Raw genomic sequence first — 57323 nt, forward strand, 5'->3', positions numbered from 1 at the left:
AGCCTCGTTGACCGTACGCAAGGTCGCCGATAGCACGGGGGCCTGGTCGGCCTCCGGTATCAGCTTCACCTGCGTCACGATCTTCACGGGCAAGACCGTAGCATTGATCTATGTCACCACGCTGGGAGCCAAACCCCCACATCCGCAGGGGCCGTACGGTCGTCTACACCCCTTCACGCGCACTTGGTCTTCACACCCACTGCACATCGCCTCCTCCACCTACTACCGCTGGCGCCGCGCCGAGAAGGAGCCGTGCGAGCGGCGCCGCCAGGACGCGGAGCTGACGGAGAAAATCCAGCGGATCCATGCCGACTCCGGCGGGACCTACGGCTCACCGCGCGCACACGCCGCCCTGAAGCGTCAGGGCGTGCACGTCGGCCGCAAGCGGGTCGAGCGCCTGATGCGCGAGGACGGCCTCGCGGGCATCAGCCCGCGCCGCACGGGCTTCACGCGCCGAGATCCCAAGGCCACTTTGACCCCGGACCTGGTGCAGCGGGACTTCACCGAACTCGCGCCGAACCGGCTGTGGGTCACCGACCTCACCATGATCGCCACCGGCGAAGGCCCCCTGTGGCTGTCCGCGATCCGCGACGCGTTCTCCCGCCGCGTCGTCGCGTGGGAGACCTCGGCCCGCGCGGACGCGGACCTGGTCCTGTCCTCGCTGGAGTACGCCCTGGCCAGCCGGGAGGTCGAGCCCGGACAGCTCATTCACCACGCGGACCACGGCTGCCAATACACAGCCATCAAGCTCACAACACGCCTGCTACGAGCAGGAATTGAGGCATCCATGGGGTCCGTCGGGGACTCCTACGATAACGCTCTGGCCGAGAACCTGTGGATACTGATCAAGACCGAGTGCGTCCGCGGCCGCGTCTTCGCCACCCGCGCCGAGGCGAACCTTGCACTCTTCGAGTACATCGACGGCTTCTATAACAGCCGGCGCATCCAAGCCCGGCTCGGCTGGCTCAGCCCCATCGAGTTCGAGGAGAAGTACTACACCGACCAGGCGTCGGCCGAACAAGCGAACCTGAAACCCCGTCACCCCTCCCTGACCAGCTGATCAGCACCTCCCGCACAACGGGGGAACCTCACACGCGCAGGCGGCCAGCGCCCTGCGCATGCAAGGCGCCGATGAGCGCGGTGGGTATGCCGCACAGTCCGAAGCCGCCCACCGCCAGCAAGGCCCCCTTCCGGTATGTCGGCGACCGCCTCGGCGGCCGAGGCCATGACCTTGTCCACGTTGTGCATGCCATTCTCCCGGTTCCGGACTCGTGTCCGGAACCGGGCATTGCCAAGCGCCTGCTATTCGCGGGCGTCCAATGCGCTCACGCCGTGGTCCGAACCCGCCCCGGGGCGTACAGGAAGGTCAGTACCTGCGGCGGGCGGGTGGCAGAGGGACCTGCGCGACGCCCTCGACGACGGTGTTGCTGATGGTGCCGATGCCCTCGACCGACATGGTGATTGTGTCGCCGGGCGCAAGCGGCGGGGGTTCGAGGACGCCGTTGCGGCCCCAGAGTTCGGCCAGGCAGCCGCCGTTACCGCAGGTGCCGGAGCCCAGGATGTCGCCGGGACGGACCCAGGTGCCGCGGGAGGCGTACGCCGCCATCTCCTCGAACGTCCAGGCCATGTTGACCAGTTGGTCCTGGCCGACGGTCTCGCCGTTGACCTGGACGGTGAGGGCGAGGTCCAGGAAGCCCTCCGGGTTGCGGTGGGGTTCGAGTTCGTCGGCGGTGACGAGCCAGGGGCCGAGGGTCGTTGAGGTGTCCTTGCCCTTGGCCGGGCCGAGTTTGACGCGCATCTCGCGGCCCTGGATCTCGCGGGCGGACCAGTCGTTGAGGATCGTGTAGCCGAGGATGTGGTTGCGTGCCTGCTCGGGGGTGAGGTCCCGGCCTGCCTTGCCGATGACGGCGGCCACTTCGAGTTCGAAGTCGAAGCGGTGGCAGCCCGGCGGCACGGGCACGTCGTCGTGGGCGCCGATCATCGCGTACGGATTGGTGAAGTAGAAGGCGGGCGCTGCGTACCACTCCTCGGGCACGGTGTCGGCGTACCCTCGGGCGACGCCCTCGACATGGGTCTCGAAGGTCATGTAATCGCGTACGGTCGGTGGTTGCAGCGGAGGCAGCAGCCGTACGTCGGTCAGGGGAAGCGGCAGGGAGCCGGTCAGGGCGCGTTCTCCCGCGAGGCGCAGGGACTCCCCGCCTTCTGTGATCAGGTCCAGCAGGTCGACGGGGTGTTCGAAGGGGTGGACCTGGTCGTCGGCGACGACTCCCGACTGCCGCTTCCCGTCGTGGACGAAGCTCGCGAACTTCACGCCGCACTCGCCTCCGTCTCGGCCGGACGGGTGCCGCTGGGCCGGATTCCGATGAAGACGGCGGCGATCACGGCGGCTACCACACAGGCGGCGGCGGTGAGGATCAGTCCGTTGTTGAAGCCGTGGGCGAGGGCGTCCGTGGTGTACGGGGCGAGCTTGGCGCTGAGGGGGCCGAGGTCGGCGGTGTGCAGGGCCAGCGGGCCGCCCTCGTGCAGGACGGCGGAGGCGATGCCCTGCTCCTTGGGGGTCAGTCCCGCGTCGGCGAGGCTGCCGGTCAGCTGGCTCGTGGCCATGCCGAGGGCGACGGCGCCGATGACGGCCGGGCCTAGGGTCTGGCCGAGGTCGCGGACCAGGCTGGTGGTGGCGCTGGCCATGCCGGTCAGGCTGTGCGGGACGGTGTTGACGGCGGCGGCGGTGATCGCGGCGACGACCAGGCCGAAGCCGACACCGTTCAGGATCAGCGAGCCGAGGATGGGCAGCACGCCCGTCTCGTGGATCGGTACCGCCCTCAGCCACAGCTGGCCCGCGGCCATCGCGAGGAAACCGGTGACGAGCATCGGGCCGGGGCCGACGCGGTGCAGCAGGCGCACCAGCACGGGCCAGATGAACGGGGTGCACGCCTGGATGATCAGGACGGGCACCGCGGCCCGGAAGGGGCTCTGGTGCTGGATGACCCCAAGCCGGATGCTCAGGTCGTACGCGCCGCCGAGGAAGCCCAGCATGCCGATCACCGCCATCGCGGCCGACGCGGCGAACGCCGGGATGCGGAAGAGCTCCAGCCGCAGCATCGGGGCGGCGCTGCGGTTCTCCACCCACACGAACGCGGCGATGAAGACGGCGAAGGCGACGAAGGACAGCACGATGGGTGCCGAGCTCCAGCCGTCGGAGGGGCCCTGGATGATGCCGTACAGCAGGGCGAGCATGGCCACGGCGATGGCGATCTGACCGGGCCAGTCCAGCGAGCGGCCCTCCGGAGCGCTGGACTCGGTGGCCAAAAGCCAGGCCGCCACCGCGGTGAGGACGGCCAGCACGCCGGTCACGCCGAACGCCCACTGGAACGCGACACGCTCGGCGAGCCCGCCGGACAGCAGCGGGGCGATGAAGGCACCCAGCGACAGGGCTGTGGTCCAGGAGGCCAGCCCCTTGGCCCGCGCTGCCGGTGTGGTCGTGACTGCGGTGATCATCGACAGGGAGGCGGGGAAGAGTGCGGCGGCTCCGATGCCGGAGAGCGCCTGACCGGTGACGAGCTGGGCTGCCGAGTCGGAGGTGGCGGACACCAGGTAGCCGACGGCGGCCAGCAGTGCCGCCCCCACCACCAGCTTCTTACGGCCGTACAGGTCACCCACGACGCCGAAGGTCAGCGCAAGGACGGCGGCGGGCACAAGGAAGGCGTCGCTGATCCAGGTCAGTTCGGCGCCGGACGTCTGGAGAGTGCGCTGCATGACGCCGTTGATCGCGGCGGGCAGGACCAGACCGATCTGGGCCAGGCATACGGCCAGACAGCCGACGATGATCGTGCCGGTGTGCCGTGCCGGGACGGCCGTCGCGGCGTCGGATGGCGCGGCGGGTGGGTCGTAGGCAGGGGTGGAGACCATCTCTCCTCCTTGGAGGGGTTGGCGGGATGTACGGCCCGAGGGGACGGTGGGGAGCTGGGCGTACCGGGAGGGGGGCGGTGCGCCGTCGGCGGAGGGTGGGGCCTCGTCAGGGCAGGGGGCGTCGTCAAACTCGGGGGCAGAGCTCGGCCATGCAGCCGAACAGCCCGGGTCCGTCGAGCCGGGGCAGTGAGGGGTCGAGTTCCCGGTAGACGGTGTGCACGTTGACGGCGAGGCGCTCGCTCTCGTCCAGGTCCGCGAAGCGGCCGAGGCGGATGTCACGCGCCGCGTCCATGGCCGGCATGCCGGCGGTGAAGCGGGCGGTGGCCTGCTCGTGCACGTATGCAAGGTAGTCGCGGATCTCGCGGACGGCCTGCTTGGTGGTGACGGGGCCGTGACCGGGCACGACGATGTCGGCGTCGAGGCCGAGCAGCAGGTCGCAGGCGGCGAGCCAGCGGGCGAAGGGTCCGTGCCAGACGACCGGCGCCGCCCCGGCGAACACGATGTCGCCGGTGTAGACGATCCCAGCCTGCGGCACGTGCACGATCGTGTCCCCAGCGCTGTGCGCGGGGCCCACGTCGATGAGGTGGACCTCCGTCCCGCCGATGTCCAGGACCGTCTCGCCGTCGAAGACCCGGTTCGGAAGGGTCGGTTCGATGCCGGCGTAGTCGAAGCGGTCGAAGATCCGGTGGGCGAAGTGCCCGGCGGGACTCTCCATGCCGGTCAGCGCCCGCATCTCGGCCGGACCCACCTGCCGCATGTCTGCCACGGATCCACGGGCCGCGATGATCTCGGCGTGGGCCACGAGCTGGTTGCCGAACCAGTGGTCGCCGTTGCCGTGAGTGTTGACCACGGTGGAGATCGGCGCGGGGGCCGTCAGCGGTGCCAGCGCGTCGAGCATGGTCCGGGTCAGCCGCAGGTCGTAGAGGGTGTCGACGAGCAGTGACTCGTCCCGGCCGGTGATCAGACCGGCGTTGCTCATGCCCCATCCGACCGCGTCGGCGATCCAGGCGTAACAGCCGTGTCCGAGCTCGACGCAGCCCGTCCGGGATGTCACGGAAGCCACGTTGCCTCCTGTCTCGTCCCGCATCAGATTGCGAGACTTCAGTACATTGCTGGACTCAAGTCCATCAATGGCCGACAATCTAAGAAGGCGTGATGGTGACGTCAATACCCGTGCAGCCCTGTGCTGTACTGGAGGCCATGAAGATCCCGGAGGCAGGAGCCGAGACCGCGCACGCGCCCGCCGGACGGCGAGAACGCAAACGACAGCAGGTGCGCGACCAGCTCTACACCGCGGCGCTGCACCTGTTCGTCAACCAGGGGTACGAGGCGACGACCATGGACCAGATCGCCGAAACCGCGGACGTCGCCCGGGCCACAGTCTTCAACCACTTCTCACAGAAGGTCGGCTTTCTGGAGGAATGGGGAGTTCGCCGCCGCGCCCGCGTCGACGAGATCCTCGGCGCACAGCACGCCGAGGACCTGCCGGTCGGCGACCGGCTCCGCCGCTACCTGAAGGAGATGGCCGACCTCAACGCCGCCTCCCGCACAGAGACCACCGTCTTGATGGACGCCTCCGCACGGTACGGCGGTCTCCTGCAGGACCCGTCTCTGGAGATCGAACTCGCCAGGATCGTCGAACAGGGTCGGCAACGAGGAGAGATCAGGTCGGGCGTCGACTGCGACCAGGCCGGACAACTGCTGGCCGCCGGCTACTTCACGACGATCCTGCGCTGGATCCGCGAGGAACCGGCCCCCTTCGACATCCACCAACGCCTCGCCGGCGCGCTAGACATCATCCTGCTGGGCCTCCTTGTCAGCGAGGCGCATCCCGACGAACCCTGACAGCTTCGGAGTTGCTTGCGGTGCACTGCCGACGAGGAACGTACTGATCTGCATCACATGCTGCTGACGGCGGTTCAGGGCTCCCCTTTCCGAGAGCCGCGCCTTGAACCGAGCGGTCACGAGACCGGAACGGGCGGTCGGCCCGCGCTGAACGCCAACTCCAACACCACACCCCAGCAGACGACTTTGGACCGGGCACGGACCTGCGAGACGGTCCCGCCCCTGGTCACCCCGGTCGGCCGCACCACCGCGATGGGCACCTTCGGGCGCCTACCAGCTCAAGAAGGCGGCCGACGCCACCGTTCAAGGCGGCTGCGGCGGGCGCCGTCGCGCTCCAGCGAGCGAAACTCGTTGCGGGCGGCACGGCTCACCAGGTCGCGGCGGCACGAAGGCATGCTGAGTAGATACGACGCGCCATCGTGGATGGAGGCCGAGCCGTTCATGGGCTCGCCCGTCTGCACTCGCCGCTTCGAGACCCTCGCCCGGCAGGCGACGGGCGAGCGCGCTTGGCCCCGGCTCCTGAAGGTCTACGACGACACCGCCCTGCCCGGACGCACGACCCTCAACGACGTGCTCAGCGGCTGGTTCGTCGTCATGCCCTCGGTCTGGCTGGCCGAGTACGCCCACCGCGCCGGAGCCCGAGTGTGGCAGTACACCTTCGACTACGCGCAGGCCGAGCCCTTCGGGCCCACGCACGGCAGCGACGTCCAGTTCACCTTCGGCAACTGGGGCCAGGGCGACTTCACCGGGGCCGCGCCGGCCGACCTCCCGACGGCACGGGCCCTGTCCGTGAAGATGGTGGACTCCTTCGCCGCGTTCGCCCAGCACGGAACGCCTGCGACCCGGGCACTGCCGGACTGGCCGGCCTTCACCCCTCGCGACCGGGCGTGCCTGTCGTTCGACGTGGAGACGCGTCTGGTGCGCGACCGCCTCGCCGACGCGCGGCGCGAGGCGTGGGACGGGGTCGATCCCTTCGCCGTCTGTTGATGTCTGAAGCTGCCGTGGGAGAGCCGCCGTCAGTTGCGTGACGGTGGCTCCCACGCCGCTATCGGGCGACGTAGCCGCCATCGACGGGGAGGGCGACGCCTACGACGAAACTGGCTCCCGGGCTGCACAGCCACAGGACCGCCTGGGCGATCTCCTCAGCCGTACCGAGGCGGTTGATGGGCTGGTTCGCCTCGGCCTCGGCGCGATCGAGCTCCCCCTTGGCGATCATGTCGCTGACCATGAGGGTGTCGATGGTGCCGGGGCAGACGGCGTTGATACGGATGCCGCGAGGGGCGTATTCCAGGGCCGCACTGGTCGTCAGGCCGATCACTCCGTGCTTGGAGGCGTGGTAGGAGGCCCGGCCGGGGAGGCCGACCAGGCCGCCGAGCGAGGAGCAGTTGACGATGGCGCCGCTGCCCTGGGCGCGCATGTGCCGCAGCTCGTGCTTCATACAGGCCCACACGCCGCGGAGGTTGATGGCGTTGACGCGGTCGAACCGCTCGGCGGGTTCGTCGGCTGCGTCGCTGGGCGGGATCTGGATGCCCGCGTTGTTGTAGGCCATGTCGAGGCGGCCGAAGGTCTCGACGGTGCGGTCGACCGCGGCGGCGACCTGCTCTTCGTCGCTGGCGTCGCAGGTGAGGGCCGTTGCTCGGTGGCCGGCGTCGGTGAGTTCCTTGACGCCTGCGTTCAGGGCGGCTTCGTCGATGTCCGTGAGGGCGACGGCGGCTCCGGACTCGGCGAAGGCGCGGGCGGTCGCCAGCCCCATGCCGGAGCCGGCTCCGGTGACCAGGGCGACCTGGCCGGTGAAGTCGTAGGTGGGGTTCACGTGATTTTCTCCGTTGAGAGTGGGCCGGGTCAGGAGGCGGCTTCGATGGTGACCTTGGTGGCGGTGGCGAGGCGCTCGGTGTCGCCGTTCACGTGGCCGAGGATGATCAGGCCGGCATCGCTGGAGCCGCTGCCTCGGTAGAAGAGGGCCAGGTTGCCCCAGGGCGCGTAATACGCCAGGTCACCGGGCTTGGCTTCGGCGGCGTCCGGGGCGCCGGAGGTGGACAGCCGACGGGGTAGATCAGCGGTCTTCTCCGTCTGGTGGAAGTCGCTCAGGTTCAGCGTGAGCGGGAGCAGGGCTGCGAAGTCGCGGGCCGTGGCGCTGTCGTTCAGGGTGGCGTCGACCCGGTGGCCGTCGATGGTGAGCCGGATGTTCATGGCGGTGTCCTTGTCATCAGACGGTGAGACTGGTGGCGTGGCAGTCGGCGTTCGCTGTGACGCGGAAGCGGAGGACGAGGACGGGGAAGCCGGGGACGGGGAGGGTGGCGCCTCGGCGGTACAGGCCGTCACTGCAAGCAGTAAGGCGGTCGGGACGGCGCGGGCAAGGCTGGAACGGGTGGTCGGGCTCACGGCATCCTCCAGGGGCGTCAGTCGGGCAGCGGCTCGGCGTAGTGGCGGAAGCCGTCGCGCTTGAGGTGGATGTCGTACAGGCGCTGGGCCAGCACCTCGGGGCTGCTGTGCTCGGCGTCCGGCCGGATCGCGCCGGGGATGATCAACTGGGCGGCGTGGATGTTCTCCGGGGCGAGGGCGTCGTAGAGCATGCGGGCGTAGGCGCTCTCGGCGGCGAAGGCAATCGAGGTGCCGGCCCGGTCGGGGTGGGGTCGTACGGCGCTGCCGCCGTTGACGAACAGCAGGGTGCCGCGGCCGAGTGCGCGCATGCCGGGCAGGACGGCGTTGACCGCGGTGACGGGTCCCTTGACGGAGAAGGCGAGGGGCGCGTCGAGGTCGTCGGCGCTGGTGTCGAGGACCGGCTTCATGAAGTCGGCGCGGGGCACGGGGCTGTACTGCAGGATCTCGATCGGCCCCAGGGCGGCTGCGGCCGCGTACAGGGCCGCGTCCTGGCGACGGTGTGGCCGGCGGTTCCGAAGCGGCGTGCGGTGGCGAGCCCGAGGCCGGGGCCGGCGCCGACGAGGGCGAAGGTCGTCATGGTGAGTCCTTGTGGGTGGAGGGGCTTCGCTCAGGCTTGGGGAGGACCTTGCCGGCACGGCGCTCGGATCGCCGCGCAGGCTGCTCTATGTCGAGCCTCACACGCCAAGGCAAGAGCGAAAAGCGGAGAAAGACAGTCCGGGGAGGGAGACATCCTGGGTGGAAACTCTCCCTCCTTCCTCAGGTGCGTTCGGTGTCATGCTGAGCGGCATGACCGGCAATGTTCCCCTCAACGAGCTGGGAGAATTCCTCAAGAAGCGCCGCGCCGAGCTGAGCCCGCGCACCGTCGGCCTGCCCGACAACGGCGGCCCCCGCCGGGTCGCCGGGCTGCGCCGCGAAGAGGTCGCCCAGCTCGCCAGCATCAGCACCGACTACTACACGCGTCTCGAACAGGGCCGTATGCAGGCGTCCGCGCCCGTGCTCGACGTCCTGGCCCGGGTGCTCCACCTGGACGACGACGAGCGCGGTTACCTCTTCCAGCTCGCCGGCAAGACCACCACGCGCCCCCGGAGCCGAGGCCGGCAGAAGGTCCAGCCGCAGCTGCAGCGGGTGCTGGACGATCTCACCGCGACCCCGGCCATCGTGCAGGGCCGGCGCGGGGACATCCTGGCCTGGAACGCGCTGGCGGCCGCGCTGGTCACCGACTTCTCCCGGATCCCGGAGAAGCACCGCAACTACCCGCGGCTCATCTTCACGGATCCGGCCATGCGCACGCTGTACGCCGACTGGGAGACCTCCGCGCGGCTCGCCGTGGCGCAGCTGCGGATGGAAGCCGCGCAGTATCCCGAGGATCCTCGCCTCATCGAGCTGGTCGGTGAACTGTCCCTGCGTGACAAGCAGTTCGCCCAGTGGTGGGGCGACCACCGCGTCGCGGCCCGCACGGTGGGCACGAAGACCCTCAACCACCCGGTGGTCGGCGAACTCGTCCTGGACTGGGACACGTTGACCGCCAACACCGACCCGGACCAGCACCTCACCGTCTGGACGGCCGCACCCGGCTCCCCCACGCACGAGCGGCTGCGCATCCTAGCCTCCTGGGCCGCCGACCAGAACCTGCTGGCCTCTCCCCCTCTCGCCTGACCACGGTCGGGCTCCTATTCGCCGAGCAGGCACCTCACCATGAACGACATACCCAACGGCCAACTGCCGCCGCCCCGGCGTGAGCCGTCCCGCCCCACCACGACCCGCCGCGCCCTTCTGTTCGGTGCGGGAGCCGCACTCGTCGTCGGCCTCGGCAGCGCGGCAGTCAGCGTCGGCGACGACCTTCCGGGACAGCGTCGCGCGCTGCGGGACGGAACGGTCGACCAGTCCTCCGCCCAGTGGATCGCCGCGTCGGCCGCCAACTACCGCTACGCCGACCGGCCCGACGACTACACCATCGACCGCATCGTCATCCACGTCACCCAGTCCCGCTTCACCGCGGCCGCCCGGGCCTTCCAGGACCCGGGGCACCGTGCCGCCGCCCACTACCTGGTCCGCGCCTCCGACGGACACGTCGCCCAGCTGGTCCGGGAGGCGGACGTGGCGTATCACGCGGGCAATCGGGAGTGGAACGATCGCAGCATCGGCATCGAGCACGAGGGCTTCGTCGACGCGCCGGACCGCTGGTTCACCGATGCCGCCTACCAAGCCTCCGCCGAGTTGGCGGCAGCCATCAGCGCCCGCTACGACATCCCTGTCGACCGCGAGCACATCGTCGGCCACAACGAGGTCCCCGGTGCCACGCACACCGACCCCGGCCCGTACTGGGACTGGGACCGCTACCTGCGCCTGGTGCACGCCGCCGGGTAACAGGCGCCCGTTACACACGAGTTGAACGATGAGTGCGGGTCGCCTGCCCGTAGCGGCCAGCCGTGCTCCGGTGGGCCGGCGGGCGGGTGCGGGTGTCACATACCTCGTCCGCCGATGCCTCCGTCGGGTGCGATCTCGTCGATGCGGGCGAGGTCGTCGGCGGTCAGCTCGATGTCGGCGGCGGCGATGTTCTGCGCGACGCGCTCGGGGTTGCGCGAGCCGGGGATCGGAACGATGTAGTCCTTCTTCGCCAGCAGCCAGGCCAGGGCGAGCTGCGACAGGGAGACACCCTTGCTCTCCGCGAGCTTGGTGAGCTCGCTGACGATGGAGAGGTTCTGGTCGAAGTTCTCCGGGGCCCACCAGGGAATCATCTGGCGGAAGTCGCTCGCGTCGTAGTGCTCACGGGACTTGACCGCGCCACTGAGGAAACCACGGGCGAGCGGGGAGTAGGCGACCAGCCCGATGCCGAGCTCCTCCAGTACGGGGAAGAACTGCTCGGAGTCGTGGGCGAAGATCGAGTACTCGTGCTGGAGGACCGAGATCGGGTGCACCGCGTGGGCGCGGCGGATGGCGTCCGTGTCGGTGTTGGACAGGCCGAGGTACTTGACCTTGCCGGCGTCGACGAACTCCTTCATCACACCGACCACGTCCTCGATCGGGACGCTCGGGTCGGGGCCGTGCTGGTAGAGCACGTCGATCACGTCGACGTTCAGGTTGCGGAGGCTGTTCTCGACGACCTCCCGGATGTGCTCCGGCTTCGAGTTCGGAGCGAAGGTCGGAGTGAGGCCGAACTTGGTCGCGATCGTCACCTCGTCGCGGATCGGGGCCAGAGCGTTCCCGAGGAGCTTCTCGCCCCCTCCCCAGCCGTACATCTCCGCGGTGTCGAAGTGGGTCACTCCGAGCTCGTGAGCGCGGCGGATCGCGGCGATCGACCCGGTGTCCTCCGAGGGACCGTAGCCCACTGCGGTGCCCATCGCGCCGTAGCCGAGCTCGGAGACGGTCAGGCCCTGGCGGCCCAGATTGCGCTGCTGCATGATCTGCTCCCGTAAGTCATACCAAACGGTTCGGTTCGACCATACAGCCATGAGCCGCCGCCGCCAAACCGAACGGTTCGGTTGGGTAAGCTGGGCCTCATGGCCTCCCGTAGCAGCGTCACCGACGCCACCAGTGACCGCATCATTTCCGCGGCCACCACTGAATTCGCCCGTCACGGCATCGCGGGAGCGCGGGTCGAGCGGATCGCCAAGGCAGCGCGCACCAGCAAAGAACGCGTCTATGCGTACTTCCGCAGCAAGGAGGCGCTCTACCGGTTCGTCGCCGGCCGGGAGCTCGCGGCCATGGCCGAGGCTGTTCCCCTGGATCCCGCCGACCTTCCGGGCTACGCCGGCCGCATGCATGACCACGCCATCCGCCACCCCGAACGCCACCGGCTGATGATGTGGGGTCAGCTGGAGCTGCCGGCCGGGGAGGCTCCCTCCGACGACCCGGTACAGGAGTCCCTGCGCCGCAAGATCGAGCTGGTACGCAAGGCGCAGGAGGCCGGCCACCTCGATCCCGCATGGGAGCCGGAGGACATCCTCGTGTTCGTCAGCCAGCTGGCTCTGTCGTGGGCCGGCCAGACCGACCTCGCTCCCCTCGGCGAGGAACGCGACGCCTTCCTGGCGGCCCGCCGGGCAGCCATCGTCGCCGCCGTCCAGCGCCTCTTCCCTGCGGCATGAACCAGCAGTAGCGACCCGACGGTGACGGGCGACAGATTCGTCAGCCATGCCGCAACCCGGCCGATGCGGCCACCCGCTCGTCGCACCTCATTCGAGGCCCCTTTGCATCATGATGGCGCCAAGTCCGTTCCCGCCGCCATCCGCGGAGACGGACACGTACGCGCCAGGCCGCGCCAGCTACTACGAGGAAACGGCCCGGGTATCGACGAGAGAAATACCTAGCCGCCGATTGCTGACATCGGCCTGTCCGGCTGGACGAACGTCGGGTCGTCCAAGCCCGCGCCCGCCTTCTTGCCCCACATCGCCTCGCGCCAGATGCGGGCTATCTCCTCGTCTCCGGCGTCCGAGCGCAGGGCCGCGCGCAGGTCGGTCTCCTCGCTCGCGAACAGGCAGGTGCGGACCTGGCCGTCGGCGGTGAGGCGGGTGCGGTCGCAGGCGGCGCAGAAGGGGCGGGTGACCGAGGCGATGACGCCCACGACGTGCGGGCCGCCGTCGACCAGCCAGCGTTCCGCCGGGGCCGAGCCGCGCATTTCCAAGCCCTCCTCCGTCAGCTCGAAGCGGGTGCGCAGGGAGGTCAGGATGTCCCCGGCGGTGATCATGCCGTCGCGCTTCCAGCCGTGCTGGGCGTCCAGCGGCATCTGCTCGATGAAACGCAGCTCGTAGTCGTGCTCGACCGCCCAGGCCAGCAGGTCGGGGGCCTCGTCGTCGTTCAGGCCCGGCATCAGGACCGAGTTGACCTTCACCGGGGTCAGGCCCGCCTCACGGGCCGCGTACAGGCCCTCGATGACGTCCTTGTGGCGGTCCCGGCGGGTGAGGGTCTTGAAGACGTCCGGGCGCAGGGTGTCCAGGGAGACATTGACCCGGTCCAGGCCCGCCGCCTTCAGGGCGGTCGCGGTGCGCTTGAGGCCGATGCCGTTGGTGGTCAGCGACATCTGGGGGCGGGGCTCCAGGGCCGCGACCCGCTCCACTATGCCCACCAGGCCCGGGCGCAGCAGCGGCTCGCCGCCGGTGAAGCGGACCTCCTCGATACCCAGCGAGGTGACCGCGATGTCGATCAGGCGGACGATCTCGTCGTCCGTGAGCAGATCGGGCTTGGCCAGCCACTGCAGGCCCTCCTCGGGCATGCAGTACGTACAGCGCAGATTGCACCGGTCGGTCAGCGAGACTCTCAGGTCGGTGGCCACTCGGCCGTAGGTGTCAATGAGCATGGATCGGACCGGTGACCCGGGCCAGAGGCAGGCCGGTGCTCTCGTTGGCGTGGGCGATGATCTCGGCGGTGATGGAGATGGCCGTCTCCTCGGGGGTGCGGGCACCGAGGTAAAGGCCGATCGGGGAACGCAATCGGGCCAACTGCCCCTCGGTGACCCCGACTTCACGCAGGCGACGGAGGCGTTCGTCGTGTGTGCGTCGCGAGCCCATCGCACCGACGTAGCCCACAGGCAGGTCAAGTGCCCGCTGCAGCAAGGGGATGTCGAACTTGGCGTCATGGGTCAGCACACACACGGCCGTACGACTGTCCACGGCCGCCCGTGCCAGATAGCGGTGGGGCCAGTCGACGACCACCTCGTCGGCGTGCGGGAAGCGGGCTTCGGTGGCGAAGACGGGGCGGGCGTCGCACACGGTGACGTGGTAGCCGAGGAAGCGGCCGGCCTGAGCGAGGGCGGCGGCGAAGTCTATGGCGCCGAAGATCAGCATGCGAGGGCGGGTGGCGGCCACGCGGACGAGGACGGTGAGCTGCTCGGGGCAGGTGTCGGCGTCTCCGCCGACTGAGAAAACTCCGGTGCGTCCGTTGCGGAGTTGGGCGGTGGCGCGGTCTCCCACGGCTCGGCCGGTCGGCCCATCGCCGAGTGCGCGGTCGGCGATCCAGCTGTCGCCGAGCACGCTCAACGTGGCGCCGAGCAATCCCTCAGCCCCGTCCACGACCTGGGCGATGGCGGCCGACCGCCCCTCGACCGCCTCGGCGAACGCGGCGCCGAGATGCGGCTGGGCGGCGGGGTCGATGCGCTGGACGAGGACGTCTAGTTCGCCGCCGCAGGTCAGCCCGACGGCGAAGGCGTCGTCGTCGGAGTAGCCGAACCAGGCCCGCTGGGCCGGCCCTTGGTCCCGCAGCACCTGCCGGCACAGCTCGTACACCGCGCCTTCGACACAGCCGCCGGAGATGCTGCCGATGGCGTTGCCGTCCTCGTCAACCGCGACCGACGTACCGATGGGCAGGGGTGCGCTGCCGGTGACGTCGACGACGGTGGCCAGGGCGAAGGGGCGTTCCTCGCGGCACCAGCGGTGCAGTGTGCCCGCGATGTTCAGCATGGGGGTCTCCAGAACAGACGGTCGCTGTCGCAGAAGGTGGATCGGGTCGCCGCCGCGTCAACGGGGGCGCATACGCGGCGGCGACCCTGGGAGGTCCGGCAGCCGTACGGGGGGTTCGGCTGCCGGACCCGTCTATGGAGGCGGAGCCGTCAGAGCAACGCCTCGGCGGTGATGGGTAGTTGGCGGACCCGTCGGCCGGTGGCGTTGAAGACCGCGTTGCCGATCGCGGCCGCCACGCCCACCTGGACGACCTCGCCGAGTCCCTTGACGCCCAGCAGGTTGCCGGCGTTGTCCTCGCCGTCGAGGTAGATCGCCTTGATCTCGGGGACGTCGGCGTTCACGGGCACGAGGTAGTCGGCGAGGCTGGAGTTCACGATCCGTCCGTCGCGGTGGTCGGTGACCGTGTGCTCCAGCAGCGCCTGGCCGATGCCGCCCACGATGCCGCCGACCGCCTGGCTGTCGGCGAGCTTGGGGCTGATGATCCGCCCCGCGTCGTACACGCCGAGCATCTTGCGCACCCGCACCAGCCCCAGGTCAGCGTCGACCGAGACCTCGGCGAAGGTCGCGCTGTAGGCGAAGTAGGCGGACCGGTCGGAACCGGGCCCTTCGTAAGAACCGTTCGCTTCCAGGTGGGAGCGGTCGTTGCGGGCCAGCAGGCTCTTGTACGTCTCCCCGCGCGCAGTGTTGTTCCGGTCGTGCAGTCGGCCGTTGCGCACGACGACGTCGTCCGCGTTCACTCCGTACAGCGGCGACTCGCGGTCCTCCACGGCCAGCTTGATCGCCTGCTGGCGCACCTTGTTGCAGGCGTCGACGACGGCCGAGCCGACGCTGGCCATGGTCGCCGAACCGCCGTGCGGCGAGGTGAACGGATACTCCGAGTCCCCCAGCCGGAAGGTCACCGTGCGCATGGTCAACCCGAGGGCGTCCGCGGCCACCTGGGTCTGGGACGTGTACGTGCCCGGCCCCATGTCGGTGGTGGCCGCCTCCACGACCGCCGTGCCGTCGGCATCCAGCCGCGCCCGGGCCTGCGCGGGGAATCGCCCGCAGTCGTAGGCCCCGGCGGCCATGCCCAGGCCGATCAGCAGGTCCCCCTCCCGTGTGGAGCGCGGCTTGGGGTTACGCCGGTCCCAGCCGAACTCGCGGGCGCCGACCGTGTAGCACTCGCTCAGTCGCCGGGAGGAGAACGGCTCGTTCGTCGACTCGTCCTCGGCCGGTTCGTTGCGTCGGCGCAGCTCGATCGGATCGATGCCGAGCTCGTCGGCGAGCTCGTCCATGGCCGACTCGATCACGAACGACGCGGGGGCGAAGCCGGGTCCGCGCATCCAGATCGGGGTGTTCACGTCCAAAGGCACCTGCCGGTACGCCTGGCGGACGTTGGGCATGCTGTACATCATCTGGCCCGTGCCCAGGACGGCCTCGACGAAGGTCTCGTACGACGAGGTCTCGTGGTCGATGTCGTGGATCGCGGCGTTCAGCTTGCCGCGCCGGTCGCTGCCGAGGCACAGCCGGTACTCGTAGGCCGGCCGGAATCCGGTGCCGAAGTACATCTGCTTGCGCGACAGCACCAGCTTCACCGGGCGCCGTGTCACCCGCGCGGCCAGCGCGGCGACGATGGTGTGCGGCCAGCAGCGCAGGCCGCTGCCGAAGCCGCCGCCAACGAACGGGTTGATGACTCGCACCGCGTCCGCCGGGAGGTCGAAGACCGCGGCGATCTCGTCGTGCGTGCCCATCACCCACTGCGTCTTGTCCCAGACCGTGAGCCGGTTGCCGTCCCAGCGGGCGACGGTGGCGTGCGGCTCCATCGGGTTGTGGTGGTTGCGCGCCAGTTCGTACGTCAGGTCCAGCCGTACGGCGGAGGAGCGCAGCCCCGCTTCCGCGTCCCCGCGCGCGTAGGGCGTCGGCTCGCCCGGCTTGGCCTTGGTGATGTCGGTCGAGGGCTGCTCGGCGTCGTAGCGGACCTTGACCAGGCTCGCCCCGTGCTGGGCGGCCTCCAGGGTGGTGGCCACCACGACGGCGACCGGCTGGCCGTGGAAGAGGACCTTGTCGTCCTGGAAGACCCGAAGCCTGCGTCCGGCCGGGTTGTTGGAGCCGGCGTTGTCGCGGTACGGCAGTTTCGGGGCGTTGCCGTGGTGGATCACCCGCAGCACGCCCGCGTGTTTCTCGGCGGCGCGTGTGTCGATGGACCTGATGCGGCCACGTCCGATGCTCGCGTCGACGATGACGGCGTGCACGACACCCTTGATGTCGTGCTCCGCGGCGTACTCCGCCTTGCCGGTGACCTTGAGCCGGCCGTCCACGCGGGACAGCGGTGCGCCTACGGCTGCCTGCGGCTGGGGGCTCATTCCATTTCTCCTACGGTGCGCAGCTGGCGTTCGACGGTTCGCTTCAGGAGCTCGACCTTGAACCGGTTGTGCTGGAGGGGGCGGGAGCCGTCGGCCGCGTGACTGGCGGCCTCGGCCCACAGCCGGTCCGAGGGGCGCTCGCCGATCAGGGCTCGCTCGACGGCGGACAGCTTCCACGGCACCGTGGCCACACCGCCGGCGGCGACCTTCGCATCGCGGATCACGCCGCCGCGTACATGCAGCGCGACGGCCGCCGAAGCGAGCCCGAACGAGTAGGACTGCCGGTCGCGGATCTTCAGGTAGGCCGACTTGAGCGGGCGCGGATACGCCGGGATCTCGACCGCCGTGATCAACTCGCCCCGCCGGATGTCCTGTTCGCGCTGCGGGGTGCTGCCGGGACGGAGCAGGAAGTCGGCGAAGGGGAGGCTGCGCTCCTTGCCGTCCGGGGCCTGCAGATGGACGGTCGCCTCCAGGGCGGTGAGGGCAACGGCGAAGTCGGAGGCGTGCACGGCCACGCAGTGATCGGAGCCGCCGAGGATCGCATGGCCGCGGTTGTAGCCGTGCAGGGCGGCACACCCGGAGCCGGGCTCGCGCTTGTTGCAGTCGGCGGTCACGTCACGGAAGTACGTGCAGCGGGTGCGCTGCATGATGTTGCCGCCGATGGTGGCCATGTTCCGCAGCTGGGCCGAGGCGCCCCGCAGGGCCTGGGCGGCCACCGGGTACAGGGAGTTCAGCTTGGAGTCGGCGGTCACTACGGCCATCGGTGCCAGGGCGCCGATGCGGATGCCGCCGCCCTTGGTGGCGGTGATCTCACGCAGGGGCAGCGCGCTGATGTCGACCACCGTCTCGGGGGTCTCGACGGTCTCGCGCATCAGGTCGACCAGCGTGGTGCCGCCGGCGATGTAACGGCCGCCGCGTCGACCGGCGTCCAGAGCTTCCTGGACGCTGTTCACGCGGGTGTAGGCGAAGGGATACACGGGCCGCTCCTTACTTCCGGGCGGCGGTCTGCTCGACCGCGCGCACGATCTTGACGTAGCAGCCACAGCGGCAGACGTTGCCGCTCATGTACTCCCTGATCTCCTCCGGCGAGCTGGTGTGACCCTCCTGGATACAGGCCACGCCCGACATGATCTGGCCCGGAGTGCAGTACCCGCACTGGAAGGCGTCCTCGTCGATGAACGCCTGCTGCAGCGGGTGCAGTTCGTCGCCCTTGGCCAGGCCCTCGATCGTGGTGACCTCGGCGCCCTCCAGCCGAACGGCCAGTGTCAGGCAGGAGTTGACCCGCTGCCCGTCGACCAGCACCGTGCACGCCCCGCAGGCCCCAGCGTTGCAGCCCTTCTTGGAGCCGGTCAGGTCGAGGTGCTCGCGCAGCAGGTCAAGGAGCGAGGTGCGGTTGTCCACCGTCACAGTGCGGCGGGTGCCGTTGACCGTCAGGGAGACCTGGCCGGAGGGCGCCGCCCCCGCGGCGAAGGCCTCCTGCGAGCCGGCGAGGAAGGTCCCTCCGGCCACCACGGCACCGCCCACCACGACACCGGTGGCGATGACGGTACGACGGCTCGGCCCAGAGGAGGACTCACCCGATTCGGTCGAGGGTGGAACAGCGGATTCAGAGAGGTCAGCAGACATACATACGCCTTCGCATCACGGACGGGACAGACGTGAACAACTGCGGGGCAGCAGGCGCGGGATCAACGCCGCCGCGGGAAAGGGCGACCGCGCGCCTTGGCAGCGGCGGCCGATCACGCCGGAAGTCTTGCATCACCGGCGACAGTCGCGGCAGGGAGACTTTTATCCCCCCTTTGCCTTCTCATGGTCTTCTTCATGGCAGGGAGGCGGTGAGCGAACTGGATTCTTTGAAGGCATGGCGCATTTCGCACGCCGCCGGGCAAGAGCCTGACTCTGCCAGTGGTAGGAACCGCGAGCGTAGGCACATTCCTGCCCTGGGTGATTTCCCGGCGGCGAGGCATGCTCGTCACCGTGCTCGGCCGGAAGGCAGCCGGGCGCGAGAGCACTGCTAGGAGATCCCCCTCATGACCACCGTTGCTGCTTATGCCGCTCCCGCCGCCAAGGCTCCGCTGGAGCGCACCACCATCGAGCGGCGCCCGGTCGGCGAATTCGACGTGCTGATCGACATCAAGTTCGCCGGTATCTGTCACTCCGACATCCACCAGGTCCAGGAGGGCTGGGGTACCGCCATCTTCCCGATGGTCCCCGGTCACGAGATCGCCGGTGTCGTCTCCGAGGTCGGCCCCGGTGTCACGCTGTTCGAGGTCGGCGACCGGGTGGGCGTCGGCTGCTTCGTCGACTCCTGCCGCGAGTGCGACCACTGCAAGGCCGGCCTGGAGCAGTACTGCACCGGCGGCGGCATGATCCAGACGTACAACTACCTCGACAAGGACGGCGAGCCCACCTACGGCGGCTACTCCGAGAAGATCGTCGTCGACGAGAACTACACCGTCCGGATCCCCGACGGCCTCGCCCTCGACGTGGCCGCGCCGCTGCTGTGCGCGGGCATCACCCTGTACTCCCCGCTCAAGCACTGGGGCGCCGGTCCCGGCAAGAAGGTCGCGATCGTCGGTCTGGGCGGTCTCGGCCACATGGGCGTCAAGATCGCGCACGCGCTGGGCGCCGAGGTCACCGTCCTCTCCCAGTCGCTGCGCAAGAAGGACGACGGTCTGAAGCTGGGCGCCGACCACTACTACGCCACCAGCGACCCGAAGACCTTCGAGGAGCTGGCCGGCACCTTCGACCTGATCGTCTCCACGGTCTCGGCCCCGCTGGACTTCAGCGGGTACGTGAACCTGCTGAAGATCGACGGAGCCCTCGTGAACGTCGGCGCTCCCGAGGAGCCGATCTCCGTCAACGTCTTCCCCTTGATCATGGGCCGCAGGTCGATCGCCGGCTCCGCCATCGGCAGCATCGCCGAGACCCAGGAGATGTTGGACTTCTGCGCCGAGCACGGCTTCGGCGCCGAGATCGAGGTGATCGCTGCGTCCGAGATCAACGAGGCGTACGAGCGGGTGCTGGCGAGCGACGTCCGGTACCGGTTCGTGATCGACACGGCGACGATCTGACCCCGGATTCACCCCGTCCCCGAGAAGGGGGGAGGAATTCTTCCCTGGGAGAATTCCTCCCCCCTTCTTTCTCTATCCAGGCCGAGCCCAAGATGCAGAAAATGCGCTTACGGGCCAATCTTGATGGAAAACCAGGCGCCCGGAGTATCACGCATCAAACACCCTTGCCGGGAAATCAGGAGCGCACCGTGACCGAACTCGACATGGCCGAGCTGGCATTCAACGGATTCGTCGGGCAGTGGACGGAAGGCACCACCGACGGCCGGCGGGCGCCTCTGCTGCGTCGGCCCTCCGAACTGGGCCTGGCCTACGAGGACGTGACGTTCCCGTCGATGGACGGCGTACCTCTTGAAGGGTGGTTCATCCCGGCCGACTCCGACCGGCTGATCACCCACAACCACTTCTCCCCCGGCAACCGCTACGGCTACCCCGGACACCTGCCCGGCTGGGACCGCTTCGGCGGCTTCGAGGTCAACTTCCTCCCCTCCTACAAGGCACTGCACGACGCCGGCTACAACGTCCTCGCCTACGACCTGCGCAACCACGGCATGAGCGGGTACGGCAACGGCGGCATCTGCACGATCGGCCTCACCGAGTACCGCGACGTCATCGGAGCCCTCCGCTACGCCGCAGCACGCCCCGACACCAAGAACATGAAGAAGGCCCTGCTGTCGGTGTGCCTGGGTGCCAACTCCACCGCGGTGGCCTGGGCCAAGCACCCCGAGGAGTTCGCCGAGATCCAGGCAATGGTCATGCTCCAGCCGCTGGAGGGCCGTTCCATCGGCGAACAGTTCTCCAAGGCCCTCGGCTTCGAGGGCGGCTACGCCCGGCTCGACCAGGCCGTGCTGGAGCGCACCGGCTTCCATCTGGCAGAGCAGTCGCCCGCGACGTACGCCTCCGCCATCACCGTGCCCACGCTGGTGGCGCAGGAACACGACGACGTCATGACCACTCCCGAAGCCGTGCAGGCCGTCCACGACGCCATCCCCGTCGAGGACAAGCAGATGCACTGGATCCACGGCAGCACCCGCCGCTTCGACGGCTACAACTACTTCAGCGAGCACCCCGAGGTCGCTGTCGACTGGTTCGACACGCACGTCCGCTGACGAACAACCGCAGGAGAGGCAGGGACATGGAGGAGTGCTTCACCAAGAACCTGGCGTGAGCGCCGATCACGGAAAGCCGACCCGGGCTGGCCCCGGGTCGGCTTTCGGTCTGTCGGGGCTCAGCGTCGCCGCAGACGCAGTACGGGGACCAGGTTCAGGAGCAGCCCGATCGCGGCGACGCCGGTGACCAGGTTCAGGCCGGGGTGGTAGGCGGTGAAGTCGGCGCCGCTGTCGCCTGCTTGAGCGATCACGGCGGTGAGTACGGCGAGAATGAGGGCGGCGCCGACCTGGCCCGAGGTCTGCACCAGGCCGGAGGCGAGGCCCTGTTCGGAGTCGTCGATGCCTTCGGTGGCCTGGGCTATGATGGCGCTGTAGCCGAACGCGAAGCCGCCGCCCAGGAGCAGCAGGGACGGGAGCATGGCGGTGACGTAGTCGGGTGAGGAGCCGGCCGTGGCCAGGAACCAGACGTAGCCGAGGGTAAGCGAGGTCATCGAGGTGATGATCAGTGGTGCCGTGCCGAAGCGGTTGACGAGTCTGCCGGTGAGGGGCGAGCCGACGGCGACGATCAGGCCGACCGGCAGCAGTGCGAAGGCCATGCGCAGGGGCGACCAGCCGAGCCCGTCCTGGAGGTACAGCGTCATCATGAATTGGAAGCTGAGGTAGGAGCCCATCAGCGCGACGATGCTGAGGTTGGCTCGGACCGTGGTGGCCTTGCGCAGGATGCCGAAGCGGACCAGGGGGTGGCGGACCCGCTGCTCGAACAGGACGAAGGCGAGCAGCAGCAGGGCGGCGACGCCGAAGCCGGCGAGCGTCGCCGCGGAGGTCCAGCCCGTCTGAGGGGCGGTGACCACGGCGTAGACGGCGAGCAGCATGCCTGCGGTGAGGGTGACGGCTCCGGCCGGGTCCTGGCCGCCGGTCTCGGTGCGGCGGTCGCGCGGGATCAGGAAAAGGCCGACGCCGAGCGCGAGTAGGGCGAGCGGGACCGGCATGAGGAAGGTCCAGCGCCAGCCGATCCCGGTGAGCAGGCCGCCGAGGATCAGGCCCGAGGAGTAGCCCAGGGCGCCGAAGAGGCTGAAGACCGACAGCGCCCGGTTGCGCTGCGGGCCCTCCGGGAACGTCGTGGTGAGGATCGACAGGCCGGCCGGCGCGGTGAAGGCGGCGGCCACACCCTTGACGAATCGGGTGGCGATCAGCAGCGAGCCGCTGTCGACGAGGCCGCCGAGCATCGAGGCGGCGGCGAAGACGGCCAGCGCGATGAGGAAGACGCGGCGGCGCCCGAGCAGGTCGGCGGTGCGGCCGCCGAGCAGCATCAGGCCGCCGTAGCCGAGGACGTATCCGTTGATGATCCACTGCAGTGAGCCGGTGGCCATGCCGAGGTCGTGGCCGATGGAGGGCAGGGCTACGCCGACCATGGAGACGTCGAGGCCGTCGAGGAACAGCACGAGGCACAGCACGGCGAGGACAGTCCAGAGGCGGGCGGTCCAACGTGGTTCCGGGGCGACCGAGGGCAGCGTCCCGGGGCGGGACTGGGTCAGGGACATGGGGAAAGGGGTCTCTTTCCTGGCGGATGAGCAGGCAGGTCGGACACCTCGGCGCTGAGGAAACCGGTTCTGTCAGTGGGGAGAAGGCCGGACCGGGGGCGGGGACGCGCGGCGCGGTGGGCCTCGTGACGAGCGTGCCAGGAGAGCCGTAGATGAAAAAGGGAGAGCCTCTTCCTAGGCGCGGGGCGCGTAGGAGGAAAGGCTCTCCCTTTGAAGGGAATACCTGGGCGACGAAGGGAATGCCTGGGCGACGGTCAGGCGGAGCTGTCGCTGGTCGAGTGGCTCGGGTCCGCTGCCCAGGAGGCCAGCATGCGCAGGCTGTCATGCGTCGGGGTGCCGGATTCGGCGGTCCAGACGATGATCGCCAGGTCGGAGTCGGCGGCCCAGGTGACGGCGTTCCAGTCGAGGTGCAGGTCGCCGACGACGGGGTGGCGCAGGTGCTTGGTCCCGGTGTCCCGGACGGCGACGTGGTGGGAGCCCCACCACTGGCGGAACTGCTCGTCCCGGACCGAGAGTTCGCCCACCAGGGCGGCGAGCTGTGTGTCCCCGGGGTTGTTGGCGTTGTGCATCCGCATCTGGGCGATGGCCAGCCGGGTGACGCCCTCCCAGTCCGCGTACAGCTCGCGCATCCTGGGGTCGGTGATGAGCAGCCTTATGTAGTAGCGCTGCTTCTCGGGGATCTTCCCGAAGTCGGTGATCAGGGCGGCGCCCATGGCGTTCCAGGCGACGATCTCGGTGCGCGGACCGATCACGAAGGCGGGGGTGTGCGCCATGTCGTCGAGCATGCGCTGCAGCTGCGGCTGCGCCTTGAGGCGCGGCTGCCGGCGGGGCGGGCGGAAGTCGTCCTTGGCCGCGAGCTCGTACAGGTAGGCGCGCTGGTCCTCATCCAGGCGCAGCACCCGGGCCAGGGACTCCAGCACGGACGGCGACGGCTGGATACGGCCCTGTTCGAGGCGGGCGTAGTAGTCGGTGCTGATGGCCGCCAGTACGGCGACCTCCTCACGGCGCAGGCCCGCGACACGACGCGAGCCGCCGTCGGGCAGACCGACGGCGGCCGGGTCGAGCTCGGCGCGGCGCGCCTTGAGGAATTCCCCCAGATCGTGGCGGTGAGGATCGCGGTTCATGCCATCACCTTGGCATCGGAACGCGGTGTTGTCAGGGGGAGAGATTTGTCCCTGGAAGTCCTCACCGTCGAGAAGCCGCGCTGCCCTGCGGGATCAGCGGACGCGGCTCCACTTCCCGTGGAGCTGGACGAACTCGCCACCGATGACGGAGCTGGCCATGCAGGTGCCCTCGGTGTAGTCCTCGATGTGCGTGACGTGGTCACCGGCGTCAGGCTCGGTCCAGCGGACGACGAACAGGCCGTCGCGGAGCTGGGTGGTGGTGTACTCCATCGTCTGCTTACGGCCCTTGATGGCGCCGCCCGTCACCTCGAAGCTGACCTGGGTCTCCGAGTCGAAGGTGATCTCCACAGTGAAGTGGCCGAGCGGGGTGTCGGGGCCGAGGTCCGCGAGCCAGGTCTGGCCGACGCTGGGGAGAGTCGCGTTGCTGTCCATCGGTACTACCTCTTTCTTTGAGCCTTTGAGCCTTTGAGCTTTTGAGCGGCGGTGCGGGGTGTCGTCAGCCGAGGGTCTTGACGACTTCCTGGGCCAGCGGGACGGCCGAGGCGGGGTTCTGGCCGGTGATGAGGTTGCGGTCCACCTCGAGGTGGGGGGCGAAGTTCTCCTCGCCCTTGTGGTAGTCCGCGCCGACGTCGGAGACGAGGCGGTCCTGCAGCAGCCACTTCGCCCGGTCGGCGAGGCCGTTCTGGATCTCCTCGGAGTTGGACAGGCCGGTCAGGCGGTAGCCGGAGAACGGGGACTTGCCGTCGGCGTCCACGGTGGACAGCAGCGCGGCCGGGCCGTGGCAGACCAGCGTCACGAGCTTGCCGGAGGCCAGCCAGTCGCTGAGCAGCTTGCCGGCCGCGGGGTCGTCGGACAGATCCTCCATCGGGCCCCAGCCGCCGGGCACGAACACGGCGTCGTAGCCGTCGATGTCCACGTCCTCGATGCGGACGGGGTTCGCCAGTTCGGTGGCCTCCTTGAGGGCGGTCCGCATCTGCTCGGCACCCTCCTCGCCACCGTTGAAGTCCGGCGTCAGGCTGAGCGCGTCGGCGGTCGGCGGGACCCCGCCCGGGGTGGCCGCGGCGACCTCGTAACCGGCCGCCTTGAAGACGCCGTACGGACCGATGGCCTCCTCGGCCCAGAAGCCTGACGGCTGCTCGAACCCGTCGGCCAGGGTCCAGTGGTCGGCGGCGGTGATGAGGAAGAGGATCTTCGCCATGGGGTGCTCCCTGGGGTGAGTGCGGGCGGTCAGTTGTTCGCGGCCTGCTGGACGACGTGGCTGTCGGCGGCCTGGATCAGGTGCGTGAGCTTGCCGTCGCCGACCGTCCACAGGTGGATGAAGCGGGCGTCCGACTCCTCGCCGGCCTTGGACACGGCGTGGTAGTGGCCGCGGACGAACACGTGCTCACCTGCGTCGTAGAAGTCCTCGGCCACCGCACCGAAGGAGGTGAAGCGGGGCGCGAGTTGGCCGAAGAAGTCGCCGCCGGCGCTCGCCCAGGTCTTGTAGACGCCGCCATAGGGGAAGCCGGGGGTGATGTCCCAGACGATGTCGGGGTCGATGACCTCGGCGACCACGTCCGGGGCCATGCCGGAGTCGTAGAGGCGGCGGACGAGAGCGAGATTCGGGGAGTCGGACATGAGAGTGCTCCTTGGGGATCTACAGGGGGGACTTGTCTCAGGCGGCGAGGGCGGCGCGGCCGGCGCGGAAGAAGGCGGTCTGCTGCGCGACACGGGCGCCGAGTCCCTCGGCGGTGGCGATGTCCGACTTGTGGACGGCCTCCGGACCAACATCGGTCGGGGTCTGGGCACCCGCACCGACGAAGTAGCCCAGACGGTTGATGTCGTCCTCGCTGCCCTCGGTGGAGGCCCAGCCCGGCTGGACGCCGAGGCTGACCCAGTGCATGCCGTGCTGGGCGGCCATAGTGAAGAAGTAGCCCAGGGTCGAGGACTTGTCGCCGTTCTTGGCACCGGAGTTGGTGAAACCGGCGGCGATCTTGTCGACCCAGGTCTGGGTGAACCAGCGATTGCTGCTCGCCTCGGCGAAGGCGTGGAAGGCGGCGGAGGCGGTGCCCATGTAGGTGGGGGCACCGAAGATGATGGCGTCGGCGGCGTCCAGCTGCGCCCACTGCTCGTCGGTGATCGTGTCCACGGGGATGGAGATCACCTCGGCACCGGCTTCCGCGGCGCCGCGCGCCACGGCCTCGGCTATGACGGCGGTGTGGCCGTAGCCGGAATGGAAAGCGACGGCGACCGTGGGGCGGGAGGTGGAGGACATGGGGGTATTGCTCCTCGAAAAGGATCTCGAAAGGGATTGCGTAAATCGTGCTCTGGAAGCATGGCACGGAATTCAACAGGGAAGGTAGGAAGGATTTGTCCCTGGCTTTACGCCGGGAATCACCTGCCGATTTTACGAATTCATGGCGGGTGTCGCCGCCCAGGAGGAAAGAAAGCGCAGGCCCTCGTACGCACGCGAGTCGGGTTCGGCGCTCCACACGATCAGCTGCTGATCGGGGTCGGCCACGCAGGTGAGGGCGTCCCAGGCGAGGGAGAGTTCACCGGCGACCGGGTGGTCGAACACCTTGGTGCCGCCGGTCCGGGGCACCACATGGCGGCCTCCCCACCATTGGCGGAACTGGTCGCCCTGCACCGACAGCTCACCGACGAGGTCGGCCAGTCTCCGGTCGTCGGGGCAGGCCGCGGCCTGCTGCCGCAGCACGGCCACGGCGTTGCGGGCGGAGTCCTCCCAGTCGGCGTACAGCATTCTCATGGCCGGGGCGGTGAAGAGCTGCCGGACGTAGTTGCGCTGCTGGTGGGGGATCTTCGCGAAATCGGTGCCGAACAGGGCGGCGGCCATCGGGTTCCACGCCAGGATGTCCAGGTGCCGGCCCAGGATCACGCCGGGGGCCACGCTGAGCTCGTTCAGCACGGTACGCAGCCGGGGGTGCGCCTTCTGCGGCGCCCGCCGCCGCGCCCGACCGGCCTCCTTCCCGGCCAGCTCGAACAGCTGGTCCCGCTGGTCGTCACTGAGGTGCAGGACCCGGACGAGCTCGGCCAGCACGGACGCGGAGGGGGCCATACGGCCCTGCTCCAGGCGCGTGTAATAGTCGGTGCTGATGGCGGCCAGCACAGCCACCTCGTCCCGGCGCAGCCCGGCAACGCGTCGCCGCCGGTCAGTTTCGGGCAGCCCGACCGTACGGGGGCTGAGCTCGGCCCGACGGGCCTTCAGGAATTGACCCAGCTCCTTACGGTGCGCACTGCTGTTCATACTGGCCAGTGTGCGCCGTCCGCCACTCGGCTGGGTAGGACGGTTTTATCCCTGGATACATCGCTCCGGGGGTGGAATTCTCCTCTGTACGGGCCCTGCGGGCGGTGACAGAGTCAGAGACCGGCAATTATTTTCACAGGCCGTCGGCGCTTCTGTACACCCTTTTGACCATCGTCGACGAATCCGGCACGTCCGGGTGACACCGCTGCCCGAGAAACGCATCAGGAGAAAAGTCATGCGCGCAACCGTGATCCACGCCCCCGGTGACATCCGGGTGAGGGACGCCCCCGAGCCCAAGATCCTCAAGCCGACGGACGCGATCATCCGCACCGTCGCCACCTGCGTCTGCGGCTCGGACCTGTGGCCGTACCGCGGCCTGGAGCCGGTCGGCGACCCGCACCCGATGGGGCACGAGTACGTCGGGATCGTCGAGGAAGTCGGCAGCGAGGTCGGCAACGTGAAGCCGGGCCAGTTCGTGGTCGGCTCCTTCGCCACCTCCGACAACACCTGCGCGAACTGCCAGAAGGGCTGGCAGTCCTCCTGTCTGAACCGCGAGTTCATGGGCACCTGCCAGGCCGAGTACGTACGCATTCCCAACGCCCACGGCACCCTGGTCGCCACCGACGAGCACCCCTCCGGCGACTTGGTGCCCAGCCTGCTGGCCGTGTCCGACGTGATGGGCACCGGCTGGTACGCGGCCCTCGCCGCCGAGGTCAAGCCCGGCTCGACGGCCGTCGTGGTCGGTGACGGCGCGGTCGGCCTGTGCGGGGTCATCGCCGCGAAGGAGCTCGGCGCGGAGCGGATCATCGCCATGTCCCGCCATGAGTCCCGGCAGAAGCTCGCCCTGGAGTTCGGCGCCACCGACATCGTCAGCGAGCGCGGCGAGGAAGGCATCGCCCGCATCAAGGACCTCACCGGCGGCATCGGCGCCGACTCCGTCCTGGAGTGCGTCGGCACCTCCCAGTCCATGAGCCAGGCCCTGCACTCCGCGCGCCCGGGCGGCAACGTCGGCTTCGTCGGCGTCCCCCACGAGGTGGCCGTCGACGGCCAGGAGCTGTTCTTCTCCCAGGTCGGCCTGCGCGGCGGCCCGGCGCCTGTCCGCCGCTACCTGCCCGACCTGATCGACCGCGTGCTGTCCGGCCACATCAACCCGGGCAAGGTCTTCGACCTCACGCTGCCGCTGGAGCAGGTCGCCGAGGGCTACAAGGCGATGGACGAGCGCCGCGCCATCAAGGCCCTCCTCAAGCCCTGACCCGATCGCCTCGTGGGCGTGAGCTGCGCGGGCCGCGCTCACGCCCACGAGGGCACACCCCGCCGCACGGTCGTGAAGGAGGCAAGCCCATGACGACCTGGACGAACGACGAACTGACCCGGATCGAGCACGCCGAGGAACTTCAGATGGCCCCCTCGCGCAGCGACGGAGCGCCACGCACACCCGTGCCGATCTGGGTCGTCCGCGACGGCGACGACCTCTACGTCCGCTCCTTCCGCGGCAGCGCCGGCGCCTGGTACCGCGCAGCCCTGGTCAGCCACGAGGGCCGTATCCGCTCCGGCGGCGTCGCCAAGGACGTCACCCTCGTCGAGGTCACCGACCCCGGCGTCAACGACCGCATCGACACCGCCTACCGCACCAAGTACGGCCGCTACGGCGCGAGTTACATCGATCCCATGGTGGCCTCGCGGGACACGACCCTGAAGCTCGCACCCCGCTGAACAGCGGCACTTTCACCCCTCCAGGAGAAGCACCTTGCTCGGTCTCGAACTCGTCGTGGTCCTGGGCGTGGCCGTGCTGGTGGGCAACCTCGTGGGCCAGCGCCTCGGCATCGCGCCGCCCGTCGTCCTGCTCGTGACGGGTGTGCTCCTGGGATTCATCCCGGCCGTACGGAACGCGCAACTGCCGCCGGAAGTCGTGCTGTTGCTCTTCCTTCCGGTGCTGCTGTACTGGGAGAGCCTGACCACCTCCCTGCGGGAGATCCGCACCAACCTGCGCGGCATCCTGCAGCTGAGCACCGTACTCGTCATCCTCACCGCCTGGGCCGTCGCCGCGACGGGACACACCCTCGGACTGCCGTGGGGGCCGGCCTGGGTGCTCGGCGCTGCCATGGCGCCCACGGACGCGACGGCCGTCGGTGTCCTGGCCCGCGCCCTGCCACGCCGTCAGGTCACCATCCTGCGGGCGGAGAGCCTGGTCAACGACGGCACGGCCCTGGTCGTCTACGGTCTCGCCGTAGGCATCACGGTCGGCGAGGAACACCTGAGCATCCCGCACGTCGGCGGGCTGTTCCTGCTCGCGTACGGCGGTGGAGCGGCCGTGGGTGTCGCGGTCGCGTGGGTCAACATGAACCTGCGGCGCCGCCTGACCGATCCCCTCCTGGGCAACCTGGTCATGATCCTGGCGCCCTTCACCGCATACCTGCTGGCCGAACTGATCGAGGCGTCCGGCGTCCTCGCGGTGGTCGTCAGCGGCCTGATCATGTCCCAGGTCGCCCCGCGCATCGTCCTGGCCGAACACCGCACGCAGGCCCTGGCGTTCTGGCCACTGGCCACCTTCATCATCAACGGGGCGCTGTTCGTCCTGGTCGGGGTGGAACTGCAGTACGCCGTCCGCGACCTGGGCCGCGCCGATCTCCAGGACGCGCTGATCGCGGTCGGTGTCATCTGCGTGGTGCTGGTCGCCGTACGCTTCGCGTTCCTGTACGCCTCCACCTACCTGGTCCGCGCACTCGACCGCAGCCCCCGGCAGCGCTCGCTCCGGGTCGGGCACCGCACCCGGGTCGTCAACGGACTGGCCGGCTTCCGGGGCGCGGTCTCGCTCGCGATGGTGCTCTCGGTGCCGCAGACCCTCGACTCGGGCGAACCCTTCCCCGACCGCAGCTTCATCGTCTTCGTCACCTCCGGGGTCATCCTCGTGACGCTGGTGGTGCAGGGACTGCTGCTGCCGGTGGCGGTGCGCTGGGCGAAACTGCCGCCCGACACCTCGGTCGACGAAGAGCACGACCTCGCCGAGACCACCGCCATCGAAGAGGCGATCAAGGCAATGCCCGGGCTCGCCGCCGAGCTGCGGTCCGAGCCGACCATCGTCGAGTGGCTGTGCCAGGAGTACGAGGCTCACCTGGCATCCGTCCGGGCCAGGAGCGCGGGCGCCCACGACGACCCCGCCGTGCTCCAGCACCAGGACTACCTCGCGCTGCGCTTGGCCCTCATCGCCAACAAACGCTCCACCGTCGTCAGGCTCCGCGACGAGCGCCGGATCGACGACACCGTACTGCGCCGCCTGCAGGCCGCCCTCGACAGCGAAGAGGTGCGCCTGTCCGAAGGCGCGGCGGTCGAATGACCCGTCCCTGAGGAAGGACGTTCCACTGCGCCCAACAACTGCTTGTGACCGCCGGACGAATCGAAGGAGCTCCTTCAGCGCGCCTGACCAACCACGGGCAGGGCCGTTCTCTGGGGAAAATCTTGGGCCGTCACCCAAACGCGCTGAAGGACCGGGGTTTCGAGGGCAGGCTCGGTCGAACGCAGACGAACGCTGATGCTCTGGGTGAGGTCGGCCAGCCGGATCACCTCAATCGCACCGGGCTGTGTGTTCGTGTCCACGGCCAGGAATCTGGGGACTCACTGCTGGGCGGGGTTCTGGTATCGCGGGGCGAGTGTGCTGGTGGACGAGGAGCGGAGCCCGAATTCCGCCGCGGCGATGCGATCCACCGCCTCGCCGTCGACCAGTCCGGGCACGCACACGACCTCGCCGGTTTCCAAGGCCCTCAGCGAAGCGGTCACCACGTCCTCGACGGGCATGCCTCCGTCGTCGTGTACTCGCGCTACCTCACCGGCTACCGGATCCTGGCCCTGGGTGAGATGGAACTCGGTTGCCGTCAGCCCGGGGCACAGCACCTGGACACGAACCGGCGCACCGTCCAACTCTGCGGCGAGGGTTCGGCTGAAGGTGACTACGTACCCCTTGGTCCCTCCATAGACCGCCCGCACCGGCAGAGGGTCCGGCGGAAGCGAACCGGCGAAGGCGAGGGTGGAAGCCACATTCACCACGGCGCCGCGGCCGCGTGCCAGCATGCCCGGCACGGCTGCACGAGCGAGCCGGGTGAGCGCCACCACGTTCACGGCCAGCACCTTCTCCAGCAGTGCTGTATCGGTCTCGGCGAAGGGGCCGTAGCCGTTGATGCCCGCGTTGTTCACCAGCAGCTCGACGTCGTCCTCGGCGGTTCGCCGGGCAACCCGGTCCAGGTCACCGGCATCGCCCAGATCCGCGACGACGGTTTCCACTCGTACGTCGTGCAGCCCGGTCAGCTCCGCGGCAAGTGCGCGCAGCCGCTCTGCGCGACGCGCCACCAGCACCAGATCGTGACCATCCGCAGCGAGCCGACGTGCGTAGGCCGCACCGATGCCCGAGGAGGCACCGGTCACGATGGCTGTTCCCCTGGCGGGAAGGGATTCGGGATGGATAGTCATGGTATCCATACCTTTCTTCCTGGGTTGATCGCGGTCATTCGTAAGATCGGGACACCCAGGGATGCCGGGTGTGGCTGTCATGAAAGTGCCGCGTTCGTGGCTGAGGAGGATTGGCCGCCCGGCATCCCGCGACGACTCGACTGCTGATTGGGATGCGCGAACCGGATCGCTCGTATGGACGTGACAGCGAGGTCGTCTGCTGGGACAGCACACAAGAACGACGAAGGAGGGTCCGGTGCCCGAACTGTGGGCGGGGACGGACGCGGGCAAGGCCGAGCACCACTGCACCGTGATCGACGCGGACGGCACGAAGGCGCTCTCGCGCCGGGTGCCGAACAGCGAGGACGAGCTGCTGCAACTGCTCGGTGACGTCCTGGATCTGGCCGACGGCGATGCCGTCACCTGGGCGGTCGACCTGAACGCCGGCGGGGCCGCGCTGTGGATCGCGCTGCTGGTCAATCACGGGCAGCGGCTGTTCTACATCCCCGGCCGGACCGTGCACCACGCCTCCGGCGCCTACAAGGGCGACGGAAAGAGCGATGCGAAGGACGCCTTCGTCATCGCCGACCAGGCCCGGATGCGCCGCGACCTCCAGCCGCTGCAGGAGACCAGCGAGATCGCGGTCGACCTGAAGATCCTGACCGCCCGCCGCATGGACCTGTCCGCCGACCGCACCAGGGCGATCAACCGGCTCAGGGCCCAGATCCTGGAGTACTTTCCCGCCCTGGAACGGGCCTTCGACTACAGCACGTCCAAGACCGCGCTCCTCCTGCTGACCGGGTATCAGACCCCGGCCGCCCTGCGCCGGATCGGCCGGTCCCGGCTGACGACCTGGCTCAAGAACCACGGCGTCCGCACTCTCAACATCGCCAAAAGTGCTGCCGAAGCGGCGATCACCGCTGCCGAGGCCCAGTTCACCCTCGTCCCCGGGGAGAAGACCGCCGCCAGGATGGTCCACACCCTGGCCAAGGAGGTGATGGCCCTCGACGAGGAGATCTCCGAGCTCAACGACCTCATCGAGGGCCGGTTTCGCGAGCATCCCGATGCAGAAGTGATCACCAGCATGCCCGGCATCGGCGACATGCTCGGCGCCGAGTTCATCGCCGCGACCGGCGGCGACATGACCGCCTTCGGCAGCCCCGACCGGCTCGCCGGCGTCGCCGGACTCGCGCCCGTCCCCCGCGACTCGGGCAAGGTCAGCGGCAACCTGCGCAGGCCCAGACGCTACAGCCGCCGGCTCCTGCGGACGTTCTACCTCTCCGCCCAGGTCCCCACCGTGCACTGCCCCCAGTCCAAGACCTTCTACCAGCGCAAACGCACCGAGGGAAAGTCCCACAAGCAGGCCGTCCTCGCGCTGGCCAGACGCCGCCTGAACGTGCTCTGGGCCCTGATACGCGACCACCGGACCTTCGAGGCCGCCACCCCCAGCGCCGCTGCCACAGCGGCATGACCGAGTCACAAGGCGTCACCGCCCCGGCTTGACAACGTCATTGGGAATCCTCCTTGCACGCGTGATTCGACGGAGGCGTCCCTCAGGTGGACACCACCCGGGTCCAGGGCCGTCGCCGGCTACGCGGTGGTGTGGCGCTTGACCTCGGCAGTGATGATCTGCAGCGCCTCGGCGATGCGGTCGTGGTGGGTGCGGTGGGAGACCACGCACACGCGCAGGGTGTAGCGGCCGTCGACCACCGTGCTGGAGAGCACGATGCGCCGGTGGCCGTTGATCCGCTCCAGCAGACGGCGGCTTGCTTCGTCCGCCAGCTCGGCGGCGGCCGGACCGGCGTCAGCGGGACGAATGCGGAAGATCACGGTGGACAGGTCCGGGCGCTGCGGGACCTCCAGCTGCGCGACGCCGGACAGTGTGTCGTGGACGTGTTCGGCCAGGTCGAGCTTCTCGTCCAGAGCCTCGCGGAAGGCGTCCACCCCGTGCAGGTGCAGGGGAAGCCAGGCCCGCAGACCGCGGATCTCGTGGGTCAGCTCGGGCCCGAGGTGGCCGGAGTCCGGGACGCTCCCCGCCGCCTCCATGTCCTGGAGGTAGCTGCCGGTGCCGTCGTGCGCGGCGTGCAGGGCGGCGAGGCCGCGGACGACCAAGGCGCCGGTACCGAACGGCATGAAGAGGGTCTTGTGCGGGTCCAGAGTGATCGAGTCGGCCTCCTCGAAACCGGCGAGGCGCTCTGAGCCGCGTGCGGTGAGCCGGAAGAAGCCTCCGTAGGCCGCGTCGATGTGGAACCACACGTCCTCGCGGCGGGCCAGGCCGGCCAGCTGAGGCAGCGGGTCGACGGTGCCGGTGTCGGTGGTGCCGGCGGTGGCCACCAGCAGGAACGGCCGCAGCCCGGCGTCCCGGTCGGCGCGGATCATCGCGGCGGCGGCCTCCGGGTCCATCCGCAGGTCCGGGGTGTGCGGCACGGTACGTATGTGAGCCGCGCGGATGCCGGCGAGGCGGGCGGCCTTGGCGACGGAGTGGTGGGCGAAGGCGGTGGTGTAGACGGTGCCGCCGGTCAGATCCTCGCCGAGCCGGTCGTGGCGGGCAGCAACCGTCGCGGAGAACGTGGCCATCGAGCCGCCGCTGGTCAGCAGGCCCCCGCTGCCCTCCGGGAGACCGCACACCTCGCGGGCCATCCAGCGGAGCACACTCTCCTCCAGCGCGGCGAGGGCCGGGGCGACCGAGGCCAGGCCGCCGTAGCGGTTGACGGCACGGTTGTAGAACTCGGCGAGCGCGGCCGAATACAGGCCGCTGCCCGGGATGTATGCCAGGTGGCCGGGCCCGGCCGTCTCCAGAGCGCAGTCGGCGGCCTCGTCCAGGCGCGCGAGCAGCACCTTCAGGTCACCACCCCGGGCGGGCGGCGGCGCCAGGAAGGACTCCACGAGCTCGGCCTCGGCCCGCGGCGACAGAGGGCTGGTCGCGGGGCGGGCCGCTAGCTGGTCGGTGCGATCGACGACACGGTCCAGGACGAGACGGCCCATTTCACTCATCGCGGCGCGGTCGGGTTCCAGGGGGGAGTAGTGCATGAGGCAGTCCGATGTGCGTGAGAGGGGTACGAAGGCGCGGTCCGGCGTACCGGCCGGAGCGTGACCAGGATGCGTCACCAAGCCCGGCACACGATGGCGTATGCAGTGCCCGTACGGCCCTGTGGCGCAGGATTGTTCGCCGGTGTGGCCGTTACGCTGCATTTCATGCCACGCCCCCTGTACGACCGTATCGACCGGGCGATCCTGGACCACCTCCAGCGCCACGGACGCACCCCCAACGTCGACCTCGCCGAGGCCGTACGCCTGTCACCCTCGTCCTGCCTGCGCCGCACCAAGGCGCTGGAGGAGGACGGGGTCCTGGCCGGCTACCGGGCCGATCTGGACCGCGAGCGCCTCGGCCTCGGACTTACGGTGTTCCTCTCCCTCAAGGTCGAGCACTCCCGCACCACCTCCCAGGTGGTCGAAGAGGCACTGAAGGCGATCGACCACGTGGTCGCCTGCCACGTGGTCTCCGGCGACGCCGACTTCCTCGTCGAACTCGCCGTACCGGACCTGCGCACCTTCGAAAAGGTGCTCACCGACCAGATCCTGGCCATCGGCCCCGTTCGCGACGCCCGCAGTACCTTCTGCATCCGCACCGTCATCGACCGCGGCCCGCTACCCCTCAACTCCTGGCCCGCCCCGCGTGCATGACCGGACGACACGGCTTCCCCACTCGTCCAGGGGCGCGTCCGCGCCGAAGCGCACGTCACGCTCGGTGGACGCAGCCGCCGGCTCTTGTTCAGTTGGTGTCGCAGCCGATGCCGTCACCGTCTCGGTCGAGTCGGTGCGGGTCCTCGGGGCCGACCCACACGGGGCCGGGAAGGTCCGAGCAATCCACGTCGGGGACGCCGGCGGGAGGCCCGTCGGGCAGATCAGGACGTGCGGGCGTGTCCGGCGCCGAGGGCTCGGTCGTCTCCGGACGGGCCGCCCACAGGCCGGCGACGGCTTGGCGGGCGGTGTCCTCGGCCTGGGAAATCACCGGCCAGTACTTGTCGTTGGGCGGGATGATTTTGCAGGTGGGAGTGCGCAACGTTTGTCGACGGTTTTGGGCAGCGCTTGCCGATCAGGGAGCTCGAAAATGTCGCTGAGAGCTCCCACGTACAAAACCAGCGGGAACAGCACGGCCTCGGCATGGCCACTGCTGACGAGAGATTGGTTGACGAAGGTGCCCCGCTCGTTCCAGACGTACAGCAGGTAGCGGTCGTAGCGGTCGGTCAACTCTGCATCGCGCTGGATGCGCGCACTGCTGCCCGGCGGAAGCAGCTCGATGGTCCGGGCAGTGGCGGCGTCGGCGAAGCAGGCACCCCGCTCCGGTGTGTCGATCTCCAGGAGCCGGACGCGGGCCACGGTGCCTTTCGGCACGATACGACCGTCGCCGCGCACTTCGATGGTGTCGCCGTCGATAACGCGCAGCACCACCACGCCCGGTGGCGTCGTATCCGGCGGCGGCTTCGTGGTCGGAGGGATCGAAGGGGTCGGAGGGCTCGTGCCCGGCTGCGAGGTGTCGTCTCACGGCTCGGAGGGCACCGACGGCTGCGGCGCCGCGCTGGTGGCAGGCTCCGTCGTCAGGACGCTGGAGGGCGCTGTCTCGGAGGCGGCGGATTTCCGATCCGGCTCTTCCAGGAGCGCCCCAAGACCACCGAAGGCCACAAGAAGACCGAGCCCGACCAGGACCGCGGTGATCCAGGGATGCTTGACGCGTCTGAGCCGCGCGGGACGGGACCGGCTCGATCAGCGGCGCCACGCGTCCCGATCGGGAGGAGGCGAGGGACACATGCCGCCCTCACCGGGCGGGGAAATGCTGCCTCTTCAGTACAGCACCGTCCCGATACGGCCGCCCATGCGAGTGCCCTGACCAGCCCAAGAACATGCCTGACACCCCATCAGAACGAGCGTCAAATGAGCGTCACGAGCGTCATTTCAGCGTCAAGATATAGCCCGTAACGCCCACACCGCACATACCTCGCGCGGGCAAAATCCCAGGTCAGGAGCCCTTCGCGGCCGGTTCAAGGATCGCCACGCACTCCATGTGATGCGTCATCGGGAAGATGTCGGCCTGAGTAAGGCGCGGAAAAGTCCAGGTCAGAGCTGATTTCTCGGCTCACCGCACTGCGTGCGGGCGCCCAGAGCGTCACGGCCGACAGTCCGTCCCTCCTATTCGGGGTGAACGGGCTGCTGCTACGGCAGCTCACCCTGCGGGTCCACCCCCCTGACTCCGGCCGCCAGCTCGCGCATCATGCCCCGCACCACTTCTCCGGCCGCCATAATGGAGCCATGCCCTCCAGCACACAGCACCCCGCATCCACGCCGAAGAACCTCTCGGGGGCGGAGGCCGAGGACCTCGCGCTGTACCGGGAGAAGTTCCGGCGGCGTCTGCCGGAGTCGCTGGACGAGTTGCACGGCCCGACCCAGGGGGTCGTGGAGCTGCCGCTGCACATGGCCTGGTCCGGGATGACCTCGTACGACATGAGCAAGCCTCGCCAGCGCATGGGCCTGTACCGCACCGTCCTGCACGAGGGCCTGCACGACGATCTGCCCCACTACCTCAACCAGGACCTGCTCCTCCAGATGTGGCCAGTGCTGCGCACCCTCGTCGGTCGCACTGTGCGCGCTGTATGGGAAGACGCCTTCCCCGAGCTCGCCTCCCGCACCCGGGCAGCCGCGTGACGGACATGCCGGAGCTGCACACGCGGCTCCTGGCGGATGTGATCGCCCTCGGCGCCCCGTATCCCTTGGTACTCACCGGCGGATACGCCGTGCGGGCGCACCGCCTCGTGAACCGCCCCAGCCAGGACCTCGATGTCGCCACCGAGAACCCAACACCCATGGCCGATATCGCGGCCGCGCTCCGTATCGGTCTCGAAGCACGGGGCTGGCAGGTGCAGGCGCTGGAGACTGCCCCGCTGTCCGCCCGCTTCACCGTGTCCGACCCGGCAACCGGGCAAGACTGCGAAGTCGACATCCTCAAGGAGATCTTCTGGCGGCCGGTCGCCCAGAGCCCGTACGGGCCCGTCCTCGCGGAGGAGGATGTGATCGGGACCAAGGTCCGCGCCCTGGCCGACCGCGGAGCACCCCGCGACCTGATCGACGTGTTCGCAGCCTCCCACCCGCTGGACCAATGCCGAGCTCGAGGAGTTCGGCCGCCGCCACGCCCGCGGCCGCTTCGAGCGCGAGGACCTGCAGTCGAACCTCACGGGCGCCGAGTGGACCGACGACGAAGCCTTCGCCGCCTATGGGCTCGATGACACCACCATCACCGCTCTCCGCGCCTGGGCCGTGGAGTGGGCCGACGACCTCGCGACTTGTCTCCTCGAAGAGGCCGATGATCCGGACATCGACTGATCACGTCCGGATGAGATCACATCTGCAAGCGATCAGAGCAAGGGCCAAGAAATGAGCATGGGCGGACGCAATCGCCCGCTCCACCGCGGCCGTTCGACGCACCGCATCCCCCGTGCTCACCCTGTCCCCGCTTACCCTGTAGTACTAGGGCCGGGCGGGGCCCTGGACGGAAGCCGTGGCGTCGACGGTCTCCGCGCGGCCCACGGCCACCCGCAGCGTCACGGCAGCCGCGACCCCCGCCACCAGGCCGCAGGTCAGGGCGGCCGGGACGCCGCCACCAATGCCGGCGGACAGGTACATCAGGTCCCACCGCAGACCCGCCCCGTCGGTCGCCACCCGCAGCAGCTGGCTCGCCAGCAGCCCGAGGACGGTCGCGCAGACTCCGCCCGCCGCCATCGCCGGGACAGTGGCTCGGGTGAGCAGTCCGGGCAACCGCCGCAGTGCCCACCACACCACAGCGAGTAGCAGCACGTCGGCGGCGCGATACAGGAGCCAGTCGCCGAGCGGCGCGCCCGCCGGGCCCGCCCAGGCGCCAAGCAGCAGCCACTGGCGCAGGAGTTCGCCCGGTTCGGCGAACAGCCCGCCGTCCGGGGAGACCGTCTGGATGGCGGCGGCGACCGGCTGGTACGAGAGGACCACCAGAGACAGTGCGATCATCGCGGTCCCGGCGGTGGCGGCCAGGCGGGCGGCGCGTGCCGGGACGACCGCCTGCGGCAGCGGACCGGCACCCTTGGCGGTGACCCGCGCTGCGAGCACTGTCCCCGCCGCCGCGACCAGCGCGGTCACCACCAGGACCTGCCGTCCGGAGGAGATCGCGCTCGCCAACTGGGGCAGGAAGCGGTAACTGCCGTGCCCCTGCGCGGCGATCAGCCACGGCGCGGAGACGGTCACCGCCAGGGTCCCGGCCACCAAGCCCCAGGCCCACACCGCGAGCAGCGCGGCAGGCATCCGGCCGTGCACCGGCGGCAGCCTGCGGACCAGGAGCAGCGCCCCGGGCACGAAGAATGCGAAGACCGCGCCGAACCGGATCTGCAGCGCGGTTGCGTACAGCGCGAGGTAGCGCGTGCCGTCGGTCCCGGCCGTGTCCCCGATCCCGCCGGACACCCCGGCGCCGAACTGAACCGAGGCCGGAGGGTCGTACGACCAGGGGGTGAGCCAGTGTTCGAGCTCGGCGGCGGCCCGGCCGCCGATCACGCCGGCGGTGCCCGGCAGGTACAGCGCATTCGCACTCGCCCCCGCCCACCACAGAAGCGCCGTGAGCAGCAGCCCTCCGATCAGTGCCGGTATCGCCGCGCGCCGGTACGTCATGTATTTCCCCCGCCTTAGTCGCGCATCTCGTGAATCCCCTGGTTCAGGTGGAGACTAAGGGGCACTGATCACATACGGATCACGGCCGTACGCTGGCTTGCCCGGACGAAGAGGACGACGAGGCGAGAGCTCGACGTCGAGGAAGACCGGGCAGTCGGCGACCTGCGTGGCTCCGGCCAGGCCGGGTGCAGTGACTTGTGCCGCCGTTCCGCGCCCGAGGGCCCAGTCATTGGCGGTTGCGAGATGCTGCTACCTCTTCCGCTCCGGCAGGGGCTCGTCCGACGCACTTGGTGACAGTAACGCGCTGTGCGAAACCGCGGCAGCCGACAACCCGGCAATTGAAGTTCTCCCAGCCGGTGACCAGGCTTCGCAGCCGTCTGTGGCCGCCGCCCCCAGGACGAACCGGTGGACGGCGGCCTGTACGGCGGCCTCGGCGTCTTCGGCTTTCTCGGGCAAAGTGATGTCGAGCTCGGCATATATGCGCCCCTGCTTGACGGCTCGACCAGCTCCTGGCCAGCTGCGCCGCCGCCCCCGACGAAGTAAGCAACTTCGAAGACGTCCCGGACCGGCACGGCACCTGACACCGCCGCCGACGTGGCCATCATGTCGTCTTATCCCTTGATGGCCCCGGTGAGCATGCCTTTGGCGAAGTGCTTCTGCAGGAAGGGGAAGACCAGCGTGATGGGCAGCAGGGTGAGCACCACGACCGCCATCTGCAGGGACAGCGGGGCCGTCTGGGCGTGGCCGTCCACGCCGTAGCCGGAGTTGACCTGGCCGGGCATGTTCATTCCGAGGTTGACGTACTGGTAGAGCACGTACTGCAGCGGCCACTTCTCACTCTCGGCCGGCATGTAGAGCATCACGCCGAAGAAGGTGTTCCAGTAGCCCACCGCGTAGAAGAGCGTGATGACGGCGTTGACGGCTCGCGAGGTGGGCAGCACCACCGACCACAGGATGCGCCACTCTCCGGCGCCGTCCATGCGAGCGGCGTCGATGAGTTCGGCGGCGGTCGTGGAGTAGAAGGAGCGCAGCACCAGGATGTTGAAGACGCTGACGGCGCTGGGCAAGATCAGCGCCCAGTACTGGCCGTAGCCGCCGAGTTCGCTGACCACCAGGAAGGTGGGGATCAGGCCGCCGCTGACGAACATGGTGACGACCAGGATCAGCAGCAGGACGCGGTGGCCGAAGGAGCGGGCGCGGGAGAGGCCGTAGGCACACAGCACGGAGATGATCATGGAGATTGCGGTGCCTGCGAGCGTGACGCCGAGGGTGACCAGCAGCGACTGTCGTACGGGGCCGCCCGAGAGCATGGTCCGGTACGCCTCGAAGGTGATGCCGTCCGGTACGAGGACCAGTCCGCCGGCCCTGTTGATGGCGGCCGGGGTGGAGATGCTGGTCAGCACCACGCAGTAGAGCGGGCCGAGGATCAGCAGCCCCACGATGGCCAACGTCAGGCCTTTGGTGGTCTGGCCCGCGGCGGTCGGAGGCTCGTCCCAGATCGGGCGGTCGGGGTTGCGGCGCCGGGCGACGGGGTGCGTCGGCCCGGACGTGGTGAGTGCGCTCATTTCCGGTACAGTCCGTCCTCGCCGAAGCGGTGGGCCAGCGTGTTGGCGCCCCAGAGCAGCAGCAGCGCGATGACGCTCTTGAAAATGCCCGCTGCCGCTCCGTAGCCGTAATTCTGGGTGCCGATGCCGTAGTAGAAGGCGAAGGTGTCGAGTACGTCGGCGGCGTCGTGGCCGACGGCCTGGCGCTGGATGAGGAGTTGCTCGAAGCCGACGCTCAGTGCGTTGCCCAGGCGCAGGACGAGCATCAGGACGATGATGCCGCGCATGCCGGGCAGGGTGATGTGCCACAACCGCCGCCACCTGCCGGCTCCGTCGACGGCCGCGGCCTCGTACAGGTTCTGGTCGATGGCGGCGAGCGCGGCGAGGAAGACGATGATGCCCCAGCCGGCGTCCTTCCAGACCACCTGGGAAGTGACCAGGAACGCGAAGGTGTGCGGATCGGTCATCACGTTCCAGGTGTCCATGTGGTGCTGGCGCAGGAACTGGTTGAGCAGGCCGGCGCCGCCGATCATCTGCTGGAAGAGCGTGACGACCAGGACCCAGGAGTAGAAGTGCGGCAGGAAGGTGATGGCCTGGATGGCCGACCGGATCCGCTGGCTCAGTACCGAGTTGAGCAGCAGCGCCAGCAGGATCGGGACGGGGAAGAACAGCACCAGCTGGACGGCACTGATGTAGAGGGTGTTGTTGAGCGCCTGCCAGAACAACCGGTCGCCGAAGAGCTGTTGGAAGTTGTCCAGGCCGACCCACTCGCTGTGCAGGACGCCGTCCAGCGGATCATAGAACTGGAACGCGGTGACGGTGCCCACCATCGGCAGGTAGTTGAAGACGACGAGCAGGGCGATGGCCGGCAGGGTCATCAGGATCAGCGTCCTGTCGCGGCGCAGTCGCATCCACCAGGTCAGCTTGTTGTCGGCGGGCTGCCTTGGAGGCGGTCGCCGGCCGGCGCGTCCGCGGTGCCCGGTCGTGCCGTCGTCCTGCTGTCCCCTGCTGCCCGGCGCGAGCGTCGAGGCCATGGTTTCTCCTTGTACGGGGATGGGGCGCTGGTGCCGGTACGGCACCAGCGGCGGTTCGGCCGCGCCTACTGGCCCGTGCCGAGCTTGTCCAGGACCTCGGACTGGTACCAGGCGACCAGCCGATCGCCGCCACCGCGCTTCCAGGTGCTGACCGCGTCCTGGAAGGCGGAGACCGGCTTGACACCGTGCGCGACGTCCTTGATGGTGTCCTCCACCGCCTGGGCGGCGTCGGCGGCGGCGAAACGCTTCGGCACGGTGATGTTCATGTTGAAGAACACCGGCTTGTACACGTACTTGACGGCCTCGGCGTTCCACGCGCAGCGGTCCTTGGTGACCTGCGGGAAGTCGGGGTTGTACAGCACCTGAAGGGGGCTGACCAGGAACGGGAACGTCTGCGCCTGGACATCCCGCAGGCCCGCCTTGGTGGGGCTCGGGCCGTGGTCGCCCTTCTTCCAGTCGACGCCCTCGACGCCGAAGTTGACCATGAGGTGCTCCTTCGAACCGAAAGGCGCCGCAAGGTAGTTGGCGATGCGCAGGCACTCCTCGATCTGGGCGGGCTTCAGCTTGGCGTTGAGGTAGCTGAAGAACCCGGCCGACGGGGTGAGGAAGAGCCGTGGCGCGGACTTGCCGTCCGCCGAGAAGGGCTTGAAGGAGGCGCGCCGGTAGTTCTTGTTGGCGGCGGTGCCTGCCTGGGCGTCGGTCTCGTTCCAGATGCCCTGCCCGCCGGCGCCGATCAGCGCCTTGCCCGCGTAGAAGCGGGTCGTGGCGTCGTTGCTGTTGCCGGCCAGCACGTCGGGGTGCAGGTAGCCGGACTTGGCGAGCTTGTGGGCCCAGTCGAGGGCCTCGATGAACTCGGGCTGCTCGTACTTGTGCACCAGCTTTCCGTCGACCACGGCGAACTTCGCCGCGTAGTCGAATATCTGGAACAGGTAGCCGTACACGTCGTCGAAGGCCCACACGCCGGCCTTGGCGCTGGTGAGTTCCTTGCCGAGGTCCAAGAACCGTTGGATGGACGTGATCTCGTCGGCGTTGATGCCCTTGTCCTCGAAGATGTCGCCGCGGTAGAAGAACTGGCCCGGCAGGTTGAAGCCGCCGGAGAAGGCGGGTATGCCGTACAGCTTGTCCTGCCAGACCCCGCCCTGCCATGCCCCGGTGGGCAGGGCGGCGAGGTTCGGGTACTTCTTGATCTTGTCGCCGGCCAGGTACGGCGTGAGGTCGGCGAGCTGGGTGCCGGCCAGCTTCCCCAGGTTGAACAGCGGGTTCCACCAGCCCGGCAGTTGCACCCAGTCGGGAAGCTTCTCGGCGGCGGTGAGCGTGGTGATGGTGGTGTTGTACGTGTTGCCGTTGGCCGGCTTCATCGTCAGCGTCGCGCCCAGGGCCTTGTTCATCGCCCGGTAGTACGCGTTGCCGGCGGGCGGTATGGCGCCCCACAGCGGGGTCAGCGTCGTGTAGCGGCCGCCGGAGCCAGGCGCCTCGCTGACCGTCGCGACCTGCTGCGCGGGGTACTTCAGGAAGCCCGGGTCGGCGACGGCACCGGCCGCCCCGGCGACGGAGGGGATGTCGGGACGCACCGCGGTGCTGGGGATGTGGTCCGGGACCGCGGCGGCCATGCCCTTCTTGGAGTTGGTGCCGCCGCGGCTCTTGCTGCCGCCGTCGCCGCACGCGGTCAGCAAGGGTGACATCGCCGCCGCCCCGGCGACGGCCATCGCGCCGCTGACGAAGGATCTGCGGTTCAGTTCACGGCTCATGGTGAGTCGCCTCTTTTCATCCAGTCGAAGCGCTTCGATATTCGCGGCGACCATAGCGACGGGTAACGTTCCCCACAAGAGGTCGGGCGCAGGTTTTTGTGATCTTAAGTCAGCCTATGTGCGCCTACTTGAAAGGGCTGTTGACACGCAACGAACCCGCATGCGAGTTTCGAAGCGCTTCAACGATCCCGGCGGTGCGGTCAGCCTCCGCACTGCCGCACGCCCGGGGGGGTTGCCCGCTGTGAGTACTGCTTCCGTGCCTGCCGACCTGCCCTCCGGGCCGCTCGCGGACCGGCTGCCGTTCCGTGATCCCGGCTGCCCGCTCGCCGAGCGGGTGGAGGACTTGCTGTCGCGGCTGACCCCCGCCGAGCGGATCGCGATGCTGCACCAGTACGCTCCGGCCGTCCCCCGGCTGGGTGTTGCGGCGTTCCGCACGGGCACGGAGGCCCTGCACGGCGTGGCCTGGCTGGGCGCGGCCACTGTCTTCCCGCAGCCGGTGGGCCTTGGCGCCACCTGGGACGAGGAATTGGTGCACCAGGTCGCCACGGCCACCTCGGTCGAGCTGCGGGCCTTCCACCACCACCGCCGTCCGGCGACCGGCGACGGACTTGTCAGCCTGCAGGCGTGGGCGCCGGTGGTGAACCTGCTGCGCGACCCCCGTTGGGGCCGCAACGAGGAGGGGTATGCCGAGGACCCGCTGCTGACCGGCCGCCTGGCTGAGGCCTTCTGTCGCGGTATGGCGGGGGACGACCCGGAGTTCCTGCGCACCGCGCCGGTCCTGAAGCATTTCCTCGCCTACAACAACGAGGACGACCGGTGCATCACGTCGTCGTCCGTGCGGCCACGGGTGCTGCAGGAATACGACCTGGCGGCCTTCCGGCTTCCCGTCGCAACCGGTGCCGCGACCGGCGTGATGGCCGCCTACAACCTGGTCAACGGCCGTCCCTGTCACGTCAGTCCGCTGCTGGAGCGCGAGCTGCGCCGCTGGGCCGCGCCCACTGGCCACGAGTTGTTCGTGGTCAGCGACGCCGATGCGCCCTCCAACCTGGTCGACCCCGAGGACTACTTCGAGGACCACGCCGTCTCGCACGCCGCCGCTCTCAAGGCGGGCATCGACAGCTTCACCGACCACTTCGAGGACAGCGCCACCCCCATCGGCCGGATCACCGAGGCCCGGGACCGCGGCCTGCTCACCGACGCCGACATCGACCGTGCGGTACGCCGCCAGCTGGCGCTGCGCTTCCGCCTGGGCGAGTTCGACCCCGAGCGGGATCCGTACGCCGGCACCGGCTGGGAGGTGGTCGACTCCCCCGCTCACCGGGCGCTCGCCCGGCGGGCGGCGACCGAGGCGGTAGTGCTGCTCAGGAACAACAGCGGGCTGCTGCCGCTGGCCGGCACCGGGCGGCTCGCGGTGGTCGGGCCGCTCGCCGACTCCCTCTTCCAGGACCTGTACAGCGGCACCATGCCCTACCGTGTCACCGCTGCGGCCGGGCTCACCGATGCCGTCGCCGGGCGCGGCGGCGCGGTCACCACCGTGGAGGGCGTGGACCGCGTCGTGCTGCGCCCCACCTCCACCGGCGGCCTGCTCACGGCCGCGGACGACACCGGGCTGTTGTCGGTGACCCCGATCACGGCGGCCGACGAGGCGGCGGGCTTCGACCTGTTCGACTGGGACCTCGGGGTGCTCACCCTGCGCAGTGCCCGCACCTGCCGCTACGTCCACCTCAACGAGGAGGACCAGTCGCTGACCGCCGACCGGATCCAGCCCGCCGAGTGGTTCGTCCGCGAGGCCTTCCGTCTGGAGCCGGCGGGCGACGGCACCGAGTTGCTGCGTTCCGCCCTGACCGGCCGCTACGCCGCAGTGGACCGGGCGACCGGCGCCGTGACCGTCACCGCCGAGGACCCGGCGTCGGCCGAGCGGTTCACCCGTACCGTCGTCCGGGACGGGATCGCCGAGGCCGTGGCGGCGGCCGGCGACGCCGAGGCGGTCGTGGTGGTCCTCGGCAACGCCCCGCACATCAACGGCCGGGAGACCCAGGACCGGGTCGGTCTCGCGCTGCCCCCGGCGCAGGAGCGGTTGCTGCGCGCGGTGGTCGCGGCGCGCCCCGAGACGGTGCTTGTCGTCATGAGCAGCTACCCGTACGCGGTCGACTGGGCCGACGAGAACGCCGCAGCCGTGGTGTGGACCGCGCACGGCGGCCAGGAGACCGGCCACGCGCTGGCCTCGGTGCTCCTCGGCGACGCCGAACCTGCCGGCAGGCTGCCGCAGACCTGGTATCGGGCCGGCGACGAGCTGCCCGGCCGGCTCGACTACGACATCATCAAGGCCGGATGGACGTACCAGTACCACCGTGAACGGCCGCTGTATCCCTTCGGGCACGGCCTGTCGTACACCCGCTTCGACCACACGGGACTGCGGCTGAGCACGCGCCGCACCACCCCGGACGGCAGCGTCACGGCCTCCGTCACGGTGACCAACACCGGCAGCCGCCGCGGCAAAGAAACGGTCCAGCTGTACGTCCGCGCACTCGGCGCCCGCTACGAGGCGCCGCTGCTGAAGTTGGCCGGCTTCCGCAAGGTGAGTCTGGACCCCGGCGCGTCGCGGGATGTCGAGTTCACCCTGGACGTGTCCGAAGCGCTGGCCCACTGGTCGGTCGCCGAGGAGGCCTTGACCGTCGACCCCGGGGAGTACGAGGTGCTGGTCGCCCGCTCGGCCAGCGATGTGGTGCTGAGCGCGCCGCTCACGGTCAGCGGCCCGGAGCCGGCGCCGCGTACGGCCGTCGGGCGCCTGCTGCCCGCCGCCGGCTTCGACGACTACACCGGCATCGTCCTGGTGGACGCCACCCGCACGGACGGCGACGCGGTGACGTCGACGGCCGCGGAGGTGCCCGGCACGCTGGTCTACCGCTGGGTGGATCTGACCGGCGCCCGCTGCGTCACCGCCGAGGTGTCCCGGACCGCGCCGGGCAAGGGCCGGCTCGAGGTGTGGGCGGGCGCGGTCGGCGCCGATGGCACCCTGTTGGCCGACCTGCCCGTCCCGAGCACCGGCGACCGGTACAGCTGGACCACGGCCTCCGCCGACCTGGCGGCCCACCTCCCGGGCGTCCACGACCTGTACCTGGTGCTCACCGGCGAACTCCGGCTGGCCGCCTTCGGCTTCACGGCCTGACAGTCGCCCGCCGGATCCACTGACCCCGCGCGGAAGGTTCCTCGCGGCGCATTTCCCCCGACCACACTCCTCAGGATGGACATGGCGTTCTTCGACAATCCCGTGATCCCCGGCTTCAGCCCGGATCCGAGCATCTGCCGGGCCGGCGACGACTACTACGTGGCGACGTCCAGCTTCGAGTACGTACCGGGTGTGCCGATCTGGCACAGCCGTGACCTGGTGCACTGGCGGCTGATGGGGCACGCGCTGGACCGGCCCTCGCAGCTGGAGTTGCCCGACACGGCCCCGTCCTCGACAGGGGTGTACGCGCCGACCCTGCGGTATCACGACGGCCGGTTCTGGCTGATCACGACCGTGGTGGCCGGGGCGGGCAACGTCCTGGTGACCGCCGAGGACCCCGCAGGACCGTGGTCGGACCCGGTGCCGATCGACATACCTGGCATCGACCCCTCCCTCTCCTGGGAAGAGGACGGCACCTGCTGGTGCGTGTTCTCCTCGGGCGGGATCCGCGGGGTGCGTATCGATCCGAAGTCGGGCGAGCTGCTGGGCGAGCCGGTGCCGATGTGGTCGGGCAGCGGGCTGCAGTATCCGGAGGGCCCACACCTCTACCGGATCGGCGACTGGTGGTACCTGCTGCTGTCGGAGGGCGGCACCGAGCGCGGGCACGCGCTGTCGCTGGCCCGCGCCCGCACCCTGCCGGGACCGTTCGAACCGCACCCGGCCAACCCTGTGCTGTCCCACCGCAGTACCAACCACCCGGTGCAGAACACCGGCCACGGCGACCTGGTGCAGGCGCACGACGGCACGTGGTGGATGGTGCTGCTGGGCACCCGGCCCCGCGGTGACACACCGCTGTACCACGGCATGGGCCGGGAGACGTTCCTGGTTCCGGTGCGGTGGGAGGACGAGTGGCCGCTGCCCGGCCCGCTGGAGCTGCGTGCGCAGGCCCCGGCGCTGCCGCCGCATCCTTGGCCGCAGGAGCCGGACCATGACGACTTCGACTCCCCCGCGCTCGCCCCGTCCTGGGTTTCGCTGCGACGGCAGGACCCGGAGGCCGCACGTCTCGACGAGCGACCGGGCCACCTGGTGCTGCACGCCCGCGCCGACAGCCTCGACACGCCCGGCGCGCTCTTCGTGGGGCGGCGCCAACGCGACCCCGACTGCACCGCCCGCACGCTGGTCGACGTCGCCGAAGGCAGCCGGGGCGGGCTCGCGGTACGGCTGGACGAAGCGCACCACTACGAGCTGGAGGTGGGTGACGGCACGGTCCGCGCGGTCGCCAGGATCGGCCCGTTGCGCCACGCCATCGCCGAACGGGCCGTGCACTCCGGGCCCGTGAAGCTGCGGATCGACGTCACGACCTCCGACGTCCTGCCGCCCACGGTCACGTCCCGCGGCACCGGCCCGGAGGACGCTCCCTCGGCCGGCCTCAGGGTCGGCGGCCCCGACACTCTCCGCCTGGGCTATGAGACGGACAGCGGCGACTTCGAGATCCTCGCCGAACTCGACGGCCGCTACCTCACCACCGAGGTCGCCGGCGGCTTCACGGGTCGCGTATTCGGCATGTACGCCACGCGGGGCAGTGCGGCCTTCGACTGGTTCGAGCTGCGAGCCGTCTGACGGATGATCGCCCACCGCGGCCCGGTTCCCGCCATGGCAGCGGACCGGGCCACGGTGGTTTCCGGAGGCTTGCTGTTCACCGGGGATGGTGCCATCGGGCCCTGCAACCTCGGTCACCATGGTCAACCGGCGGTGTGGGGGTGCAACTGCACGACCACGATCGAGTACGCCGGTACGGTCTGGCTCATGAACGTGCCGAAGCCGGTGTTGGGGGCGACATACCCGCCCTCGACGGTGTGCGTCTGCCAGTGGTAGCCGCCGGTGTCCGGGAGCGTCGCCAGGGTCCGGCCGACGTCGATCGACACGGAGGCGGTGGCAGCGGCGGACGCGGACGGCGTGCCGGTCCCTACCGTGCTGACGGCGAGGGGCGGTACGGCCGTGGCAAAGGCGATCAGGCGGGAACAGTGCTTGCGGACCAGGTGGTGCACGGGCACCTCCAGGATGGGTGACGTGCTGGGCAACTTCCCACCGAGATAATGGAAAGTTTCGTTGAGGTAAGAGCGATAGTTTCTTTGGGAGGCTAGCGACGCTCCCAGCACGGGTCAATGACCCCACAACCCACTTCTTTCTCAAGCGAGATGACGGGCGAAAGGCGACGACGAAACGCCGACAAGCCCCACCAGGCCTTCAGGCGGTGGGGCGGGGAACTGAGGGCAGGTCAGCCCTTCGGCGGCGCGGTGCTGGCGCGGACGGTCAGGGTCGTCCCGATCTCCAGCCGAGCCTGAGGAGCGTTCTCGCCGCGCCCGAGAGTGAGCGCCAACTCCGTCGCAGCGACAGCCATTTCGGTCAGGGGTTGGTGCACCGTGGTCAGAGGCGGGTCCACCCACGCCACCACCGGCAGGTCGTCGAAGCCGACCACGCTCAGGTCCTCCGGGATGCGCAGTCCGGCCTCGCGTGCGGCCTGGTAGACCCCGAGCGCCTGAAGGTCGTTGGCGGTGAAGATCGCGGTGGGGGGCTCGGGAAGGGCCAGCAAAGCACGCGCCGCGGCGCAGCCGTCATCGCGGCTGAGGCCGGCGTGCACGACGAGTTTCGGATCGACCGGCAGGCCCGCGCTCTGCATCGCGGAGCGGTAGCCGTCCAGCCGGGCACAGCAGCACAGCACGTCCTCCGGCCCGCTGATCATGGCGATGCGCCGATGCCCCAGTTCAACCAGGTGCCGGGTGGCGGTCCGGCCTCCCGACCAGTTGGTGGCACCCACGAACGGAACATCGTCGGGGAGCTCGACCGTCGGGTCGAAGACGACGAAGGGGATGCCTTTCGCCGTGAGCTGCTCCCGCTCGGCTTCGGACAACTGGGCCACGGACAGAACGCAGTTCGGACGCCGGGACACGGTGTCGTCCCAGGTCGCCGGAGTGGTGTCGTGCAGACCGAACTCGGACACCAGGACGCCGACGCCGTGCTGCCGGGCCACCCGCTCCACGCCGCGGATGATCTCCACGGCCCACATGCTCTCCAGCTCGCGGAACACGAGTTCCACCGTGTTGCTGCGGTTCGCCCCGGCGGGTTTGCGATAGCCGTACCTGTTGACCAGCTCCTCCACCCGGGCGCGGGTGTCCGCGGACACCCCCGACTTGCCGTTGATCACCTTGGACACGGTCGGGACCGACACCCCCGCCGACTCGGCGATGTACGCGATGGTGACCGGCCGGGACCCGTCGCCGCCTCGCGGGCGTTCCCGATCTGCCACTCCGTCAACTCCGCGGTCCGCCAAGGTCGCCTTCCCCGATCACCGACCCGCTCTCCCACGACTCGGGCCGTGAACGAAAGCAAGCCGAACAAGTCACCTGCGTGTACCGCAGCATTCTGACACTTGGCGTGAACAGACCGGTAGCTTACGGCGCGACTCCTTGTTACATTCTCCGCCGCACTTGACGAAACTTTCTTACGCTCAGGTCGGTTCGTAATCGTCACGAGAACCACCCCGGCGTCAGCTCGGTACCTCCCGCAAGCCCTTCGTGCTCCCCCACCGTGGAAGGCCCACGTGATGACGAGACTGGCAAGACTCCTTGCCCGGCGAAACGACCCCAGGCGGCCCATGCGGCGTCTGGCAGCGTTCGCCCTGGCGATCGCCCTGCTCCCCCTGGCGCCGGTGGCCGCGCACGCGGACACACCACCGCCGTCCAGCTCCCCTGCGGCACGCTCCACAGTCGCGGCCATGCAGCCCGGCTGGAACCTGGGCAACACGTACGACGCCATCCCGGACGAGACCTCCTGGGGCAACCCGCCCGTGACCCAGGCGCTTCTGAAGAAGGTCAAGTCGCAGGGGTTCAAGAGCATTCGGCTCCCCGTGACCTGGGGCACCCACCAGGGTGGGGCGCCCGACTACACGATCGACCCGGCCTGGATGGCGAAGGTCAAGCAGGTCGTCGACTGGGCGCAGGCGGAGGGCATGTACGTCCTGCTCAACATGCACCACGACTCGTGGATGTGGGTCAATCAGCTGGCGACCGACCACGACGCCGTCCTCGCCCGGTACGACGCGACCTGGACCCAGATCGCGGCGACGTTCCGGGACACGTCGCCCAAGGTGGTGTTCGAGAGCATCAACGAGCCGACGTTCAGCGGCACTTCGGGCGATGACGAGAACTACCGGCTGCTCAAGGAGCTCAACAGCGAGTTCCACCGGATCGTCCGCGCGTCCGGCGGCAAGAACGCCACCCGCCTGCTCGTCCTGCCCACCCTGTACACCAACGCCGACCAGTCACGGCTGGACGCCCTGGCCGCCGAGCTGACCGCCCTGAACGATCCCATGGTGGCGACGACCATCCACTTCTACGGATGGTGGCCGTTCAGCGTGAACATCGCCGGATACACCCGTTTCGACGCCACCTCGGAGCAGGACCTCACCGGCACGTTCGACCGCGTGTACAACACCTTCGTCGCCCACGGCATCCCGGTCATCATCGGCGAGTACGCCCTGCTCGCCTACGACCACAACCGACCGGGCATCATCGAACGCGGTGAGCAGCTCAAGTACTTCGAGTTCCTCGGCAATTACGCCCGCCAGCGCAAGCTCACCACGATGCTGTGGGACGCCGGTCAGTTCCTGAACCGCAACACCCTGCAATGGCGCGACCCGGAGCTGTTCGCCCAGATCAAGTCGAGCTGGACCACCCGTTCGGGAACCGCCTCCAGCGACCTGGTGTTCCTGCCCAAGTCGAGCGACATCACCAGCCAGAGCCTCACTCTCAACCCGAACGGCACCGATTTCCAGGGACTTTGGTACGGAGGGCGCGAGCTGGCCAAGGGTACCGACTACACGCTCTCCGGCAACCAGTTGACGTTGACGGCCGCCACTCTCACCCAGCTGGCCGGCGACCGGGAGTACGGGGTCAAGGCGACGCTGCAGGCCAGGTTCTCCCGGGGCGTCCCGTGGCGGATCGACGTGATCTCGTACGACACCCCGGTGCTGTCGGACGCCAACGGGAGCACCAGCTCGTTCGCCATTCCCACCCGGTTCCGGGGAGACATGCTGGCGACGATGGAGGCCAGGTACGACGACGGAAGCAACGCGGGCCCGGCCAGCTGGACCCCTTACCAGCAGTGGGACACCGCCTTCTCCGCCTACACCAGTGACGCCATCAAGCTGACCCCGGAATTCTTCAACTCGCTGAAGGAGGACTCGCAGGTGACGCTCACGTTCCACTTCTGGAGCGGCGCCAAGGTGACGTACCACGTCACCAAGTCCGGGACCTCGGTGACCGGGACCGCCTGATCGGATCGGGTGCGCTGGTCGGCCGGCTGGGGCCAGGGAGGCCGGCCGGCCGGTGCACGCCGACTCGGCCGCTCGGCCGATAGTGCGTGCAGAGGGCCAGTGAGTCACTGGCCCTTCGGCCGATCCGCTACCTGCGCAACTACGCGCACCAGCTCAACCTGGCGGGGGGCCAGTCGGCCGTCGGGCGGTGGCCGCGATGGCGGCCCTGACCGGTGGGCTGATCACACTGGAAGGGGAGGTGGGGGTGCGTGGGCCGGTCACGGTCGAGCCCAGCGCTCGGGACAGCGCCTGAAGACATCGCAGGGCAGTTACCACCACTCCACTGGCTCGCGCCGATTTACCAGCGCCCCCTTGGGGTGAAGGACGCCCATTGCGCTGCGACGGCCCCTCAGAAATTACCTTGCCGACATCGCGGTGGGCGCCGTCCGCACTGGGCGCTTCATGGCTCATACCTACTGTCTCTCGGTTTTCCGGGAATCGGTCAGGAGATCGCGGCTGGTGAACATATGCCTCCCCGAGCCGATGACGTAGACGGCACGGTCGCCCTGCACGCCCTGGAACACCGCGCCGTCTTCGGCGACTTGGGCTGTGCGGCCGCCCGTGGGTACCCGGACCTCCGCCGTGGTGTTCGGCGGGAGCTCCACGTCGAGCCGGAACCTTCCGTTCTTGCGGATCCACTGTGCGGACACCACGCCGTACAGCGTGCGGTAGCTGCCCTCGGCATGGGTGAGATCGCCGACCGGGCGAGGGTCGATCAGCAGCTCGCGGTAGCCGGCCTTGCCGCGCGCCTGGCGGATGCCCAGCAGGCCGCTGTGGAACCACTCCTCGATCTGCAACAGGATCATGTGGTTCTTGGAGTTGCCCATGTCCCACTGTTCGGGAATGGTCGTCAGGCCATCGGGATTGGCGGTGGTGCGTGCCATGAAGTAGCCGTAGCTCGGGCGGGTGTCCTCCTGGAGGACGTCCCACAGGACGTCGTCGCGGCCGCCTTCGTGCAGGGCTCGGACGATCGAGGCGAGACCGACGGTCCCGCCGCTGAGATGCGGCCCGCCCCCGAAGGGCTGGTGGGCATAGACCAGTTCCACCAGCGCGTCGAGGACCTTCCCGCGTTCCCCCTCCGGTACCAGGCCCTCGTCCAGCGCGAGCGCCTGCGCGGCCTGTGTCGCCCCGGCACCGCCCTGGTCGCCCTCGGCGGTGTACCGGCCGAGCGCCGCGTTGTAGAAGGCGTCGTTGAACGCGTCCTTGATGTTGGCCGCGAGGTTGCGGTACTCGGACGCGTCAGCGTCGCGCCCGATCAGCGTTGCCATCCGGGCCATCCGGTCGGCGATCTGGTAGTAGCCCCAGGTTCCGGTGATGCGGCCCGAGGTGTTCTCACTGGCGATCCAGTCGGCCAGGGCCGCGTTCACGATGTGGGCGTCCGCGCCTGTGCCGGCCTTCTTGGTCCTGATGTAGTTCAGGAAGGCCTGCATCTGCGCGTAGTAGCGGCCTATCGTCTGCGTGTCACCGTACGTCTCGTACAGCAGCCAGGGCACCAGGATGATGCCGTTGCCCCAGTTGATCTCGTCGCCGAACCGGCCGGTGTACCCCCAGTCGTAGACGGGGGCCTTGAGCGCCACGTTGCCGATGCTGTCGCCGGCCTTGGACTGGCCCTCCGCCAGGTGGCGCTGCATGGTACGCAGGTAGGCCGCATATCCGAAGGTGCGGTGCAGGGATGCGAAGGGCTGCACGTAGTCAGCGGGGTAGGCGAGCTTTTCGCGGCCGGGGCAGTCCGTGAAGGTGGACATGGTGTTGCTCATGATCGAGTAACGGGCCATGCGGTGAATGCGGTTGATCCGGTCGTCGGAAGTCCGCACGGAGCCGGTGGCCGGCACGTCCGCGTGGATCTGCAGGCCCGTCACCGTGTCCCGGGTCGGTACGTAGCCCTCGGGCAGGCCGGTCACCTGCACCCACTGCATGCCGAAGTAGTGGAACTGAGGATGCCACCGCTCGCCTCGCTCGTCGCCGTACGTCGTGTAGGCGGCGAACACGTTGGTGCCGCGGGCGGCGCCGCCACCCATGATCGACGCCTGGTTGACGGTGCCGTCGGCGTTCAGCGACTCGGCGGGGTACAGCTTGACCGTGGTCCCGGCCGGGAGCGGGCCGTCGAGTTCGAGCAGCGGCCATCCGGCGAAGTTCTGCCCGAAGTCGAAGACCCACACGCCGGGCTGCGGCTGCGTGACACTGACCGGGCGGAGCCTGTCGGCGACCCTGAGCGGCTCGGCCACCCGCCAGACCAGCTCGGTGGTGAGATTGGGCGGCGGGGCGATTCCGGCGTCCACCCAGCCCACGGCAGTGCCGTCGCGCCGCTTCGCCGACTCCCCGAGATCTGTACCGGGGGCGGTCCAGGCGGGCTGCTCGCGCCGGGCGTCGTAGTCGGAGCCGGAGTACCAGTTGGCCGTGATGGTCGGGCCGAGAGCCGTCTTCCACGAGCGGTCGCTGACGACCGTCTCGACCGTGCCGTCGGCCCTCGTGAGTTCCAGCCGGGCGATCAGACGTGGGGAGACGGCGGCGCCCGCGCTCGGATCGGTGCTCGCAAGGGAGTTGCCGGAACCGGTGACAGCGGCACCGCTCTCGTGATCGGAGGCCAGGCCGGGCTCGAAGGTGATACCGGTGCCGTCGGCGCCGGCGGTGCCGATCGCGATGATGGTGCGTGACTCCAGGCGCTCGCCGCCGTCGCCGGTGTCGATGTTGACGGTGCCGCCGACGTGGTAGTTCGCCACGCTGTTCACCTTGATGGTGGTGGCACCCCGGGCGGCGGGCGCGACGAGGTTGCCGCTGCCCTTGAACTGGCTCTGCCACCAGCTGTACGGGGCGGTGCGGCCGGTAGTGGAATTCGTGACGGACCGGGTCACGAGCGCTGTGCCGTGGCCCAGTTCGACGCCCAGCGTGTTGTCACCGGGGCGGATGAGCTGGGTGACGTCGTACACCCGGTATTCGGTGGAGAGCTGGTAGTTCGAATTGCCTGGAGCGAGCACCTCGTCGGTGACGGGCTTGTCGTTGAGCCGAGCCACGTGCAGTCCGATGCCGGACAGGTAGAGCCTCGCCCTGGCGACCTTGCCCCGGCGCTCATCCACCCGGAAGGCGCGGGCGAACACGGGCAGTGGCTGGTCGACGGTGCGGCCCGGGTACTCGATCCACCGGGCCTCGCCCCAGTCGGAGCGATTGAGGAGCCCCATCTCCCATGAGGCGGGGTGGCTCCACGGTGTGGCGTCGCCGTCGGTGCTCCAGGCCCGCACCTGCCAGACCACCCGGTCACGCGAGGCCGGCACGGGACCGTGCCATGCGACGTCGGTCTGGGCCGAGGAGCGGACCTTGCCGCTGTCCCACAGCAGACGGCCTCCGTCGAGATCCGCTTCAGTGCGTGCCGCGCGAATCCGATAGGCGGCTTGAGTCCATCCCGCGCCGGTGCCCACCACCCGCCAGCTCAGTCGCGGGGCGGGGTCGTCGACGCCGAGCGGGCTGTCCTCTCTGCCGTCAACGGAAAGACCAGTGACCCTCGCTCCCTGTCTGTCACCTTCCTCGTCGGCGTAGGCCGTCTGCACGGGGAGCCCGGGGACGGCGGGCACAGCCAGCCCGGCCGCGGAGACGACCATGGTGCCGACCACCTGTCTACGGCTCAACGCTCCGCTCGGGACATCGAGCATGCCAAACCTCCGCTCATGCGATTTCAGCTACTGGGGTGTGGTGCCGGAACAGCGGCCGGCGGCGCGACGGTCAGCTGCCGGCCTTGTAGTCGGCGTCCATTTCGTCGAGGACTTTCTCGGGTGTGGACTGCCCGCTGAAGATCTCCTGGAGGCCGCTGAGCATGGTCTGCTGGACCTTGGCGTTGGGCCAGAGCTGGTCCATGAACGGCACGGTCCGGTCCGTCTTGATGAACTTGGACAGCTCGGCCAGCGACGGGTCCGCCGCGAAGCCCGTGTCGGGCAGGGAGGGCAGACCGCCCTGTTTCTTGACGAACATGTTCATGCCCTCGGGCGACATCACGAAGTTCACGAACTTCAGGGCGAGTTCCTTGTTCTTCGCCTTGGCATTGACGCCGTAACCGGCGCCCGCTGCCGCCGGGATGATCGTCTCGGACGGAGTGTCGGTGGCGGGCAGCGCCTTGAGGGTGAAGGTGGCCTTCGGGTTCTTCTGCTTGAGCAGGGCGATCACCCAGTTGCCCTGCACGATGCCGAGGGTCTTGCCGGTGGCGGCGAGTTGCTGGCTGGCTTCGTAGTTGGTGCCCAGCGGGTTCTTCTGGAAGCAGCCGGTCTTCTCCATCGTCAGGTACTTGTCCAGGGCGGTGGTCCACGGCGACTTCGCGAAGGTGGCCTGGCCGGCCTGCATCTTCTTGTCGAAGTCACGGTCGTCGCCGTAGACGGTCGTGGCGACCAGCGCGTACAGGACGAGCTGGGTGACCCAGTTGTCCTGGTTGCCCAGCGCGAAGGCGGGAGTTCCCTTGGCTTTCGCGGCCCGGCAGAAGGCCAGCAGCTCCGTCCAGGTGTCCGGCGGAGTGAGGCCGGCCTTCGCCATGGCCTGCTGGTTGTAGACGGCGCCGATGCCGTTCTGCCCGAAGATCGCGTTGTAGGTCTTCCCCTCGTACTGGGCGACGGTCTTGATCGCATCGGGCAGCTTGGCGGCCCAGGGCTGGTCCGAGAGGTCGAGCAGGTAGCCGGGTTTGGCCAGGACGTAGGTGGCACCCGGGTTGCCGTTGCCGGGCCAGACCGACATCACGTCGGGTGCGGTGCCCGAGGACAGCTGGGTGCGGATCTGCTGCTGGTACTGGTCGGCGCCGCTGGTGGTGTAGCGGACCTTGACGCCCGGGTTGGCCTTCTCGAACGCCTTCACGACGTCCTCGATCGAGCCCTGGTCGACCGAGGCGAGCGTCAGGGTCTTGGAGCCGCCCGAGCCGCCCGAGCCGCCGCCGGAGCCTGCCTTGGTGCCGCCGCTGCATGCGGCCAGCACGGCTACGGACGTCGCCGCGGCGACGAGGGCCGGGACTGTGCGTGTCTTCATGATGTCCCCCTTGGGGAAGAGCCACCGGGCATGAGGGTCGGACGGGCGTCGGGTGTCATCCCCGCAGCCCTCCCGCGAAGCCGTTGATGATGCTTCGCTGCAGCAGGAAGTAGACGATCAAGACGGGCAGGATGCTGATCACCAGTGCGGCGAAGATGAGGTTCCAGTCGGTGACGTACTGACCGACGAAGCCGGCGATCGCGACCGGCATGGTCTGTTGGGCACTGCCGCTGAGGTACAGCAGCGGGGTGAAGAAGTCGTTCCACACGGCGACCGCGTTGAGCACCAGGGCCGTCACCGTGACCGGTTTGAGCATCGGCAGGACCACGTACCGGAAGCCCTGCAGCGGTGTGCAGCCATCGATCAGCGCCGCGTCCTCG

49 protein-coding genes and 3 pseudogenes (1 of these 52 running past the window's edge) are annotated in these 57323 nt (G+C 69.3%); 18 read left to right on the forward strand and 34 right to left on the reverse strand.

Translation table 11 applies throughout. The features are described from left to right. A partial coding sequence (locus ABT009_RS21505) for an IS3 family transposase (protein ID WP_351297102.1) occupies nucleotides 1–1060 on the forward strand: 1060 nt, incomplete at its 5' end. 31 nt (nucleotides 1061–1091) lie between these two features. Here the strand turns inward: ABT009_RS21505 and ABT009_RS21510 are convergent. The 4 genes and pseudogenes from ABT009_RS21510 to ABT009_RS21525 all read right to left on the reverse strand — a co-directional run. After that, nucleotides 1092–1239 (reverse strand): annotated as a pseudogene (locus ABT009_RS21510) (CoA-transferase); the annotation flags it as partial. Between the two features lie 127 nt (nucleotides 1240–1366). Next, nucleotides 1367–2311 carry a fumarylacetoacetate hydrolase family protein gene (locus tag ABT009_RS21515; RefSeq protein ID WP_351297105.1) on the reverse strand — a complete coding sequence of 315 codons (945 nt, stop codon included), beginning with the start codon at nucleotides 2309–2311 and terminating at the stop codon, nucleotides 1367–1369. Next, complete coding sequence (locus ABT009_RS21520; RefSeq protein WP_351297108.1) at nucleotides 2308–3906, reverse strand: MFS transporter; 1599 nt, start codon at nucleotides 3904–3906, stop codon at nucleotides 2308–2310. The genes ABT009_RS21515 and ABT009_RS21520 overlap by 4 nt, the downstream gene beginning before the upstream one ends. A 124-nt stretch (nucleotides 3907–4030) precedes the next feature. After that, entirely contained in the window at nucleotides 4031–4969 is a 939-nt protein-coding gene (locus ABT009_RS21525) for an MBL fold metallo-hydrolase (protein ID WP_351297111.1), read from the reverse strand. Nucleotides 4970–5061: 92 nt separating this feature from the next. Here ABT009_RS21525 and ABT009_RS21530 point away from each other — a divergent pair, with 92 nt between their 5' ends. Beyond that, nucleotides 5062–5751, forward strand: a complete 690-nt coding sequence (locus ABT009_RS21530; protein ID WP_351297114.1) for a TetR/AcrR family transcriptional regulator — start codon at nucleotides 5062–5064, stop codon at nucleotides 5749–5751. 393 nt (nucleotides 5752–6144) lie between these two features. After that, nucleotides 6145–6738 (forward strand): carboxylesterase family protein, encoded by a 594-nt coding sequence (locus ABT009_RS21535; RefSeq protein ID WP_351297117.1) that lies wholly within the window; start codon nucleotides 6145–6147, stop codon nucleotides 6736–6738. Nucleotides 6739–6796: 58 nt separating this feature from the next. Here ABT009_RS21535 and ABT009_RS21540 read toward each other — a convergent pair whose 3' ends face one another. From ABT009_RS21540 to ABT009_RS21550, 3 genes and pseudogenes are all read right to left on the reverse strand, one after another. Next, on the reverse strand, nucleotides 6797–7564 hold the full coding sequence (locus tag ABT009_RS21540; RefSeq protein WP_351297120.1) for a glucose 1-dehydrogenase: 768 nt from the start codon (nucleotides 7562–7564) through the stop codon (nucleotides 6797–6799). 29 nt (nucleotides 7565–7593) lie between these two features. After that, the gene (locus ABT009_RS21545; RefSeq protein WP_351297123.1) at nucleotides 7594–7941 is read right to left on the reverse strand and encodes a cyclophilin-like fold protein; all 348 of its coding nucleotides are present in this window, start codon (nucleotides 7939–7941) and stop codon (nucleotides 7594–7596) included. 209 nt (nucleotides 7942–8150) lie between these two features. Then, nucleotides 8151–8710 (reverse strand): annotated as a pseudogene (locus ABT009_RS21550) (Rossmann-fold NAD(P)-binding domain-containing protein). 197 nt (nucleotides 8711–8907) lie between these two features. Here ABT009_RS21550 and ABT009_RS21555 point away from each other — a divergent pair. After that, nucleotides 8908–9789, forward strand: a complete 882-nt coding sequence (locus tag ABT009_RS21555) for a helix-turn-helix domain-containing protein (protein WP_351297126.1) — start codon at nucleotides 8908–8910, stop codon at nucleotides 9787–9789. A gap of 39 nt (nucleotides 9790–9828) precedes the next feature. Next, nucleotides 9829–10500 (forward strand): N-acetylmuramoyl-L-alanine amidase, encoded by a 672-nt coding sequence (locus tag ABT009_RS21560; protein WP_351297129.1) that lies wholly within the window; start codon nucleotides 9829–9831, stop codon nucleotides 10498–10500. A gap of 95 nt (nucleotides 10501–10595) precedes the next feature. On the opposite strand, the gene ABT009_RS21565 is transcribed toward ABT009_RS21560, so the two are convergent. Next, on the reverse strand, nucleotides 10596–11534 hold the full coding sequence (locus tag ABT009_RS21565) for an aldo/keto reductase (protein WP_351297132.1): 939 nt from the start codon (nucleotides 11532–11534) through the stop codon (nucleotides 10596–10598). A gap of 99 nt (nucleotides 11535–11633) precedes the next feature. Between ABT009_RS21565 and ABT009_RS21570 the strand changes: the two genes are divergently transcribed. Further along, nucleotides 11634–12218 carry a TetR/AcrR family transcriptional regulator gene (locus ABT009_RS21570; RefSeq protein WP_351297135.1) on the forward strand — a complete coding sequence of 195 codons (585 nt, stop codon included), beginning with the start codon at nucleotides 11634–11636 and terminating at the stop codon, nucleotides 12216–12218. Nucleotides 12219–12436: 218 nt separating this feature from the next. On the opposite strand, the gene moaA is transcribed toward ABT009_RS21570, so the two are convergent. From moaA to ABT009_RS21595, 5 genes are all read right to left on the reverse strand, one after another. Further along, the gene (gene moaA, locus ABT009_RS21575; protein ID WP_351297138.1) at nucleotides 12437–13426 is read right to left on the reverse strand and encodes a GTP 3',8-cyclase MoaA; all 990 of its coding nucleotides are present in this window, start codon (nucleotides 13424–13426) and stop codon (nucleotides 12437–12439) included. After that, nucleotides 13416–14525, reverse strand: a complete 1110-nt coding sequence (locus ABT009_RS21580) for an XdhC family protein (protein WP_351297141.1) — start codon at nucleotides 14523–14525, stop codon at nucleotides 13416–13418. The genes moaA and ABT009_RS21580 overlap by 11 nt, the downstream gene beginning before the upstream one ends. A 149-nt stretch (nucleotides 14526–14674) precedes the next feature. After that, the gene (locus ABT009_RS21585) at nucleotides 14675–16867 is read right to left on the reverse strand and encodes a xanthine dehydrogenase family protein molybdopterin-binding subunit (protein ID WP_351297144.1); all 2193 of its coding nucleotides are present in this window, start codon (nucleotides 16865–16867) and stop codon (nucleotides 14675–14677) included. Beyond that, nucleotides 16864–17844, reverse strand: coding sequence for an FAD binding domain-containing protein (locus ABT009_RS21590; protein WP_351297147.1), 981 nt, complete (start codon nucleotides 17842–17844; stop codon nucleotides 16864–16866). The genes ABT009_RS21585 and ABT009_RS21590 overlap by 4 nt, the downstream gene beginning before the upstream one ends. 10 nt (nucleotides 17845–17854) lie before the next feature. Next, the gene (locus ABT009_RS21595) at nucleotides 17855–18493 is read right to left on the reverse strand and encodes a (2Fe-2S)-binding protein (RefSeq protein ID WP_351297150.1); all 639 of its coding nucleotides are present in this window, start codon (nucleotides 18491–18493) and stop codon (nucleotides 17855–17857) included. Between the two features lie 404 nt (nucleotides 18494–18897). Between ABT009_RS21595 and ABT009_RS21600 the strand changes: the two genes are divergently transcribed. Continuing rightward, nucleotides 18898–19941 (forward strand): NAD(P)-dependent alcohol dehydrogenase, encoded by a 1044-nt coding sequence (locus ABT009_RS21600; RefSeq protein ID WP_351297153.1) that lies wholly within the window; start codon nucleotides 18898–18900, stop codon nucleotides 19939–19941. Nucleotides 19942–20129: 188 nt separating this feature from the next. Continuing rightward, nucleotides 20130–21047: an alpha/beta hydrolase family protein gene (locus ABT009_RS21605; protein ID WP_351297156.1), complete on the forward strand. Its 918-nt coding sequence runs from the start codon at nucleotides 20130–20132 to the stop codon at nucleotides 21045–21047. A 119-nt stretch (nucleotides 21048–21166) separates the two neighbouring features. On the opposite strand, the gene ABT009_RS21610 is transcribed toward ABT009_RS21605, so the two are convergent. From ABT009_RS21610 to ABT009_RS21640, 7 genes are all read right to left on the reverse strand, one after another. Beyond that, entirely contained in the window at nucleotides 21167–22588 is a 1422-nt protein-coding gene (locus tag ABT009_RS21610; protein ID WP_351297159.1) for an MFS transporter, read from the reverse strand. A 254-nt stretch (nucleotides 22589–22842) separates the two neighbouring features. Then, nucleotides 22843–23712, reverse strand: a complete 870-nt coding sequence (locus ABT009_RS21615; protein ID WP_351297162.1) for a helix-turn-helix transcriptional regulator — start codon at nucleotides 23710–23712, stop codon at nucleotides 22843–22845. Nucleotides 23713–23805: 93 nt separating this feature from the next. Beyond that, nucleotides 23806–24144 (reverse strand): MoaF-related domain-containing protein, encoded by a 339-nt coding sequence (locus tag ABT009_RS21620; RefSeq protein ID WP_351297165.1) that lies wholly within the window; start codon nucleotides 24142–24144, stop codon nucleotides 23806–23808. 64 nt (nucleotides 24145–24208) lie between these two features. Continuing rightward, on the reverse strand, nucleotides 24209–24910 hold the full coding sequence (locus ABT009_RS21625) for a type 1 glutamine amidotransferase domain-containing protein (protein ID WP_351297168.1): 702 nt from the start codon (nucleotides 24908–24910) through the stop codon (nucleotides 24209–24211). Between the two features lie 29 nt (nucleotides 24911–24939). Further along, complete coding sequence (locus ABT009_RS21630; protein ID WP_351297171.1) at nucleotides 24940–25329, reverse strand: nuclear transport factor 2 family protein; 390 nt, start codon at nucleotides 25327–25329, stop codon at nucleotides 24940–24942. 37 nt (nucleotides 25330–25366) lie between these two features. Next, nucleotides 25367–25966 carry a flavodoxin family protein gene (locus tag ABT009_RS21635; protein WP_351297174.1) on the reverse strand — a complete coding sequence of 200 codons (600 nt, stop codon included), beginning with the start codon at nucleotides 25964–25966 and terminating at the stop codon, nucleotides 25367–25369. A gap of 132 nt (nucleotides 25967–26098) precedes the next feature. Continuing rightward, nucleotides 26099–26956, reverse strand: coding sequence for a helix-turn-helix domain-containing protein (locus tag ABT009_RS21640; RefSeq protein WP_351297177.1), 858 nt, complete (start codon nucleotides 26954–26956; stop codon nucleotides 26099–26101). 235 nt (nucleotides 26957–27191) lie between these two features. On the opposite strand from ABT009_RS21640, the gene ABT009_RS21645 reads away from it, so the two are divergent. The 3 genes from ABT009_RS21645 to ABT009_RS21655 all read left to right on the forward strand — a co-directional run bounded on the left by ABT009_RS21645 (nucleotide 27192) and on the right by ABT009_RS21655 (nucleotide 30290). After that, nucleotides 27192–28208, forward strand: coding sequence for a zinc-dependent alcohol dehydrogenase family protein (locus ABT009_RS21645; protein WP_351297180.1), 1017 nt, complete (start codon nucleotides 27192–27194; stop codon nucleotides 28206–28208). A gap of 89 nt (nucleotides 28209–28297) precedes the next feature. After that, entirely contained in the window at nucleotides 28298–28669 is a 372-nt protein-coding gene (locus tag ABT009_RS21650) for a DUF2255 family protein (RefSeq protein WP_351297183.1), read from the forward strand. 34 nt (nucleotides 28670–28703) lie between these two features. Then, a complete protein-coding gene (locus tag ABT009_RS21655; RefSeq protein ID WP_351297186.1) occupies nucleotides 28704–30290 on the forward strand; it encodes a Na+/H+ antiporter in 1587 nt (528 codons plus the stop codon). A 74-nt stretch (nucleotides 30291–30364) separates the two neighbouring features. Here the strand turns inward: ABT009_RS21655 and ABT009_RS21660 are convergent, their stop codons facing one another. Together ABT009_RS21660 and ABT009_RS21665 are read right to left on the reverse strand one after the other, a co-directional pair. Beyond that, complete coding sequence (locus ABT009_RS21660) at nucleotides 30365–30550, reverse strand: hypothetical protein (protein WP_351297189.1); 186 nt, start codon at nucleotides 30548–30550, stop codon at nucleotides 30365–30367. 18 nt (nucleotides 30551–30568) lie between these two features. Next, nucleotides 30569–31426 (reverse strand): SDR family NAD(P)-dependent oxidoreductase, encoded by an 858-nt coding sequence (locus ABT009_RS21665; RefSeq protein WP_351297192.1) that lies wholly within the window; start codon nucleotides 31424–31426, stop codon nucleotides 30569–30571. Nucleotides 31427–31652: 226 nt separating this feature from the next. Here ABT009_RS21665 and ABT009_RS21670 point away from each other — a divergent pair, with 226 nt between their 5' ends. Then, on the forward strand, nucleotides 31653–32867 hold the full coding sequence (locus ABT009_RS21670; RefSeq protein WP_351297195.1) for an IS110 family RNA-guided transposase: 1215 nt from the start codon (nucleotides 31653–31655) through the stop codon (nucleotides 32865–32867). A gap of 119 nt (nucleotides 32868–32986) precedes the next feature. Here the strand turns inward: ABT009_RS21670 and ABT009_RS21675 are convergent, their stop codons facing one another. Next, entirely contained in the window at nucleotides 32987–34426 is a 1440-nt protein-coding gene (locus ABT009_RS21675; protein ID WP_351297198.1) for a pyridoxal phosphate-dependent decarboxylase family protein, read from the reverse strand. 165 nt (nucleotides 34427–34591) lie between these two features. Here ABT009_RS21675 and ABT009_RS21680 point away from each other — a divergent pair, with 165 nt between their 5' ends. Further along, nucleotides 34592–35080, forward strand: coding sequence for an Lrp/AsnC family transcriptional regulator (locus tag ABT009_RS21680; RefSeq protein WP_094222932.1), 489 nt, complete (start codon nucleotides 34592–34594; stop codon nucleotides 35078–35080). A gap of 88 nt (nucleotides 35081–35168) precedes the next feature. Here the strand turns inward: ABT009_RS21680 and ABT009_RS21685 are convergent, their stop codons facing one another. Both ABT009_RS21685 and ABT009_RS21690 read right to left on the reverse strand, forming a co-directional pair. Then, nucleotides 35169–35408, reverse strand: coding sequence for a hypothetical protein (locus ABT009_RS21685; protein ID WP_351297202.1), 240 nt, complete (start codon nucleotides 35406–35408; stop codon nucleotides 35169–35171). After that, nucleotides 35405–35851 carry a thermonuclease family protein gene (locus ABT009_RS21690; protein WP_351297205.1) on the reverse strand — a complete coding sequence of 149 codons (447 nt, stop codon included), beginning with the start codon at nucleotides 35849–35851 and terminating at the stop codon, nucleotides 35405–35407. Before ABT009_RS21690 ends, ABT009_RS21685 begins: the two co-directional genes overlap by 4 nt. An 852-nt stretch (nucleotides 35852–36703) precedes the next feature. Between ABT009_RS21690 and ABT009_RS21695 the strand changes: the two genes are divergently transcribed. Together ABT009_RS21695 and ABT009_RS21700 are read left to right on the forward strand one after the other, a co-directional pair. After that, nucleotides 36704–37096 carry a hypothetical protein gene (locus tag ABT009_RS21695; protein ID WP_351297208.1) on the forward strand — a complete coding sequence of 131 codons (393 nt, stop codon included), beginning with the start codon at nucleotides 36704–36706 and terminating at the stop codon, nucleotides 37094–37096. 5 nt (nucleotides 37097–37101) lie between these two features. After that, a pseudogene (locus ABT009_RS21700) lies at nucleotides 37102–37771 on the forward strand (nucleotidyl transferase AbiEii/AbiGii toxin family protein). Nucleotides 37772–37915: 144 nt separating this feature from the next. Here ABT009_RS21700 and ABT009_RS21705 read toward each other — a convergent pair. The 4 genes from ABT009_RS21705 to ABT009_RS21720 all read right to left on the reverse strand — a co-directional run bounded on the left by ABT009_RS21705 (nucleotide 37916) and on the right by ABT009_RS21720 (nucleotide 43405). Then, the gene (locus ABT009_RS21705) at nucleotides 37916–39079 is read right to left on the reverse strand and encodes a hypothetical protein (RefSeq protein WP_351297211.1); all 1164 of its coding nucleotides are present in this window, start codon (nucleotides 39077–39079) and stop codon (nucleotides 37916–37918) included. Between the two features lie 611 nt (nucleotides 39080–39690). Next, complete coding sequence (locus ABT009_RS21710; RefSeq protein ID WP_351297214.1) at nucleotides 39691–40644, reverse strand: carbohydrate ABC transporter permease; 954 nt, start codon at nucleotides 40642–40644, stop codon at nucleotides 39691–39693. Then, a complete protein-coding gene (locus ABT009_RS21715; protein WP_351297217.1) occupies nucleotides 40641–41657 on the reverse strand; it encodes an ABC transporter permease in 1017 nt (338 codons plus the stop codon). Before ABT009_RS21715 ends, ABT009_RS21710 begins: the two co-directional genes overlap by 4 nt. A 65-nt stretch (nucleotides 41658–41722) precedes the next feature. Beyond that, nucleotides 41723–43405 (reverse strand): extracellular solute-binding protein, encoded by a 1683-nt coding sequence (locus ABT009_RS21720; RefSeq protein WP_351297220.1) that lies wholly within the window; start codon nucleotides 43403–43405, stop codon nucleotides 41723–41725. 241 nt (nucleotides 43406–43646) lie between these two features. On the opposite strand from ABT009_RS21720, the gene ABT009_RS21725 reads away from it, so the two are divergent. Then, the gene (locus ABT009_RS21725; RefSeq protein ID WP_351297223.1) at nucleotides 43647–46574 is read left to right on the forward strand and encodes a glycoside hydrolase family 3 protein; all 2928 of its coding nucleotides are present in this window, start codon (nucleotides 43647–43649) and stop codon (nucleotides 46572–46574) included. 81 nt (nucleotides 46575–46655) lie between these two features. Then, nucleotides 46656–48194, forward strand: coding sequence for a glycoside hydrolase family 43 protein (locus ABT009_RS21730; RefSeq protein ID WP_351298015.1), 1539 nt, complete (start codon nucleotides 46656–46658; stop codon nucleotides 48192–48194). A gap of 122 nt (nucleotides 48195–48316) precedes the next feature. Here ABT009_RS21730 and ABT009_RS21735 read toward each other — a convergent pair whose 3' ends face one another. Together ABT009_RS21735 and ABT009_RS21740 are read right to left on the reverse strand one after the other, a co-directional pair. Continuing rightward, nucleotides 48317–48655, reverse strand: coding sequence for a hypothetical protein (locus tag ABT009_RS21735; protein ID WP_351297226.1), 339 nt, complete (start codon nucleotides 48653–48655; stop codon nucleotides 48317–48319). A gap of 197 nt (nucleotides 48656–48852) precedes the next feature. Beyond that, nucleotides 48853–49881: a LacI family DNA-binding transcriptional regulator gene (locus ABT009_RS21740; protein ID WP_351297229.1), complete on the reverse strand. Its 1029-nt coding sequence runs from the start codon at nucleotides 49879–49881 to the stop codon at nucleotides 48853–48855. 348 nt (nucleotides 49882–50229) lie between these two features. Here ABT009_RS21740 and ABT009_RS21745 point away from each other — a divergent pair, with 348 nt between their 5' ends. Then, a complete protein-coding gene (locus ABT009_RS21745; RefSeq protein WP_351297232.1) occupies nucleotides 50230–51909 on the forward strand; it encodes a cellulase family glycosylhydrolase in 1680 nt (559 codons plus the stop codon). Between the two features lie 452 nt (nucleotides 51910–52361). Here ABT009_RS21745 and ABT009_RS21750 read toward each other — a convergent pair whose 3' ends face one another. From ABT009_RS21750 to ABT009_RS21760, 3 genes are all read right to left on the reverse strand, one after another. Next, nucleotides 52362–55592 carry a family 78 glycoside hydrolase catalytic domain gene (locus tag ABT009_RS21750; RefSeq protein ID WP_351297235.1) on the reverse strand — a complete coding sequence of 1077 codons (3231 nt, stop codon included), beginning with the start codon at nucleotides 55590–55592 and terminating at the stop codon, nucleotides 52362–52364. Nucleotides 55593–55662: 70 nt separating this feature from the next. Then, entirely contained in the window at nucleotides 55663–56943 is a 1281-nt protein-coding gene (locus tag ABT009_RS21755; RefSeq protein WP_351297238.1) for an ABC transporter substrate-binding protein, read from the reverse strand. 55 nt (nucleotides 56944–56998) lie between these two features. After that, nucleotides 56999–57323, reverse strand: partial view of a carbohydrate ABC transporter permease gene (locus ABT009_RS21760; RefSeq protein WP_351297241.1) — the 3' portion only. Its footprint extends 497 nt past the window's final position; only the last 325 of its 822 coding nucleotides appear in the window; the start codon falls outside the window, past its right edge — the gene reads right to left on this strand; it ends in the stop codon at nucleotides 56999–57001.

Source organism: Streptomyces sp. NPDC002896 (genome assembly GCF_040295225.1).
Classification (GTDB): Bacteria; Actinomycetota; Actinomycetes; order Streptomycetales; family Streptomycetaceae; genus Streptomyces.

Coding starts and splice junctions, on each gene's coding strand:
- ABT009_RS21520 (WP_351297108.1), bottom strand. CDS start 3,906: ATGGTCTCCACCCCTGCCTACGACCCACCCGCCGCGCCATCCGACGCC.
- ABT009_RS21530 (WP_351297114.1), top strand. CDS start 5,062: ATGGTGACGTCAATACCCGTGCAGCCCTGTGCTGTACTGGAGGCCATG.
- ABT009_RS21535 (WP_351297117.1), top strand. CDS start 6,145: ATGCTGAGTAGATACGACGCGCCATCGTGGATGGAGGCCGAGCCGTTC.
- ABT009_RS21545 (WP_351297123.1), bottom strand. CDS start 7,941: ATGAACATCCGGCTCACCATCGACGGCCACCGGGTCGACGCCACCCTG.
- ABT009_RS21555 (WP_351297126.1), top strand. CDS start 8,908: ATGCTGAGCGGCATGACCGGCAATGTTCCCCTCAACGAGCTGGGAGAA.
- ABT009_RS21560 (WP_351297129.1), top strand. CDS start 9,829: ATGAACGACATACCCAACGGCCAACTGCCGCCGCCCCGGCGTGAGCCG.
- ABT009_RS21565 (WP_351297132.1), bottom strand. CDS start 11,534: ATGCAGCAGCGCAATCTGGGCCGCCAGGGCCTGACCGTCTCCGAGCTC.
- ABT009_RS21570 (WP_351297135.1), top strand. CDS start 11,634: ATGGCCTCCCGTAGCAGCGTCACCGACGCCACCAGTGACCGCATCATT.
- moaA (WP_351297138.1), bottom strand. CDS start 13,426: ATGCTCATTGACACCTACGGCCGAGTGGCCACCGACCTGAGAGTCTCG.
- ABT009_RS21580 (WP_351297141.1), bottom strand. CDS start 14,525: ATGCTGAACATCGCGGGCACACTGCACCGCTGGTGCCGCGAGGAACGC.
- ABT009_RS21585 (WP_351297144.1), bottom strand. CDS start 16,867: ATGAGCCCCCAGCCGCAGGCAGCCGTAGGCGCACCGCTGTCCCGCGTG.
- ABT009_RS21595 (WP_351297150.1), bottom strand. CDS start 18,493: ATGTCTGCTGACCTCTCTGAATCCGCTGTTCCACCCTCGACCGAATCG.
- ABT009_RS21600 (WP_351297153.1), top strand. CDS start 18,898: ATGACCACCGTTGCTGCTTATGCCGCTCCCGCCGCCAAGGCTCCGCTG.
- ABT009_RS21610 (WP_351297159.1), bottom strand. CDS start 22,588: ATGTCCCTGACCCAGTCCCGCCCCGGGACGCTGCCCTCGGTCGCCCCG.
- ABT009_RS21615 (WP_351297162.1), bottom strand. CDS start 23,712: ATGAACCGCGATCCTCACCGCCACGATCTGGGGGAATTCCTCAAGGCG.
- ABT009_RS21620 (WP_351297165.1), bottom strand. CDS start 24,144: ATGGACAGCAACGCGACTCTCCCCAGCGTCGGCCAGACCTGGCTCGCG.
- ABT009_RS21625 (WP_351297168.1), bottom strand. CDS start 24,910: ATGGCGAAGATCCTCTTCCTCATCACCGCCGCCGACCACTGGACCCTG.
- ABT009_RS21630 (WP_351297171.1), bottom strand. CDS start 25,329: ATGTCCGACTCCCCGAATCTCGCTCTCGTCCGCCGCCTCTACGACTCC.
- ABT009_RS21635 (WP_351297174.1), bottom strand. CDS start 25,966: ATGTCCTCCACCTCCCGCCCCACGGTCGCCGTCGCTTTCCATTCCGGC.
- ABT009_RS21640 (WP_351297177.1), bottom strand. CDS start 26,956: ATGAACAGCAGTGCGCACCGTAAGGAGCTGGGTCAATTCCTGAAGGCC.
- ABT009_RS21645 (WP_351297180.1), top strand. CDS start 27,192: ATGCGCGCAACCGTGATCCACGCCCCCGGTGACATCCGGGTGAGGGAC.
- ABT009_RS21650 (WP_351297183.1), top strand. CDS start 28,298: ATGACGACCTGGACGAACGACGAACTGACCCGGATCGAGCACGCCGAG.
- ABT009_RS21665 (WP_351297192.1), bottom strand. CDS start 31,426: ATGGATACCATGACTATCCATCCCGAATCCCTTCCCGCCAGGGGAACA.
- ABT009_RS21675 (WP_351297198.1), bottom strand. CDS start 34,426: ATGCACTACTCCCCCCTGGAACCCGACCGCGCCGCGATGAGTGAAATG.
- ABT009_RS21680 (WP_094222932.1), top strand. CDS start 34,592: ATGCCACGCCCCCTGTACGACCGTATCGACCGGGCGATCCTGGACCAC.
- ABT009_RS21695 (WP_351297208.1), top strand. CDS start 36,704: ATGCCCTCCAGCACACAGCACCCCGCATCCACGCCGAAGAACCTCTCG.
- ABT009_RS21705 (WP_351297211.1), bottom strand. CDS start 39,079: ATGACGTACCGGCGCGCGGCGATACCGGCACTGATCGGAGGGCTGCTG.
- ABT009_RS21710 (WP_351297214.1), bottom strand. CDS start 40,644: ATGAGCGCACTCACCACGTCCGGGCCGACGCACCCCGTCGCCCGGCGC.
- ABT009_RS21715 (WP_351297217.1), bottom strand. CDS start 41,657: ATGGCCTCGACGCTCGCGCCGGGCAGCAGGGGACAGCAGGACGACGGC.
- ABT009_RS21720 (WP_351297220.1), bottom strand. CDS start 43,405: ATGAGCCGTGAACTGAACCGCAGATCCTTCGTCAGCGGCGCGATGGCC.
- ABT009_RS21730 (WP_351298015.1), top strand. CDS start 46,656: ATGGCGTTCTTCGACAATCCCGTGATCCCCGGCTTCAGCCCGGATCCG.
- ABT009_RS21745 (WP_351297232.1), top strand. CDS start 50,230: ATGCGGCGTCTGGCAGCGTTCGCCCTGGCGATCGCCCTGCTCCCCCTG.
- ABT009_RS21750 (WP_351297235.1), bottom strand. CDS start 55,592: ATGCTCGATGTCCCGAGCGGAGCGTTGAGCCGTAGACAGGTGGTCGGC.
- ABT009_RS21755 (WP_351297238.1), bottom strand. CDS start 56,943: ATGAAGACACGCACAGTCCCGGCCCTCGTCGCCGCGGCGACGTCCGTA.